The organism is Terrisporobacter petrolearius, from assembly GCF_020748185.1.
Taxonomy (GTDB): domain Bacteria; phylum Bacillota; class Clostridia; order Peptostreptococcales; family Peptostreptococcaceae; genus Terrisporobacter; species Terrisporobacter petrolearius.
The window spans coordinates 1-43,450 of record NZ_JAHZMO010000028.1 but is presented as its reverse complement, the minus strand read 5'-3'; the positions used below and the strand labels follow the sequence as shown (position 1 = coordinate 43,450).

40 protein-coding genes, 1 tRNA gene, 1 pseudogene and 2 riboswitches are annotated in these 43,450 nt (G+C 28.1%); of the genes and pseudogenes, 14 read left to right on the top strand and 28 right to left on the bottom strand.

Features of this window, described 5'->3' with window-relative positions; genetic code table 11:
- Positions 1–175: 175 nt before the first annotated feature.
- From K0040_RS14250 to ade, 6 genes are all read right to left on the bottom strand, one after another.
- The gene (locus K0040_RS14250) at positions 176–799 is read right to left on the bottom strand and encodes a PH domain-containing protein (RefSeq protein WP_228109437.1); all 624 of its coding nucleotides are present in this window, start codon (positions 797–799) and stop codon (positions 176–178) included.
- A gap of 149 nt (positions 800–948) precedes the next feature.
- Positions 949–1,755, bottom strand: a complete 807-nt coding sequence (locus K0040_RS14245; protein WP_228109436.1) for a MetQ/NlpA family ABC transporter substrate-binding protein — start codon at positions 1,753–1,755, stop codon at positions 949–951.
- Positions 1,756–2,015: 260 nt separating this feature from the next.
- A riboswitch (SAM riboswitch) is annotated at positions 2,016–2,121 on the bottom strand.
- 94 nt (positions 2,122–2,215) lie between these two features.
- Positions 2,216–2,848 carry an amino acid ABC transporter ATP-binding protein gene (locus K0040_RS14240; RefSeq protein WP_228109435.1) on the bottom strand — a complete coding sequence of 211 codons (633 nt, stop codon included), beginning with the start codon at positions 2,846–2,848 and terminating at the stop codon, positions 2,216–2,218.
- A 19-nt stretch (positions 2,849–2,867) separates the two neighbouring features.
- Positions 2,868–3,479: an amino acid ABC transporter permease gene (locus K0040_RS14235; RefSeq protein WP_228109434.1), complete on the bottom strand. Its 612-nt coding sequence runs from the start codon at positions 3,477–3,479 to the stop codon at positions 2,868–2,870.
- A gap of 29 nt (positions 3,480–3,508) precedes the next feature.
- Positions 3,509–4,294 carry an amino acid ABC transporter substrate-binding protein gene (locus tag K0040_RS14230; RefSeq protein ID WP_228109433.1) on the bottom strand — a complete coding sequence of 262 codons (786 nt, stop codon included), beginning with the start codon at positions 4,292–4,294 and terminating at the stop codon, positions 3,509–3,511.
- 353 nt (positions 4,295–4,647) lie between these two features.
- Positions 4,648–6,381 carry an adenine deaminase gene (ade, locus tag K0040_RS14225; RefSeq protein ID WP_228109432.1) on the bottom strand — a complete coding sequence of 578 codons (1,734 nt, stop codon included), beginning with the start codon at positions 6,379–6,381 and terminating at the stop codon, positions 4,648–4,650.
- A 180-nt stretch (positions 6,382–6,561) separates the two neighbouring features.
- Here ade and K0040_RS14220 point away from each other — a divergent pair, with 180 nt between their 5' ends.
- Positions 6,562–8,340, top strand: a complete 1,779-nt coding sequence (locus K0040_RS14220; protein ID WP_228109431.1) for a GH25 family lysozyme — start codon at positions 6,562–6,564, stop codon at positions 8,338–8,340.
- Positions 8,341–8,377: 37 nt separating this feature from the next.
- On the opposite strand, the gene K0040_RS14215 is transcribed toward K0040_RS14220, so the two are convergent.
- The gene (locus tag K0040_RS14215) at positions 8,378–9,721 is read right to left on the bottom strand and encodes an MATE family efflux transporter (RefSeq protein ID WP_228109430.1); all 1,344 of its coding nucleotides are present in this window, start codon (positions 9,719–9,721) and stop codon (positions 8,378–8,380) included.
- A gap of 317 nt (positions 9,722–10,038) precedes the next feature.
- Positions 10,039–10,114, bottom strand: a tRNA-Lys gene (locus tag K0040_RS14210).
- A 178-nt stretch (positions 10,115–10,292) separates the two neighbouring features.
- Between K0040_RS14210 and K0040_RS14205 the strand changes: the two genes are divergently transcribed.
- Positions 10,293–10,919 (top strand): peptidylprolyl isomerase, encoded by a 627-nt coding sequence (locus K0040_RS14205; protein WP_331476329.1) that lies wholly within the window; start codon positions 10,293–10,295, stop codon positions 10,917–10,919.
- Positions 10,920–11,208: 289 nt separating this feature from the next.
- Positions 11,209–11,294, bottom strand: a riboswitch (cyclic di-GMP riboswitch).
- Positions 11,295–11,410: 116 nt separating this feature from the next.
- On the opposite strand, the gene K0040_RS14200 is transcribed toward K0040_RS14205, so the two are convergent.
- Both K0040_RS14200 and K0040_RS14195 read right to left on the bottom strand, forming a co-directional pair.
- Positions 11,411–11,929 (bottom strand): GNAT family N-acetyltransferase, encoded by a 519-nt coding sequence (locus tag K0040_RS14200; protein WP_228109429.1) that lies wholly within the window; start codon positions 11,927–11,929, stop codon positions 11,411–11,413.
- Between the two features lie 85 nt (positions 11,930–12,014).
- Positions 12,015–12,524 (bottom strand): TVP38/TMEM64 family protein, encoded by a 510-nt coding sequence (locus tag K0040_RS14195; protein WP_228109428.1) that lies wholly within the window; start codon positions 12,522–12,524, stop codon positions 12,015–12,017.
- A gap of 381 nt (positions 12,525–12,905) precedes the next feature.
- Between K0040_RS14195 and K0040_RS21110 the strand changes: the two genes are divergently transcribed.
- The 4 genes and pseudogenes from K0040_RS21110 (at position 12,906) to K0040_RS14185 (ending at position 14,441) form a co-directional block, all read left to right on the top strand.
- Positions 12,906–13,034, top strand: coding sequence for a hypothetical protein (locus K0040_RS21110; protein WP_316719325.1), 129 nt, complete (start codon positions 12,906–12,908; stop codon positions 13,032–13,034).
- Positions 13,035–13,049: 15 nt separating this feature from the next.
- Positions 13,050–13,333, top strand: a pseudogene (locus K0040_RS21105) (Y-family DNA polymerase); the annotation flags it as partial.
- Positions 13,307–14,158, top strand: a complete 852-nt coding sequence (locus K0040_RS14190; RefSeq protein WP_316719327.1) for a DinB/UmuC family translesion DNA polymerase — start codon at positions 13,307–13,309, stop codon at positions 14,156–14,158. The pseudogene K0040_RS21105 and the gene K0040_RS14190, both read left to right, overlap by 27 nt.
- A gap of 22 nt (positions 14,159–14,180) precedes the next feature.
- On the top strand, positions 14,181–14,441 hold the full coding sequence (locus tag K0040_RS14185) for a hypothetical protein (protein ID WP_228109427.1): 261 nt from the start codon (positions 14,181–14,183) through the stop codon (positions 14,439–14,441).
- A 99-nt stretch (positions 14,442–14,540) separates the two neighbouring features.
- Here the strand turns inward: K0040_RS14185 and K0040_RS14180 are convergent, their stop codons facing one another.
- Positions 14,541–15,812: a dicarboxylate/amino acid:cation symporter gene (locus K0040_RS14180; RefSeq protein WP_228109426.1), complete on the bottom strand. Its 1,272-nt coding sequence runs from the start codon at positions 15,810–15,812 to the stop codon at positions 14,541–14,543.
- Between the two features lie 357 nt (positions 15,813–16,169).
- Positions 16,170–16,751 carry a hypothetical protein gene (locus K0040_RS14175; RefSeq protein WP_228109425.1) on the bottom strand — a complete coding sequence of 194 codons (582 nt, stop codon included), beginning with the start codon at positions 16,749–16,751 and terminating at the stop codon, positions 16,170–16,172.
- Between the two features lie 139 nt (positions 16,752–16,890).
- Between K0040_RS14175 and K0040_RS14170 the strand changes: the two genes are divergently transcribed.
- A complete protein-coding gene (locus K0040_RS14170) occupies positions 16,891–18,435 on the top strand; it encodes a leucine-rich repeat domain-containing protein (RefSeq protein ID WP_228109424.1) in 1,545 nt (514 codons plus the stop codon).
- Between the two features lie 53 nt (positions 18,436–18,488).
- Here the strand turns inward: K0040_RS14170 and K0040_RS14165 are convergent, their stop codons facing one another.
- The gene (locus K0040_RS14165) at positions 18,489–19,169 is read right to left on the bottom strand and encodes a hypothetical protein (RefSeq protein ID WP_228109423.1); all 681 of its coding nucleotides are present in this window, start codon (positions 19,167–19,169) and stop codon (positions 18,489–18,491) included.
- Between the two features lie 241 nt (positions 19,170–19,410).
- Between K0040_RS14165 and rbsK the strand changes: the two genes are divergently transcribed.
- From rbsK to rbsB, 5 genes are read left to right on the top strand one after another with little or no spacing between them, the layout of a single operon-like run.
- Positions 19,411–20,319, top strand: a complete 909-nt coding sequence (gene rbsK, locus K0040_RS14160) for a ribokinase (protein WP_228109422.1) — start codon at positions 19,411–19,413, stop codon at positions 20,317–20,319.
- Between the two features lie 2 nt (positions 20,320–20,321).
- Positions 20,322–20,711 (top strand): D-ribose pyranase, encoded by a 390-nt coding sequence (gene rbsD, locus K0040_RS14155; protein WP_228109421.1) that lies wholly within the window; start codon positions 20,322–20,324, stop codon positions 20,709–20,711.
- On the top strand, positions 20,711–22,234 hold the full coding sequence (gene rbsA, locus K0040_RS14150) for a ribose ABC transporter ATP-binding protein RbsA (RefSeq protein WP_265588892.1): 1,524 nt from the start codon (positions 20,711–20,713) through the stop codon (positions 22,232–22,234). Before rbsD ends, rbsA begins: the two co-directional genes overlap by 1 nt.
- Positions 22,206–23,174: a ribose ABC transporter permease gene (rbsC, locus tag K0040_RS14145; protein ID WP_228109420.1), complete on the top strand. Its 969-nt coding sequence runs from the start codon at positions 22,206–22,208 to the stop codon at positions 23,172–23,174. The genes rbsA and rbsC overlap by 29 nt, the downstream gene beginning before the upstream one ends.
- 12 nt (positions 23,175–23,186) lie before the next feature.
- Positions 23,187–24,089: a ribose ABC transporter substrate-binding protein RbsB gene (gene rbsB / locus K0040_RS14140; protein WP_228109419.1), complete on the top strand. Its 903-nt coding sequence runs from the start codon at positions 23,187–23,189 to the stop codon at positions 24,087–24,089.
- A 43-nt stretch (positions 24,090–24,132) separates the two neighbouring features.
- Here rbsB and K0040_RS14135 read toward each other — a convergent pair whose 3' ends face one another.
- The 3 genes from K0040_RS14135 to K0040_RS14125 form a co-directional block, all read right to left on the bottom strand.
- Complete coding sequence (locus K0040_RS14135; RefSeq protein WP_228109418.1) at positions 24,133–24,939, bottom strand: hypothetical protein; 807 nt, start codon at positions 24,937–24,939, stop codon at positions 24,133–24,135.
- A 216-nt stretch (positions 24,940–25,155) separates the two neighbouring features.
- Positions 25,156–26,418: a cation:proton antiporter gene (locus tag K0040_RS14130; RefSeq protein WP_228109417.1), complete on the bottom strand. Its 1,263-nt coding sequence runs from the start codon at positions 26,416–26,418 to the stop codon at positions 25,156–25,158.
- Positions 26,419–26,655: 237 nt separating this feature from the next.
- The gene (locus K0040_RS14125) at positions 26,656–26,814 is read right to left on the bottom strand and encodes a zinc-ribbon domain-containing protein (protein ID WP_209006040.1); all 159 of its coding nucleotides are present in this window, start codon (positions 26,812–26,814) and stop codon (positions 26,656–26,658) included.
- 252 nt (positions 26,815–27,066) lie between these two features.
- Here K0040_RS14125 and K0040_RS14120 point away from each other — a divergent pair, with 252 nt between their 5' ends.
- Positions 27,067–27,585 carry a fascin domain-containing protein gene (locus K0040_RS14120; protein ID WP_228109416.1) on the top strand — a complete coding sequence of 173 codons (519 nt, stop codon included), beginning with the start codon at positions 27,067–27,069 and terminating at the stop codon, positions 27,583–27,585.
- A gap of 45 nt (positions 27,586–27,630) precedes the next feature.
- On the opposite strand, the gene K0040_RS14115 is transcribed toward K0040_RS14120, so the two are convergent.
- The 4 genes from K0040_RS14115 to modA form a co-directional block, all read right to left on the bottom strand.
- Positions 27,631–29,535 carry an endonuclease MutS2 gene (locus K0040_RS14115; protein WP_228109415.1) on the bottom strand — a complete coding sequence of 635 codons (1,905 nt, stop codon included), beginning with the start codon at positions 29,533–29,535 and terminating at the stop codon, positions 27,631–27,633.
- Between the two features lie 262 nt (positions 29,536–29,797).
- The gene (locus K0040_RS14110) at positions 29,798–30,856 is read right to left on the bottom strand and encodes a sulfate/molybdate ABC transporter ATP-binding protein (RefSeq protein WP_228109414.1); all 1,059 of its coding nucleotides are present in this window, start codon (positions 30,854–30,856) and stop codon (positions 29,798–29,800) included.
- A gap of 3 nt (positions 30,857–30,859) precedes the next feature.
- Positions 30,860–31,540 carry a molybdate ABC transporter permease subunit gene (gene modB, locus K0040_RS14105; protein ID WP_228109413.1) on the bottom strand — a complete coding sequence of 227 codons (681 nt, stop codon included), beginning with the start codon at positions 31,538–31,540 and terminating at the stop codon, positions 30,860–30,862.
- 23 nt (positions 31,541–31,563) lie between these two features.
- Complete coding sequence (gene modA / locus K0040_RS14100; protein ID WP_228109412.1) at positions 31,564–32,373, bottom strand: molybdate ABC transporter substrate-binding protein; 810 nt, start codon at positions 32,371–32,373, stop codon at positions 31,564–31,566.
- Between the two features lie 167 nt (positions 32,374–32,540).
- Between modA and K0040_RS14095 the strand changes: the two genes are divergently transcribed.
- The gene (locus K0040_RS14095; RefSeq protein ID WP_228109411.1) at positions 32,541–33,476 is read left to right on the top strand and encodes a substrate-binding domain-containing protein; all 936 of its coding nucleotides are present in this window, start codon (positions 32,541–32,543) and stop codon (positions 33,474–33,476) included.
- A gap of 80 nt (positions 33,477–33,556) precedes the next feature.
- Here the strand turns inward: K0040_RS14095 and K0040_RS14090 are convergent, their stop codons facing one another.
- From K0040_RS14090 to K0040_RS14055, 8 genes are all read right to left on the bottom strand, one after another.
- Positions 33,557–34,459: an ECF transporter S component gene (locus tag K0040_RS14090; RefSeq protein ID WP_228109410.1), complete on the bottom strand. Its 903-nt coding sequence runs from the start codon at positions 34,457–34,459 to the stop codon at positions 33,557–33,559.
- Positions 34,417–36,117 (bottom strand): ABC transporter ATP-binding protein, encoded by a 1,701-nt coding sequence (locus K0040_RS14085; protein ID WP_228109409.1) that lies wholly within the window; start codon positions 36,115–36,117, stop codon positions 34,417–34,419. The genes K0040_RS14090 and K0040_RS14085 overlap by 43 nt, the downstream gene beginning before the upstream one ends.
- Positions 36,090–36,980 (bottom strand): energy-coupling factor transporter transmembrane component T, encoded by an 891-nt coding sequence (locus K0040_RS14080; protein WP_228109408.1) that lies wholly within the window; start codon positions 36,978–36,980, stop codon positions 36,090–36,092. The genes K0040_RS14085 and K0040_RS14080 overlap by 28 nt, the downstream gene beginning before the upstream one ends.
- Positions 36,977–38,218 (bottom strand): DUF4430 domain-containing protein, encoded by a 1,242-nt coding sequence (locus tag K0040_RS14075; protein ID WP_228109407.1) that lies wholly within the window; start codon positions 38,216–38,218, stop codon positions 36,977–36,979. Before K0040_RS14075 ends, K0040_RS14080 begins: the two co-directional genes overlap by 4 nt.
- 21 nt (positions 38,219–38,239) lie before the next feature.
- Positions 38,240–38,884 carry a cohesin domain-containing protein gene (locus K0040_RS14070; protein WP_228109406.1) on the bottom strand — a complete coding sequence of 215 codons (645 nt, stop codon included), beginning with the start codon at positions 38,882–38,884 and terminating at the stop codon, positions 38,240–38,242.
- Positions 38,885–40,636, bottom strand: a complete 1,752-nt coding sequence (locus tag K0040_RS14065) for a hypothetical protein (protein ID WP_228109405.1) — start codon at positions 40,634–40,636, stop codon at positions 38,885–38,887.
- Positions 40,637–40,888: 252 nt separating this feature from the next.
- Positions 40,889–42,478, bottom strand: a complete 1,590-nt coding sequence (locus K0040_RS14060) for a DUF4430 domain-containing protein (protein WP_228109404.1) — start codon at positions 42,476–42,478, stop codon at positions 40,889–40,891.
- An 85-nt stretch (positions 42,479–42,563) separates the two neighbouring features.
- Positions 42,564–43,064, bottom strand: coding sequence for an Ig-like domain-containing protein (locus K0040_RS14055; protein ID WP_228109403.1), 501 nt, complete (start codon positions 43,062–43,064; stop codon positions 42,564–42,566).
- Between the last annotated feature and the right edge of the window lie 386 nt (positions 43,065–43,450).

The window sequence follows — 43,450 nt, the reverse complement described above, 5'->3', positions numbered from 1 at the left end:
TTTCTTTTTCCTTCGCTAAGCTTTTGTTTTCTTTTTCCCATAATAAAACAGCCTCCTATAATAATTAAATATTATCATAGAAAGCTGTTGAATTTTGTTATTTACAGAGTTTTTTTCACACACTCAATAATTCCCCTATATCATTTTTAAATTACTTCTAATTCTTTAGATTTTATTAATTATTTATATATTTTTCAAAAACATATCCAAAATCTTTATTATTGTAATTTTCTCTTATATCACTCATCCAGCTAAAATTAAACTTAGTAATTTCCTCTATCATATTGGCAGTATTCCCCTCCATACGAGATCTGCTTACAGCATCATTTGCCATGTCTAGGCTTTTCATTCCATATTCATAAGACTGTCTATTTTTATGCTGTATTTTGCCAATTTCAAACAAAGCTTTATATAAATCTTTTAATTGTTCTATTTGTTTTTTATCAACATCTATACTAAAATAATCGTCTGCAAAACTAAATTTTATTTCTACATCTAGGTCTACTGTTCCTGCTGTTTCTAGTGTTACCGAATGAACATTTTCACTACGAAACTCATGTCTTTTTACTACTCTTTTTTTACTTACAGCAGATGCACCATCCACATGTATTAATCCTCTATTTGTAAATACATACTCATCTGATTTTGATTTTATAACAAAGTAGATTTTCTCCCCGTCTTCGTTCATTATATAATCATCTCCATCAACTTTATTAAAGTCCTTTGGATCTATTATCTTACCTATATCAGATAGACCTAATGTATCTGCTGCCATTTTTCCAAATATATTTCCTGCCATATTATCCTCCAAATTATTTAATTTTTTACTACATTTATATTATATCATTTTAGAATTCTATTAAATCATGATAATTTTAACATTAATTGTAGCAAAACTTAATGGAAATGTATTACTTTTTATATTTCATTTATATAACTATGTTTAATTTAAAATACAGGTATTACAATTCCTTTATATTTAGATTCTATAAGTTCTCTGCATTTATCTGATGTAAGAACTTCTTCAAGCACTTTTATTTTTTCCCTATTTTTATCTTCTATTCTATATGCAAGCAAATTAGCATATTCATCATTTATAGGTGCTGTATAAATTCCGTCTTTCTTTGCGCTAAGTCCTGCAGGTACAGCATAAGTTGTATCAACGAATCCAGCTGTAACATCTTCTAATGCTGGAGGAATTTGTGCAACATCTAATTGAACAAATTCTAAATTTTTAGGATTTTTAGTAATATCCTTGACTCCAACTATATCACCTTCTTTTAGATCTATTAATCCTTCACCCTCCAAATATCTTAAAGATTTTGATGCTGAAGCAGCATTGTCACTTATTGCAATCTTATCTCCACTTTTAAACTCATCAATAGAGTTTATTTTCTTAGAATATAATACTCCTGGACAAACATATAATTTAGATCCTGCCATTATTTTATATCCCTTGCTCTTCACCGCCTCATCTAAATATGGTTTATGTTGAAATAAATTTGCATCTATTTCTCCATTATTTAAAGATTCATTAGGTAATACATAATCATTAAATGTTAAAATCTCCAACTTATATCCTTTTTCTTCTATAAATGGTTTTAACTCTTCCAATAATTCTCCACCAGGAACGAATGTAGCCCCTACTTTAATTGTTTTATCCTCTTTAGATTCAGGTGATAAATTCGAGCATCCAACTAAGGATGCGCATAGTACTACACTTAGTGCTAAGTTTAATAATCTTTTTAATTTCATAATATTGTTCCCCCTTAAATTTTTAATAAAATAAAAATCTACTTCAATTAAGTCACTGGATAGGCGCTGCACTTCATGTCGCCAACAAGATATCTTCGTTACCACTTCAGATATCTATGCTGCTTAAAATTTACGTTTTTTATAATTGTGCCCTGTTTATATTGTCCTTTTTATAAATTTTGTATAAATTCAAAACTAATGTATTTTTCTAGTAAATAAAAAAAACTTGAGTATAAACTCAAGTTTTAATAACGAATTTATACTTATCTTTCAGCAAATATGCTGCAGGATTTAGCACCATGTATATAAAAATATACTGGTTGCCGGGTTTCATAGGGCCAGTCCCTCCACCACTCTAGATAAGAGATATTTATTTTTTAATTTGATAATTATAGTAACACCATTCTTTTTTAAAGTAGATTATATAATTTAATTTTTATACTTTTATTTATTTTTAATATTAGTCTCCTATTTTTATTATTTTATCTTTAATATTATTAGCAAATCCTATATCATGAGTTATTATCAAAATTGCCATGCCTTTTGACTTTAAATTTCTTATTATTTTTGAAACTTTTTTTATTGAATCCACATCTAATGCTGATGTTGGTTCGTCAAAGCAAAGTACTTTTGGTGTTAATGCACAGGCTCTTGCTATGGCAACTCTTTGACATTGTCCTCCAGATAATTCATAAGGATAAGCATTTATTTTTTCCTCTAAATCTACCATTTTCAAAATTTCTTTTGCATCTTTTATTGCATTTTCCTTAGACTTTTTCAACACATTTATTGGAGCTGATATTATATTTTCTAAAACAGACATATGCGGAAATAAATTAAAATTTTGAAATACCATTCCTGTTTTATTTCTATTTTTTAATATATGATTTTTCTCCTTCATTACACAATTATCTAATATTATTTCTCCATGATCAAAATCTTCAAGACCATTTATACATCTAAGAATTGTAGTTTTACCTACACCTGATTTTCCCAAAAGTACGCATACTTCACCACTATTCACTTCAAAATTTATATTATTTAGTACTTTATTATTTCCAAAGGATTTAGTTAAATTTTTTACTTGTAACATAATTTTTCTCCCCCTCTTATTATCTATAATACGCATACTTGGTTTCAATTTTTTTAAACATAATTGTTAAAATTCCAATTAAAATTAAATACACTACCCCAGCTTCTATTAAAGGAACTATACTTGCCTGTTGATTTTGTGCTATTTGAGCGATTCTCAATATATCATTTAACCCTATTGCATAAACTATAGCAGTGTCTTTAATTAAAGTTATTACTTCATTAGACATGGCAGGTAACACTCTTTTTATAACTTGTGGAAAAATTATTTTTCTGTACATTTCAAATTTGCTAAATCCTAGTACAAAAGCACCTTCATATTGACCCTTGTCTATAGATTGAATTCCACCTCTAAATATTTCAGCAAAGTAAGCTGCATAGTTTAATGAAAATGCTAGGATTACTGCATCAAATCTGTCAAATATTATTCCCATTAAAGGAAGACCGAAAAATACAAATACAAGTTGTAATAATAAAGGTGTTCCTCTCATAATTAATATATATAAATTTGCCATTTGGCTTATTATTTTATTTTTAGATAATCTTAAAAAAGCTATCATAATTCCAAGTGGTACTGATATTATCAAGGTTATAAAAAACACTGATAATGTAATTTTTAATCCTTCTAGCATTGTAAAATTTCCTCCTTAATTTTTATACCTTAATCAGCTTTTCCAAACCATTTTTTATAAATTTCATCAAAAGTTTTATCTTCTTTTATTTCTTTTATTGTCTTATTTGCCTTGTCTCTAAGCTCAGTATCATCTTTTCTAAATGCAACGACATAATCTTCAGTTCCGAAATTATCATCTAATATCTTATACTTTTCTTCACCTTTTTTACTTATATAATATTTAACTAAAGTTTCATCTCCAACTATTGCATTTATTCGTCCTGCTTCCAAATCCCTAAAAACTTTATCGAAAGTATCATATAAAACTGGTGAACCATCTAAACTTTTTAATATTTTTGTATCTTTTTCTAAAGCTTCTTGCCCCGCAGATCCTTGTTGAGTTCCTATTATTTTACCTTTTAAATCTTCTTTATTTTTAATTGGTGAATCTTTTAGAGTCACTATAAGCTGACTATTTTTCATATATGCATCCGTATAAGCAACTTTTTCTTTTCTCTCTTCAGTCAAAGAATATCCATTCCATATAGCATCTATGTTTCCTGAATTTAATTCAGTTTCTTTCATTGACCAGTCTATACTTTGAAATTTCACATTCATATTTAGTCTTTTAAAAGTTTCTGTGGCTAAATCCACATCAAAACCTACTGTATTTCCATTGTCATCTAAATATCCCATAGGAAAATATGTATTATCATATCCTATTACTATTTCATTATTATTTAAATCTACATTTTTTTTATTACACCCTACTACCCCTACCATAATTACTAAAACTGCCAATCCCATTGTTAATTTCTTTAGTACCTTTTTCATTCTTTTTCCTCCTAATAATTTAATTTTTATTTATTAATTATTGCAATAAAAAAACCACATAGGCTAATACCTATGTGGTTAATATTTGTAATATATACTCCACCATAGATACAAGCCTTTTTAACAACACTAAAAGGGCTTGTATCTATGAATTAAATTTCATAATTTACAATCCCTTGGCTCTATGATGGTGATGATGAAGTTGTATATTTAATTTTATTGTAATTGTTGATTTTTTCATAACACCATTTCTCCTCTTCTTATTTTTTTATTTAAATTAATTATATTTACTTGTAATTTATAGTAATACCATTATTCAAAATTGTCAAATGTTTTTTATTTTTTATTCTAGTTTATTTTGATATTATGTCCATGAAATCAAAGTTTTCCACATCAAATAATCCTTTATCTGTCAGTTTTATATTAGGTATTACTGGAAGTGCTAAAAATGCTAAAGTTAAAAATGGATCTATATCTTTACTTACTTTTAATAAATTGTATGCTATATCTACCAATTTACTAAATTTTGAATTAACATACTCTATACCTTTATCACTCATTAAGCCACCAATATTTAAAGGTAAGCTTTCTAAAATTTCATTTGAAGATGAAATTGCAATTCCACCATCCATACTTATGACTTTATTTACAGCATTCACTATATCTTCATCATTATCACCAACAACTATAATATTATGGGAATCATGAGATATAGTCGTTGCTATAGCTCCATTTTTTAATTTGAAGTTTTCTACTAAACCTATACCTATATTGCCTGTATTTTTATGCCTTTCTATTACTGCTAACTTTAATATATCTTTTTCATTGTCATATTTAAACTTATTATTAACAACGTCAACTTTAGCTTTTGATTTTTCAGTTATTAAGCTATGAGGATTTAATGAAATAATATTTACTACTTCTTCTCCATTTTCCTTTTCAAAATATATTTGTATGTCTTCTTTATTAATTTTTGAAAGGTGAACAGTTTTTAACACTTTAGAAAAATCTTTTTCTTTGGTTGTAAATAAAGGCATTTTTTCTTTACCTACTAACTTTCCATCCTTATAAACTTCTTCTATATTGAATTTTTCTAAGTTATCAAATACGATTATATCAGCCTTATATCCTGGAGCTATTGCTCCCACATTTTTTAAATTGTAACAGTTTGCTGGATTTATAGTGGCCATCTGTATTGCTGTTATTGGATCTATTCCATTTTTTATTGATAATCTAACATTGTAGTCTATATGACCTTCTTTTAATAAATCTTCTGGGTGTTTATCATCCGTACACAATAAAATTCTTTGATAGTTGTATTTATTGACACCATTTATAAGATTTTTAAGGTCTTTAGTTGCTGAACCTTCCCTTATCATAACATACATACCTAGTCTTAATTTTTCCAACATTTCTTCTTTTGTTGTGCATTCATGATCAGTGTTTACTCCACTTAAAACATATGCATTTAAGCCTTCTCCATTTATACGAGGAGCATGGCCATCTACTCTTTTTTTATTTTCATACGCTAGATCTAGCTTGTCTATTACATCTTTATCTTTACATATGACACCAGGATAATTCATCATCTCACCTAAACCTAGAACTCTTGGATGATTTATATATTTTTCCAAATCATAAGCCTTAAGAACTGCTCCTGAATTTTCAAAATTAGTTGCTGGTACACATGAAGGTAGCATAACATATGTATTTAAAGGTAGTTCTTCACTTGAATTCAATATATATTCAATTCCATCAAGGCCACAAACATTAGCTATCTCGTGTGGATCTGTGATTATAGTTGTAGTTCCTCTTGGTACTATAGCTTTTGAAAATTCCCCTGGTGATAACATAGATGACTCAATATGAACATGGGAATCTATAAGGCCCGGTGCTATATATTTCCCACTTAAGTCTATATTAGTATTTCCTGTATACTTTCCAATCCCTACTATTACCCCACCATGTACTGCCACATCTCCAGTTACAATTTCATGGGTAAATACATTAACTATCTTTACATTTTTTAATACTAAATCCGGATTTTTATTTTTCATTGATCTATCTATTAATTCACTAATATACATAATACTCTCCCAACTATCAAATATTTTTTAAATCCTATAATATCATATTTATATTCATAGTCAAGTTTTTTATTAAATTTTTTTCTTCCTCACAATGGTTTATCTTAATCATTTATTCATCTATAATATATTTATACATATTTGTAAAATTATGTAATTTTGTAATAAGGGGACAAATTTATGAGAAATTCAATGAAAAAGTTTTTAGCTATTTTTTTAGCTAGTATAATTTGCTTTTGTAGCTTTCAAAATTTAAGTTATACTTTCGCTGCAGAAAATTCTGTACTTTCTAAAGGATACGTTCATGTTACATCTGCACCTGACAAATTAAATGTTAGGTCCAAACCTTCCACATCTTCCAATATAATAGAAACTATAGATCATAAAAAATCAGTAAACATAGTAGATAGCGTTACAAAAATTACTAAAGTCTATGACAAAGATAGTAAATTTTATACAAATGTTGTAACAGACCCATGGTATAAAATATCTTACGCTAAAGGTTATGGATATGTTTCTGCTGATCATAATTATGTTAAGTTATCAAATGAAGACAAGCCTTATCAACCTAGTAATAGTACTGTCGTAAAAGGAATAGATGTAAGTTATCATCAAGGAGATATTAATTGGTACAAAGTAAAAAATTCTGGGGTTAAATTCGCTATTATTCGTGGCGGAAGTGGAACTACAGAAGATAGTAAGTTTAAAGCAAATATAAAAGGCGCTTTAAATGCTGGAATAGAAGTGGGTGTTTATTGGTTTTCCAACGCTTATACTGTAAATAGTGCAAAAGATGAAGCTCAAAAATGTATGGAAGTAATTTCACCTTATAAAAATAAGTTATCTTTTCCTGTTTTCTTTGACTACGAAGAATACACTATAAAATCGGCGCAAGATAACAAAGTTAATCTTAGTCTTCGTTCAGTCTCTAATATTTGTGAAACATTTTTGTCTAAATTAAAATCAAATGGATATAAATGCGGTATATATACAAATAAAACCGTATCAAAATTTTATCTTAGTGATAATCTAAGGAATTCTTATGATTTTTGGATAGCTCAATATAATGATAACTGTAATTATTGGGGAAAATATACCATGTGGCAATATAGCAAAAGCGGAAAAATTGATGGTGTAAATGGCAATGTGGACTTAAATTATTACTATAAAACTAATCCTATTAATATTTCAAAAACTATTGTAGATTCTATTCCAAACCAAAAATATACAGGAAATAAAATTACTCCAAATATAAGCATAAAATACAATAATAAAACCTTAGTAAAAAACAAAGATTATACTATATCATTTAATAACAATACATCTATAAGCACTGCAACAGCCACTATAAAGGGTAATGGTAATTACTCAGGAACAAAAAAAATAACCTTCAAAATTGTTCCTAAAACTGTAACAAATGCTAAAATCTCAAATACTACTTCTTCGAGTATAAAACTAAGTTGGTCAAAAGTTGCAAATGCAAATGGATATAGAATCTATAGATCATATAGTAAAAATGGTACTTACACTAAAATAAAAGATATTTCTAAAAATTCTACTTTAAGTTATACTGACTCACGTTTATCTAGTAATAAAAAATATTATTATAAAATAAAGTCATTTAAAACTTCAAAGAAAGAAAAATACTATAGTTACTATTCAAGCATAATAAATGGAGAAACAAATTTATCTACACCTTCAGTAAAATTATCAACTCCAAAAAGTAAAAGCATAAAAGTTTCTTGGAAAAAAATCCCCGGAGCAAAAGGTTATGAGATTTACAAATCAACTAGTAAAAATGGGAAGTATTCAAAAACGACTACAAACAAATTAAGTTGTACCAATACAAATCTAATTAAAAACAAAATTTATTACTATAAAATAAGAGCATATAAGATTGTAAAAAACAAGAAGGTTTATAGTTCTTATAGTTCTATAAAATCAATTTCTACCAAATAGTTAAATCCTAAAATAAAAATAAAGAAGGTATTGCTTATTAAGCAATACCTTCTTTATTTTCTATTTTTTTCATTTTTCTATAATAAGTTATCATAAGAGGTACAGCAGCTGCTATCCAAGCTACAGGATCTGATAAACAAATGCCTGTAAATCCTATAAACTTTGGTAGTGTAAATGCCACTATACTTCTTGCAACTAGTTCATAAACCCCTGCCATCATAGGTACAAAGGATTCTCCCATACCTTGAAGTACATTTCTATATACAAATATAAATCCTAGTGATACAAAAAATATTGCTGAGTAATTAAATACTTGTTGAGCGTAGCTAAATATTTCAGGTGTTGGATTTTCTATAAATAAAGTCACAAAATATTTTCCAAGGAATATAAGAATAGCCCCTGCTATTAAACTCGTAACTATAGATACTTTATTCATTATTTTCATACCATTTTTAATTCTATCAAATCTACCAGCACCTAAGTTTTGCCCTGCATAAGTTGCTATTGTAACTCCAAAGGAAATTGATGGTTGCATAACAAGTTGAAGAACCTTTGAGGATGCTGTATACGATGCTATTACTATTGATCCGAATACATTTATAGCACTTTGAACTATTATAATTCCAACAGCGGTTACAGAAAATTGTAATCCCATAGGTACACCAATCTTTAAATGTTTTGTATAATAGTGGGGATCAACTTTAAAATCTTCTTTTTTAAGCCTTAATACCTTGAATCTTTTATAACTGTAAATCAAGCATAGCACCGCTGAAAATCCTTGAGCAATATTGGTAGCATAAGCTGCTCCTGATACACCCATTTTAAAATTAATTATAAATACCAAGTCTAAAATAACATTAAGAATAGATGAAATTATTAAAAAATACAGCGGTGTTTTACTATCACCTAATGCTCTAAGTATACCGGCAGACATATTATAAAGAGCCTGAGTTATTAATCCTGCAAAAATTATAGTTATATATGTGTTTGCATTATCAAAAATATTTTCTGGGGTATTCATCATCCTAAGAAGAGGTTTTTTTACTATTAAAGCTATTACTGTCATTAAAAAAGTTGAAATTAATGTTAATATAATATTACTTGCTACAGCCTTTTTTACACCTACTTCATCTTTTGCTCCAAATTTTTGAGAAACTAATACTCCAAATCCACTAGTTAAACCTAGTATCATACCATTTACTAAAAAAAACATAGATCCAGTAGAACCAACTGCTGCCAGTGCATCTACTCCTACAAATCTTCCAACTATTATTGTGTCAACCATGCTATACAACTGTTGAAATATATTTCCAATTAATAAAGGTATAGAAAAAAATATAAAAATCTTTAAAGGATTTCCCTGAGTCATATCGTTAGTCATATATTTATTTCTCCTATCTTTACTTGTTTTTATATGCTGTAACAAGAAATGATCTATATCTATTGTTACATCATAATATATTTGAAACTAATAATTATTTATAAATTAAACAATCCATAGTTTCTTTTTACAATAAAAAGCAAGCATTACTATACTAATGTCTGCATTATTTTTTCAATCTTATAAATAATATCAAATAAGAAATTATAGGTCAATAAGTATATTTTAACCTTTTGGAATGAAATCATTTTCAGTTTAAAATAAATACTTTTCATTTAAATATAAAAAAGATGTACTAAAATTAATACACCTTTTTCTGGTGACCCATCCGAGACTTGAACTCGGGACACCCTGATTAAAAGTCAGGTGCTCTACCAACTGAGCTAATGAGTCGCAAGTTTTTAATACTTCTCCAATGTTAATTTTCCCTCATTATTTTCTATTATTCATTCAATTGTATGTATTAAATTTATAGTTATGTATAAAATTTCCCTTTTTAACTCTTTAAAACTATTGATTTCTATTTATGATATAATAAATAATTATAATAAAAAATAAAAGGTGGTAATTTATGACTAGTAAGAAAAAAAAAGGAATTCTAGCAAGCTTTTTAGCAGGAGCAATGGCTCTTGTAGGATGTTCTCAAGGAGAAATGAATGATGAAGTCAGAACTCCTCCCAAAGAACTTCCTATAGCAACTATAGTTATCAAAAATTATGGAACTATTGAAGCTGAACTTTACCCTCATATAGCGCCAAATACAGTAAATAACTTCATATCATTAGCTAATAGTAGTTTTTATGATGGACTTACTTTCCATAGAATAATAAAAGACTTTATGATACAAGGTGGAGATCCTAATGGTAATGGTTCTGGCGGCCCTGGATATAGTATTAAGGGTGAATTTACTAAAAATAAATTTAAAAATGATTTAAAACATACCGAAGGTGTTTTATCTATGGCAAGAAGCCAAAACAAAAACAGCGGTGGCAGTCAATTTTTTATTATGACTAAAGATTCTCATCACTTAGATGGACAATATGCTGCCTTTGGTAAAATTATAAAGGGTATTGATATAGTTCATAATATTGAAAATACAAAAACAGGAAATAACGACAAGCCTGAAAAAGATATAGTTATAGAATCTATAAAAGTAGATACTAAGGGTATAAAATATGATGCTCCTGAAAAAATATAATATTTACTTTATTTAAACTTAAACAAAAAGAAGACGGAATTTCAGGGGTGAAATTACCGTCTTTCTTTAATTATGGGGTATGTTATATTTAAATATTTATATAATGGGGATTATACAATACTTAAATATAGGGTTTGGTGTATTTAAACATGGGGTTGTTTAAATACGGGGTTTTACTACCAAGCCTAAAATAAAAAAACTACCATTAAGGGTAGTTGCCATTCTATTCTAATATCATAAACTTTTATAAAAATAGCTTGTGTTTATGATAACAAAGAATTTTTTATTCTTCGGCAACTGGCTGGCATAGTGTGATTAACCTTAGCCCCTATAGCTTTGCGTCTCTAGATTTCTCTAGATTTGCCAATATTTAGCTATTACACTATAAATTATATACACTTTACATCATATATGCTAGCGTTTATTTATATTTTTTTGTTTTATTTTATTTTTATTTTAAATCAACTTTCATCTATGATTAAATCCTTACTTTAGACAGTTTTTTGTCTTAATATCTTTTCAAAAGCTATTCTTTCAGATTTATCTTTTAAATAAATTACACCACAATGTTCAAATTTGTTTTTACTTAAAAATTTTTGCATTGATTTATTGTGTCTATGAGTATCAATTCTAATATAATTTATATTGTTTGCTAGACAAATTTTCTCTATATGCTTAAATAACTCAGCCGCTACTCCATTACCTTTTATATCCCTAGAAACTGCCACTCTGTGCACAACAGCATAATCTTCATTACTAATCCAATTTCCATCATATATAATGTTATAATCCGTTTCTCTACTAAAAGATAAATAAGCTGTAGCAATTACTTTATTGTCTTTCAATAAAACATAGGATTCGCCATTTTCAATATCGTTAATTATGCTCTCTTCATTTGGATATCCGTCTTGCCATTGATCAATATTATTTTCTTTAAAATAATTTTGAGCTTCTTCAATAATATTTATAATTTCCTTTATATCTGATTTTTTTGATTTTCTAAATTCCATAGATTCACCTCCATATTTTTATTTAAATTTATTATATACGAAAAAAACCCTCCTAATAAAGAGAGCTTTTTCATATATAATAAAATTATTTACTTATCTTTTTTTCATATCTTTTATAAACAAAAAATAGTATTCCACTTACAATCAAGGTCACTATAAATACAGCGGCTGCCATAGTGTAATTCTTTAACCCAAGACAACACCCTCCAATAGTTGAAGAAACAACAGATGGTATCCTCGCCACTCCTGAAACCAATAAAAATGGCACAAGTTTAATATGTGTAATTCCTACCACATATGAAATAACATCTTTAGGAGTTCCTGGAATTAAAAATATAAAAAATGTTGTTATATATAATTTTTTATTGTCTTTTAAAAAATTCATTTTTTTAATTTTTTCTGTTGATACAAAGATTTCTACAAAATCCATTCCAAATTTTTTAGCAAATAAAAACACTACTATTTGCCCTAGTAAGGTTCCAATTAAGCACAGCACTGCACCCCAAAACCATCCAAATGCATATCCTGCTGCAATTTCAAAGGGCTCTCCTGGTATAATTGCCACAATAATTTGAAAAGCTGAAATTCCTATCATAATAAATTTTCCCCATATTCCAGTACTACTTATCCATGCTCTAAATTCTCTTGGGTTTTTTGCAAGGGAAACTATTTTTTTTCCTACTGTAAATCCTAGGGCAGCAATAATTAATAAAAATATTATTCCTCCAACTAATAGTATCTTCTGCTTCTTATCTAGTTTTTTTATAATAATTTCCCTCCTTACTTAAAATTTTTCATATTTTCAACTGTACTTATATTAACCAAATAGACTCATTACATTCTTCCTTCTATAGACTTCTTTTCTCAAATGTATTAATTCTGTTTTTGTTATAAATTTCATGTTTGCACAGAACAATAGTTCGAATATAATTATATTGTAATAAACATTAGTTCCATTTGGAAGGAGGTACATTTTTTGAGCAAAAGACTTATTTTTCATATTGATGTAAACAGCGCCTATTTATCTTGGACAGCTGCTTATTTGCTAGATAAAGGATATAAAATAGATATTCGAAATATTCCTAGTGTCATAGGTGGCAACTAAGAGGCTCGCCATGGCATTGTATTAGCCAAAAGTGACCCTGATAAAAATTATAAAATCCAAACAGGGGAAACTTTATTTTCCGCTAGAATTAAGTGTAAAAATCTAGTTGTCGTTCCTCCCCACTATGATTTATTTAAAAGATGTTCTGATTTTATGGTAGAACTTCTCAGTGAATATACGCCTAATATACAAAGATTTAGCTGTGATGAATGTTTTTTAGATTTTACAGGCATGGAAAATTTATACAAAATACCCTAGATCTAGCTTACGAAATGAAAGATCGAATAAAAAAAGAACTTAGTTTTACAGTTAATATAGGCATATCAAGCAACAAATTATTAGCAAAGATAGCATCCGACTTTAACAAACCAAATAAAGTACATACCCTTTTCCCTGGAGAAATAGAGTTAAAAATGTGGCCTTTAGTTGTGGGTGAACTATTTGGGGTAGGTAAAAAAACTCTAAAAAAACTTAATAGCTATGGCATAAAAACCATAGGCGACTTAGCAAATTTTGATGTTGATATTTTAAAATATAAACTCAACTCTTATGGTGAGCAAATTTGGAAATATGCAAATGGAATTGAAAATTCAGAAGTTCGAAAAAGTAATTATATAGGTATTAAAAGTATGGGCAATAGTACAACTACCCATTTTGATATAACAACTAAAAGTGAAGCCTCTATGGTTATTTCTTCTCTTTGCGAAACAATTGGTATGAGGCTTAGAAAAAACAATAGTTGTTTCAATGTAATATCTATTCATTATAAAACTGATTCTTTCCTTTCTAGAAGAAAACAAAAGAAACTAAGCTATTTTACTGATAGCACTCAAGACATAAAAAAAGAAGCTATAAAACTATTTGGTGAACTATGGGAGGAAGAGCCTATTCGCCAAATAGGCGTACATGTAACAGGACTGTTTAATAATAATGAAGTTCAGCTATCTCTACTTGAAGAAGGGAACACTGAAAAAAAGAAAAATTTAGACAAAACTATTGATAATATCAGAAATAAATATGGAAAATATTCAATATCAACAGCTCAATTTATAGATACCCCCATACCACCACTATGTGATGGTATAAACGAAGATGACTATCCCATGATGAGTAGCTTAATATAATATATTGGAAGGTGATAATTAAATGAAACTTGTATCTAAAGAAATAGATATAGTCACTGTATTTGATAAAAATGGTAAAATACAACCTATTAAATTTAAATTTGAAGATAGAAATTCTACCAAAATTATAAAAGTAGATAAAGTTATGGATCTTGTAGATTGTAAATTTGCTGGTGATTCATTTATAGTTTATAAATGCCAATCTTGTATAAACAATATTATAAAACCTTTTGAACTAAAATTTGAAAGAAGAACTTGTAAATGGTATTTATACAAAATTTAAATAATAAAAAGAACATCTACAAAATATGATTTGTAGATGTTCTTTTTATTATTTAGTTATATTAATTTGTAACAATAAAGAAAATTATTAAACTTGAGCTTACGCCACTATTTCTTGTTTTTCTTCACTACAATATTTGTCTATGTCAAAATCTTTTTCGCTATTGGCTATAATTAGTGTGCACACATTATCTCCCATAACATTAACTGTCGTTCTAAACATGTCTACTATTCTTTCCACTCCCATAATTAATCCAATTCCTTCTAGCGGTAAGTTGACAGAAGTAAGAACCATAGATAGCATTATCATTCCAACACCTGGAACTCCAGCAGTACCTATTGACGCCAATGTGGCTGTTAAAACTATCGTTATCATTTGATTCATCTCTAAATTTATACCATATATTTGAGCTATAAATAAAGCTGCCACACCTTGCATTATAGCAGTTCCATCCATATTTATAGTTGCTCCCATAGGTATTGTGAATGATCTTGTAGTTTTACCTACACCTAAATCTTCTAATATCTCCATACTAGCTGGAACGGACGCATTACTTGATGAAGTTGAGAAAGTAATAGCTGCAACTTTAGTAAACTTCTTTAAAAATGGCTTAATTTTTTGTCTTGTAAATACTTTAAATAATCCACCATAAACCACAGTAACATGAATAGCTAAACCTAATAGTACAACTGCTAGATACTTAATTAAAACTAATATAGCATCTTTACCTACAGTTGAGAAAGTTTCTGCAACTAAGGCAAATACACCTATTGGGGCTGCCATCATTATTATTCCAACCATTTTCATGCATATGTCATTGGCACTTTCAAACACCTTTCTTACAGGCTCTGCTTTTTCACCCACCATGCTCATTGCCACTCCTGTAAGCAATGCAAAGAATATTATTTGTAGCATATCACCATTTGCAAATGATTCAATTGGATTTGATGGTATTATGCCAAGTATAATATCTACAAGTGATTTTGACTCTCCTATGGCTACCTCTCCAGTAACTACAGCACTCATATCTAGACCTGCACCTGGCTTTAATACACTTCCTAAAAATAAAGCTATGATTATTGCTACAGCAGTAGTTGATAAGTAAAATACCATAGTTTTACTTCCTATTCTTCCTAATTGTTTAACATCTCCCATAGATGATGCTCCACATACTAATGAAACAAATACTAACGGAACAACCATCATTTTAATTGCAGATGTAAATCCAGTACCTAATACCTTAAATAATCCACCTATAATTACTGTGTCCTTAATATAACTTCCTGGCAATGATTTCAATATTAATCCAAACATAAAACCTAAAAATAACCCTAGTAAAATTTTACTTGTTAATGTGACTTTTTTCTTCATTGTTAAATCTCCCTTATTTCTTTTTCGTCGTTACTATTCCATTATACATCATTTTTAATGTTTTTGTTTATTTTTTTAAGTTTATATGTATTTATATATTATTTTTGTTTATTTTTTTAAGTATTTTAATCCAAATATTTATTTTTTTAACTTCAATGTAATTTGACAGGTGGTTATTAATGTGTTTGTTAAAAAATTCATTAATTTTCAAGGTTTATCGAACTTTAAATATATTTTAATACATTAACGTTCTAATTTTTAATATATTAAATCATAAGTTCTCTGAATTTTTAAAATAAAGTACACCTAAAGGTATATACCTTTAGGTGTACTTTGCTAAATATAAAATTTATCATATTATATTTCATATATTTTAGTATTACAGTACTGCATAAGTGGTACCTCTAATTCTTTATCCAATTGGTTCATAATCATAGTAATATCATAGTAATTTTCATCTTTTTGATAAATAGCATAGGTTGATTTTATATGTCCTTGTATGGAATCTGTTATTACTTTCGAAGGAGAACATACTTGACATTTTTTATTATTCATTTGACTATCTACAGGAATTAACTCTTCAACTTGCAAAGGATGTAATCTCCCTCCTGGATTAAAAAGTTTATCATAATCCTCTTCACTATACTCAATTACATAAGATGTTTCTGTATTAGTATTGCTATTTTTTTTTATTATTTTTTCACTATTATTTTCAAAAATTTCTTTCGTTGTATATGTTCCTGAAAAATCACCCCTAACAGTTACTACCGATCCTTTTTTTTCACTATAATCTACTTCCATCGTTGTATTAGAAGAGAAGGTAATTATATTATTATTGTCTCTGTTTACTTCTTGACCTGTAACTCCGTACTCAATTTTTAATTTTTTAGCATTGTTAACTAACTTTATTAGTTGTTGCAATGCACCACTTTCATACATTTAATCACCTCCATTTATTCATTTTTAATAAATATCATTTAATTATATTATAATTTAATATAAATTATTACTAACTCCATCAATCCATATTAACAAATCAATATCTTCAATCATATAAATAAAAAAGGAGGTGCGTAAAATGACTAACTTAGTGCCGGACATAAATTTAAAGACTGTCATAAACCAATACTTTTCCAGGGAAAAAAACACAGAAATAACTAAATCAGACTTGGAAAGTATAAAAGGTTATATATATTCAGATATATCCTCCCTAGGCAAATATATCTGTAGTATAGAAGGTCTTCAGTATGCAATCAATATGACAGAGTTGCTTATTGAAAATAATTTATTAACTAGCATGGAACAACTTGTTAACTTACAAAATTTAAATACTTTATTTTTAAATAACAATTTGATTACAGTTGTGCCAGATTTGTCTAATATGACTAATTTGACGTCTTTACTACTTAACGGTAATGAGATTAAAGATATTTCACCTATTTCTAGTGGAAAAAATCTTAGATTTATTAAAATTAATGAAAATAGAGTTTCTGACTTATCTTCATTATCTACTTTAGAAAACCTTAAAGAATTACGTGCCATAAATCAAGATATAGAAATCAAAGATGTTATAGAGTCATCTGATTTCTATACATTAGATATTAGTTTTTTAAAAGACATTAATGGTGAAACACCAAAAAAAATATCTCCTACTCACTTAGGTAAATATAATAGTGAGAATAAAGAGATAATTTGGGATACATCATTAGTTTCTTTTGAAAGTCCTAGTTTTACTTTTGAAAGTGATGATGGCTATTTTTCTGGTATTGTTACAGTAGATTTGGTAGATGTGGATCAAACTGTTATTATAGAAGACAAAAACTTACAAGAAGAATTAATGTTTATTTTAGATAAAAAGAACAATATTATAACTTTAAAAGATATACTAAAGCTTCGATATTTAGATTTAAGCAATAAAAACATCAAATCTTTAAAAGGTTTAGAACATGCAAATAATTTATATACATTAATATTAGATAACACTTACATTACTGATTTGCAGTATGTTCCTTCATCTGTTAATCATGTGTCTTCCAAAGACTTAAAAAACGAAGTAAACATTCCAGATGATAGATTAAAATCACTTATAAATATTGTTCTAGGTAAAAATGATAAATGCATTCTTACTTTTAATGATATAAAAAACTTAACTGTTTTAGATGAATTCGCTAACCATATTAATTCTTTAGAAGGTTTACAATATGCTGAAAATTTAAAGATTTTAAGTCTTCTGAATAATAAAATTTCTGATATAAATCCTCTATGCGCATTAACTAACCTAACTTATTTGGACCTTAGCAATAATAATTTAAAAGATTTGTCCCCTTTATCTTCTTTTTATCAAAATATCTCTTATGTTTATGCTAATAATCAAAAAATTACAGTTGAAAGAGGTATGACTCCACAAAATAATATTTTTAACTTACCTTTAGATTTTGTAAAAGACATTGATGGAAGTATTATTAAAAATATAACTCCTTGCCAAGGAGGAATATATAATAATGAAGAGAACTCTATAACTTGGAATTTAGATTGTATACCTTGTGACCTTAGCTTTAATTTTTCTGGTATACATGATATTTTTTCTGGGACTGTTTATGTAAAGGTTAAAATAATCGAATAAACAAACATAAATTTTTTAATAGAAAAAGCCAGTTCTTATACTGGCTTTTTCTATTAAACTTCTTTATTTTTTCTTTTTCCTATAAAAATAAATCCACCAATAGCTATAATTGCTACTCCCCCGGCTATAATTATAATATTAGAAAAGTTTGGAACATTGAACTTGACATGAATGTTATCCAGTGTGTTTAAAGTATAGTTCCAGCTATAAGTAGTTCTTCCATCCTTCTCTTCAAATGTACTTGTCGCATTAGATTGTACTAGTTTAAATGGTGTTGTCATATGTAAATTCATATTAGCTGAGTTTCCTATAAAGCTAAGTATTGACAAATCTTCTTCTGTCATTTCTCCAATAAGAGCTTCTTTAATATTTAAAGTAACATCATAAGTATTGTAAATCAAACTTTTTTCTTCTGATATATTTATAAATTTACTATCTTTTATATCTTTATTTCCCCTTAACATTAAGTCTTTTATATTTCCTAAATCTTTATTCAGCAAATACCCTGACTGATTATCCTCATTTATTTTTTCAATAGAATCTGCCTTATACTCTTCTTTTACCTTTTGTAAATCCTCTTGTGTTATATTCTCAGCCATATAACTATTAGTTAATAATTTCATAGCTATGGTCATATTACCTTTTTTGTCTATATCCAATGTTATGTCTGTATTTACACATCCCACCAGTAAAATACTAAAACATACTAATAATATTGCTAATAATTTTTTCATTTTTACCCACCTTTACTTAAATATTTCATATAATATTATATTCCCTATGGTAATAAATGACTAGTTAATCTTTTTTCTATTACATTTAAAATTTTATTTAACTTATTGTTAAATACTATATCATTGTATATGTCAAATTCAATCGAATTATGTTGCACTATTTTTTTCAATATGTTACTCTATATAAAGCAAAATTTTTTTTATACATAACATGTATACAATATAAGTTTGGAGGTAAAACATGAAAAATATATGCGTTATAGGCAGCTTAAATATGGATTTAGTTGTTAATGTTGATACAATGCCAAAGCCTGGACAAACTCTTTTAGGAGGCAATTTCAAGGAAGTACCAGGAGGCAAAGGAGCTAACCAAGCCGTTGCAATGGCCAGATTAGAAGGAAATATTTTTATGATAGGCAAAGTTGGAAATGATAGTTTTGGCAAAACATTAATAGAAGCCCTGAATAATGATAATGTTAATACAAATCATGTTCATATAGCTAATTGTTCTACTGGTGTGGCATTTATAACTGTAGATAAAAATGCTCAAAACGCTATAGTTGTAGCCCCAGGAGCAAATTTTAAATTAACTAAAGATGATATAGATAAAAATATAGATTGCATAAAAAACAGCGATATAGTAGTCATCCAATTAGAAACTCCTTTAGAAACTGTAAAATATGCTCTACAAGTTGCAAAAGACTTAAATAAATACACAATACTTAATCCTGCACCAGCAGTTAAATTAGATGATGAAATAATAAAAAATGTGGATTTATTGACTCCTAATGAAACTGAATTAGAAATTATCTCTGAAATAAAAATAGAAAGTGAAGATGATATAAATAAAGCTGCTAGTAGAGTAATAGAAAAAGGTGTTAAAGAATTAATAGTTACCCTAGGATCTAAAGGTAGCTTATATATAAATGAAGAAAGATCATTCTTTAAATCTGCATATAAAGTTGAAGCAGTTGACACTACTGCTGCTGGAGATTCATTTACAGGAGCTTTAGCAGTTGCTCTATCAAACAATAAAACTATGGAAGAAGCCATGGATTTTGCTTCTAAAGTAGGTGCTTTATCTGTTATGAAAGAAGGCGCTCAAAGCTCACTACCAACATTAAAAGACGTTGACAACTTTAGGAGGTAATTATGAAAAAAACAAAAATGATAAATAGCGAGTTATCTTATGTAATAAGTCAAATGGGACATACTGAGTCTTTAACTATTGGAGATTGTGGTTTACCAATTCCATCACAAACTAAAAGAATAGATTTAGCTTTAACTCATAATGTACCTACTTTTATTCAAACTTTAGATGTAATACTTGAAGAATTATGTGTTGAAGAAGCTATAATAGCCACTGAAATAAAAGAAAAAAATCCAGAAGTTTACAAAGCAATAAAAAAAAGAGTTTCTAAATTACAAGAAGTAAGTCATGAAGAATTTAAAGTTTTAACAAAAGACAGCAAGGCAGTAGTAAGAACTGGAGAATGTAGTCCTTACGCTAACATAATTTTAAAATCAGGAGTAGTATTTTAATGAAAACACCAATTTTAAAAATGACAAATATAGTTAAAGAATTCCCCGGTGTTAAAGCCCTTGATGGAGTTAATATTGAACTTTACGAAGGTAGAGTCATGGCTCTTATGGGTGAAAATGGTGCTGGGAAATCAACACTTATGAAAATACTAAGTGGTGTATATAAAAAAGACGGGGGTGAAATCTTCTATGAAGGAAAAAAAGAAGATATCAAAGGACCAAAGGATGCCACAGACAAAGGTATCGCAATAATACACCAAGAATTAAACTTAGTTAATGACCTAAGCATAGGTGAAAATATATTCTTAGGTAGAGAACCTAAAAAAGGATTCAAAATAGATTTTAATAAATTACACGCTGACAGCCAAGTTTTATTAAAAAGATTGAATATAAATAAAGACCCTAGAGAGCTTGTCCAAAACTTAAGTATAGGCGAAAAGCAGATGATAGAAATCGCTAAAGCTCTTTCTCTAGACGCAAAAATAATAATAATGGACGAGCCAACAGATGCTTTAACTGATAAAGAAACTAAATCATTATTTAAAGTTATAAATGAGCTAAAAGCTGATAATAAAGCTATAGTTTATATATCACATAGATTAAAAGAAATTTTTGAACTTTGCAATTATATAACAGTCCTTAGAGATGGTAAGTTTGTTGGTCAAGAAGAAATATGTAACCTTGATGAAGATAAAATGATAGAAATGATGGTTGGTAGAAAACTAACAGACCAGTTTCCTCATTTACAAGTTGAAAAAGGTGAAACAATTTTAAAATTAGAAAGTGTTTCTAATAAGTTTGTAAAAGATATTTCTTTTGAAGTTAAAGCCGGGGAAATACTTGGCGTATCAGGGCTTATGGGTGCTGGTAGAAGTGAACTTGCTAAAAGTATATACGGCCACCTTCCTTTAGAAAAAGGTCGTATTATAAAAAAAGGAAAAACGCTAAATCTTAAATCATCTCAAGATGGTGTAAAAAATAGAATTGCTTATGTAAGTGAAGATAGAAAAGGTGACGGACTTATTTTAGGTTTATCAATAAGAGAAAATATGACTTTATCTTCTCTAGAAAGAATTTCAAAATCTTTTGTAGTTGATAAAAATAAAGAAAAAGAAAGAGTTAATAGTTATATAGATAGAATAAGAATTAAAACTCCTAGCATGGAACAATTAATTAAAAAATTATCTGGAGGTAACCAGCAAAAGGTGGCCATAGCAAAAGCTCTTATGACACACCCTGATGTGTTAATCTTAGACGAACCAACTCGTGGTGTTGACGTTGGTGCTAAAAAAGAAATTTACGATTTAATAAACGAGTTTAAATCACAGGGAAAAGCAATCATTATGATTTCTTCTGAAATGCCAGAAATTCTAGGTCTATCTGACAGAATTCTAGTTTTAAGTAATGGTAAAATAACAGGAGAATTTGATATAAAAGAAGCTACGCAAGAAAAAATATTGAAATGTGCAGTAGAAATTAAGGAGGATCGCAGGGATGTCATCTCAAGTGAAGCAAAAGCATAATAAATTTGATTTAAAGGAAACATTAATAAAATACAAAAGCTTAGTAGGACTACTTGCTCTAATAGTGGTAGTTTCAATACTTAGCCCATCATTTTTAAGTACAAAAAACATATTTAATATATTAAGACAAACTTCAGTAAATGGAATAATTGCAGCAGGTATGACTTTTGTTATATTAACTGGTGGAATTGACTTATCTGTAGGTTCTATACTTGCCATAAGTGGCGCTCTATGTGCCTCTCTATTAGTTTCAGGTAATAATGTATTTGTGGCAGTTTTAGCTGCTTTGGTAATAGGTGCTTTAGTAGGATTTTTAAATGGTTTCATAATAACTAAAGGTAAGTTGCAACCATTCATAGCAACTCTTGCTACAATGACTGTCCTTAGGGGTTTAACTTTAGTTTATACTGATGGCAAGCCAATAACTCTTGGAAGTGGTGAGTTAGCTTTAAGTTTCGGACAAATTGGTGGAGGTAAAATTCTCGGTATACCTACACCTGCTCTAATTATGATAGTAACATTTACAGTATGTACTTATATACTTAAAAATACTAAAATGGGTAGATATACTTATGCTTTAGGTTCAAACGAAGAAGCAACAAGACTTTCTGGTTTAAATACAGACAAAATAAAAATAGCAGTTTATACTATAAGTGGTCTACTTGCTTCTATTGCAGGTATAATAATAACTTCTAGATTATTCTCTGCTCAACCAACTGCAGGTAATGGATATGAACTTGATGCTATAGCAGCTGTAGTTCTTGGAGGAACTTCCCTTACTGGTGGTAAAGGAAAAATAACTGGAACAATAATTGGTGCATTAATAATTGGTGTTTTAAGCAATGCCTTAAACATATTAGACGTATCATCATATTATCAAATGATGGTTAAAGGTGCTGTTATATTAATAGCTGTACTTTTAGACAGAAAAGGTAACTAGGAGGTAGTAAAAATGTTTAAAAAAATAACTACCATAATAATATCATTAATTTTATGTACATCATTACTAGTTGGATGTAGCAAAAAAAGTGTTGATAATACTAAGAAAATAGGTCTTATAGTATCTACTTTAAACAATCCTTTCTTCGTAGATTTAAAATCTGGTATAGAAAATGAAGCAAAAAAATTGGGATACAATGTAGTTGTACTAGACTCTCAAAATGATCCTGCCAAAGAAGTTTCTAACATGGAAGATATATCTGTTAAAGACGTAGATGTGGTTTTATTAAATCCTGTTGATTCAGATTCTGCCATAGCCTCAGTTATGGTAGCAAATAACTTAGATCTACCTGTAATTACAGTGGATAGAGTTTCTAATGGTGGGAAAGTCATTTCTCATGTTGCTTCTGACAATGTGGAAGGTGGAAAAATGGCTGCCAAGTATTTAATTGAAAAATTAGGCAATAAAGGAAACATAGTGGAACTTGAAGGTATAGCCGGATCTTCTGCAACTCGTGATAGAGGATACGGATTTGATAATGAAGTAAAAAATAGTAATTTAAAAATAATAACTAAGCAAAGTGCTGATTTTGATAGAACTAAAGGCCTTTCTGTAATGGAAAATATAATTCAATCAAAGGGTAATATTAATGCTGTCTTTGCTCAAAATGACGAGATGGCTCTTGGTGCTTTAAAAGCTTTACAAGATGCAAATATGAAGGATGTTTTAGTTGTAGGATTTGATGCCACAGATGATGCTGTAATATCTGTACAAAAAGGTGATATGGCTGCAACTATAGCTCAACAACCCAAATTAATTGGAAAAACTGCAGTAAACTTAGCACACAGATTTTTATCTGGCGAGAAGGTTGAAAACTTTGCTCCTGTAGAATTAAAGTTGATAGAGAAAAAATAAAAATAGCAAAAGGTCAACATATAAATTATATGTTGACCTTTTGCTATTTTTCAAGTTCAAAAAGTTGCTTATCTTCTACTTTTATCCATCCATATCTTCCTGCTTCATTTACTACTTTTATACATTGATTACCATTATAATTATAAAGTGATACTAAATTAATTTTATCACCTCTTAAAAGATTATATGCCTTTACATTACCAATATTCGTCTCATATACTATAGTTTCATCTTTTACTACATATTTATTTTCTTTACTAATACCTACAACTTCAGCTTCTTTTTTATCTATCTCAGTAAAATCACAATCAAGTTTTCTTTTATAAACATAATTTATAAAAATTGATTCATCACCAATAACTTTACTATAATGATTAAAATTAGCTGAATCATCTGTTACTCCATAAGTAATTTTCATTGTTCCATTTTTATCATCATTATTTATAATTCTTCCATTCATTGTGAAATTATAACTTTTATTTTCACCACAATATGTAAAAATACTTATTTTACTATTTTCAATCTTATCACCTAGAATTACATATATTTCTTTCTTATTGTCAATCTTGTTGAAATCATATATATGTACACTTATATTATTTTCATCTTTAAATTTTTCTTTTAATTTATTATTTATATATAAGTTCACAATAAAATCATTTTTCCCGTCTTTATATGACTCTAACATTATTTCTTCACGTTCCCCATCACCATTTAAATCAAAAAAGTATTCTTTATCATAATTCAACTGATTTTGTGATAGATTCATTCTAAAAAAAATTTCATCTATTTTATCATAATTTAAAAATATCACTACCGCAAAAACAATTAACACTACTATCCTTTTCATCTATACCCCCTACACACTTCGGTAACTGTTTATAAACAATTGTACACTAAAAATATATTTTATAGGTTACATATATTTTTTTTTATATATCATTGAATTTATTTCATTTTGTAATCTTATTAAAAGTTAAAGCCTAAATATTATATTATTCCCAAATAAATAAATCCTCTTGTAATATGATATAAATATCATATTACAAGAGGATTTATAATTACATTAAGCAACTACTTCAGATACGTTATCTGTTGTTTCTTCTAATACGCCTAATTTTTTCGCAACTAGTTTTGTAGTACTTGCTTGTACTATTAAAGTTACAAGTATAGTCATAAATACTACTGAAGATATTATTTCATAACCTGGTACTTTCATAGCCACTATTATTCCTGATACTGCAGCTGGTATAACCCCAGTTTCTCTAACCCACATCATAAATAATTTATCTTTAAATGTCCACTGTGCCTTTCTATCAAATGCAGTCGATGCTAACACTACTAAAGGTCTTCCTACAAACATTAAAACTAATACTGTTATTAATGATGGTAGCCAATATTGAGCTAATGCTGATATATTTACTTGAGTACCTAGTAAAACAAATATAGACATACGACATATTATAGCTATACTTTCCGTAAAATGTACTGTTGGTTGATAATCAGCTTCTTCTAACCAAATTCCAAACATTTTTTTATTTCCTGAAATTAATCCTGCCATAAATACTGCCATATATCCACTACCATAAAACATTGTAGCTAGCTCATAAGCAAGAGTAACTGTTAACATTGACATAATTGGGGCATAGGAATGGAATATTCCCACTCTTTTATCTGAAACTAATATTATTAATAAATATCCTACTAATATTCCTACACCTATTCCTACTGCTGCTGAAATAAGTAATTCCTTAATACTATCTACTGCTGAGAACTGACCACTCATAACTATACCTAATAATGCAGAAGATAATATAGCACCTACTGCATCATTAAAAGCAGACTCACTTACAACAGTTTGTTTTATCTTGTCCTTTATTCTAACCTGTTTAAATACAGGTATAAGTGCTGCCGGATCCGTTGACGCTACAACAGCTCCTAAAAGAAGCGCCGTCATAATAGGTAAATTAAATACTTTAGCTGCCACAACGCCTACTACAGCTGCAGATATTACAACACCTACTGTTGATAACATTCCTACACTTACTTTTACCTTATTTAGTACTTTTAAATTAATTTCTTTGCCACCTTCGTATAATATAAATGCTGATCCAAAAGTAAGTATTAAATTATTTTCTACTGGAAAAGCCCCTATACTTAAAATATTTAAAAAAGCTGGTCCTATTATTATGCCGGATATTAAATATAGTATTACATCTGGAATTTTTAATATTTCACTTACCCTTCCCAGTGCAATACCCGTAATTATTATCATCGAAAATATTAACAATAAATTATTGGTAGCAATCGCTTCTATGCTTCCTTCCATACTATTCATCTCCACTCTATCAATTTTGTTTTTAATCTAATAATTATCCATTATATACCCCTAATTATAAGAAGTCAATGCTCGTGAACGTTGTCGAAATGTAAAATTTCATTAACATTTTTTAGGAAATTTATTATAAGTTTAATTTTTATTGAACTACAATTAATTTTAATATATTTTTCTTTTTTTAACTAAAAAAGCTATAAGATTAAATCTTATAGCTTGTCTTTAACAGAATTATCTTCTGTTGTTGTTATTTTGTTGTTTTCTAGCTTTTCTACATTCTGGACATCTAACTGGCTCGTTATCAAATCCTTTTTCTTTGTAGAATTGTTGTTCTCCTTCTGTGAATAAGAACTCAGCTTTACAGTCTTTACATATTATCTTTTTATCCATTATATTAATCCTCCTATAAAGACTATATAGCAATAATTTGTCTTTATAGGAAAAAATTATTATCTAAATTAATCTTTATTTATTCTTATTCTAAGAATAACATATTCTCTCAATAAATACAAGTATTTCATATATTTTAGCGTTTTTATTTTCATCCAAGAATGATATTATTACTGCTTAAATACTACAAGTAACCTTAACTTACCTATCATCATAAAATATAATAAGTAGTTTAATATAAGGGGGTAAAATATGAGTATCCTTAATCGAGAACCAATTATACAAATAGTACCTGTTCCTACATCACCAGCTTTAATAATTTCAAGACCCAGTCCATCTATTTCACAATTTCCGCCTGTAACAGAACTTGAAACAAACATATATCCAGGACTAGATATTCATAAGGTAAAAATAAAATCACTTTTTTCAAATGCATTTGTAATAGTAGGATATAATGAAGTTTTATATGCCGTGGCCACTATTGCTCAACAAGGAGAAACCTTTAAAATAATTCCTATTAATAACTATCAGGTAAAACTTAAAATTGTTGGGGGACAATTTGTAAGAATCGATTATAATGGTTCATTAGTTGCTGATGTTAATAAAAATAATGCTACTATTTTCAATATTTTACGAACAGGATATATGAAATTTAGTTTAATAGCGCCACAAGGAAAGTACGTTAATGTAAGACAAAGTGATAATATGTTAGTTGCTAAATCAGATTATACCAGTCCTAAAACAAAGTTTAAATTTAAAAATGATAATTAAAGAAAAGTGGAAGTGTAACAAGTTACACTTCCACTTTTCTTTAACTTATCTATTGTATTTTATTTCCTTTTGAATTTTCTTTAAAGCTTTTTTAGATCCTCTTTCTATATCCCTATCTAGCTTTCTTTTTTCAAAGCTTACAAACAAACTATTTAAATCATACCCTTTTGGATATAATTCTTTAGCTTTAAATTGTAATTTTAATCTTCTAGCATTTATATTAATAAATTCATCTTTATATAAAATTTCCACGTTGTTAAATTTGTCAATCGGCTTATACACTATACCAAAATCATTGAAATCTAATAGTTCTACCTTATCTCCCATTTCAAGATTCGGAAAATCTGTCAAAATTAAATTTTCTTTTTCAACAACTTTATTTAAAATCTTATTTTCTTTTACTAAAGTGAAATCATAATTTTTATTGTCCATATAAGTTTTTGCCTTTTGTAAAACTTTATCTTTTATTCCCATTTTTTTAGAAATAAATAAGGCATTACTATCCTCTGATTTGCCAATAACAAGCTTGTATAATGGCTCTAATGTTTCCTTATTAAACATCATTCCTGCATTTTCAAAATGAGGATGTTTATTGGCAAAGTGTTTAATTTCTTCATAGTGAGTAGATGCTATCATAATACAACCCATTTGATAAAACTCTTCTAGGAGTGCAATAGCTAAACTAGCACCTTCATTTGGATCTGTTCCAGAACCTATTTCATCAAAGAGTATCAAGGTATTTTTGTTAGCTTCTCTCATAATATCTGCTATATTTTTTATATGAGAGGAAAAAGTACTAAGTGCATTTTCTATACTTTGATTGTCTCCTATATCAACAAATACTTTTTCAAACACACTAATTTCAGTATTTTCCATGGCTGGTATATCGAAACCACACTGTGTCATTAAAGTTAAGATACCTACAGTTTTTAGAGTAATAGTTTTTCCACCTGCATTAGGTCCTGTTATAATTAAACTTCTATATTTATTACCTATTTCAAAATCCAAAGGCACTACATTGACTTTTAACAAAGGATGCTTTCCTTTAACAATCTTAGTATAGCCATGATTATTTATCTTTGGAGTAATACATTTATTATTTTGGCTAAATTTAGCCTTAGCAAATATCATATCATACTTAGATACTATTTCCATATTTAATTTAATCTCTCTAATTTTGTCATAAATCAATTCTGTAAGATATGATAAAATCTTATATTCTTCTATAGATTCTTCACTTTTTAATGTAATTAAATCTAAAGAATATTTGCTTATGGATGCTGGTTCTATAAACACTGTTGAACCCTTTGAAGAAGTATCTAAAATTGCTCCATCAACTTCATTTTTAAAAGATGATTTAATAGGTACTACAAATCTATCATCTCTTTTGCTTATAATAAATTCTTGTATATACTTTTTATTAGTAGAAGATGTTAAAAATTTATTTAATCTTTCTTTTATTCTACCTTCGCATATATCTATACTTCGTCTAATTTTCTTCAATTCTTTACTAGCTTCACTAGAAATTTTATTATTTTTAATTGAAAATTTAATTTCTTCTTCTATATTTTCGCATTCTGTTATATTTAATGCATAAGAACTTAATGTAGGTGAATAAAATTCCTTATCCAACATAAATGATTTTGTCTTTCTACATCCTCTTAAGAAATCTTCACTAGAAACAAGTTCCGCAACATCTAAAATCATTCCCTTTTCTACTTTATCTATTACAGGATATATATTAAATAATCCTTCTAGTGGTACATGATTACTATTTTCTAATACTTTTCTTGCTTCTTTATTTTCTTCTAACTTTTTCTTAACAACAGAATAATTTCCACTGGGTTCTAATTTGTCTATAAGACTTTTCCCAAGTGAACTTACACAGTGTACTTTTACTAATTCTTTAACTTCATTTAATTGTAATTTTTCAAATGTATCTAAATTCATTTTAATCTCCTTTATTTATATATCAATCTTATATAAAAAAGACTTCTTTATAAATAAGGATAGTAGTTTGTGGTTACTCCCTATTTATAAAGAAGTTCTCCCACAATGCTCTTATTATTTTTCAAAAACAACTCTCCCTTTTCATTTTTATTTACAATATTATATTATCATAAAAATGAAAAAAAGTGTAGGTTTTGAACTATATACAAAATCTACACTTTTTTATTCAATTTACATTACAACTATTGTATCAATCTTAATTTTAACAAAAATCAAATAAGCAATTTTCATCAAACTTTACAAAAATCTTATCTCCAACTTTTAAAGGCTCTATATTTTTATTAGTTTCTAATTGTATTGTACTAGAATTTTCATTTTCTAAATTTTTCACATAGACTATATATGTAAACGAACTCTCAAAAACTTTTACTACTGAGAGTTCAAATAAATTTTCTCTGCTAAATTGAAGGTTATTTTTAACTATTCTCATATGATGTGCTCTAATACCAATATACTTTGCTTTGTCTGTTATATCCTGTGACAATGTACATTCTATTCCCCATTCTTTGGCAAATACTCTTTTTCTATCAATTATATCTATTTGAGAAATATTTTTACAACCTGTGATAATTGCTTCTGTCATTGACATAGGGTGCTTAAATAGATCTTTTTTAGATCTTTTATTTATAGCTAAACCTTCATTAAATACAACTATATCATCACATATACGATAAGATTCATTTATATCATGAGTAACATATACAATATGACCTTTAAAATCATTAATAATATCTATTAATTCATTTTCCATATTACTTTTCAAATGATAATCCAGTGCAGAAAATGGTTCATCTAAAATAAGTACTTCTGGATTACATGCCAAAGCTCTAGCAAATGCTATTCTTTGTTTTTGTCCACCTGACAACTGATAAGGATATCTTTTTTCAAATCCTTCTAGTTTCATTTTACGAAGATAGTCTTTTACTATTTTACATTTCTCCTCTTTACTAAAATTCCCCAATCCTATTTCAATGTTTTCTTTTACAGTCATATGAGGGAATAGTGCATAATTTTGAAATAAATAACCTACTTTACGCTCTTGAGGAGGAATATTTATCTTCTTTTGTGAATCAAAAAATACTCTTCCATTTAAAATTATTTTACCTTTATCTGGTTTAACAATTCCTGCTATACATTTCAAAGTCATACTTTTTCCACAACCTGACTCTCCTAAAAAACCTAAAACGCCACTTTCTTGATCTATATTAACTTTTAGAGAAAAGGAGCCAAAGTCTTTTTCTATATCTACTATTAACGACATACCCTAACCCCTCTTCCCTACAATTTCTTGTTGCTTGTCAGACCATTTATTCAATATAAGTATCATTACTACTGAAATAGCTACAATAGTCATTACCCAAAGCATAGCTCCTTTATAATCCATAGCTTGAACTTCAAAAAATATGGCTAAAGGCATTGTTTGCGTTTTTCCTGGAATATTGCCTGCTATCATAAGTGTTGCTCCAAATTCTCCTAATGCCCTTGCAAATGATAATACTAACCCGCCTATTATTCCAGGCCAAGCAAGGGGTATTGCAATTTTATAAAAAATTTTCCAATTACTAAGGCCTAATGTCTTGGCTGCTGAAATTAAATTAATATCAATCTGCTCAAAAGCTGATCTTGCACTTCTATACATCATTGGAAAGGCAACAACTGTCGCTGCAATAACAGTAGCACTCCAGGTAAAAATTATACTTTTGTCCATAAGTGCTAGTAATCTCCCCATAGGCCCATTTTTACCAAATAAAAGAAGTAAAAAGAAACCTAATACTGTTGGAGGAAGTACAAGAGGTAAAGTAAATAAACTATCTATTAGGCCTTTCCACTTACCTTGATAATTTGCTACTAAATAAGCACTTCCTATTCCTATAAAAAATGTTATGAATGTTGCTAATAAAGATGTCCTTATTGATATCCAAAGTGGTGTTAAACCTGCATTCATTATACTTCCTCCAATTCTATAACCTAATTAGCTTTTTTAAATCCATATTTTTCAAGAACAACCTGCCCATCATCACTTAATAAGAAATTCTCAAATGCTTTAGCTTTATCCTGTTTTTTACTTTCTTTCATTACAGCAACTGGATAATTTATAGATGAGTGAGTATCTTTGTCTGTAGTTAAAACAACTTCTATTTTATCAGCACCTACAGTATCACTCAAATAAACAAATCCAACATCAGCATTTCCTTGTTGAACCCAAGATAAAACCTCTTTTACATCTTTCGCAAGAACAAGTTTATTTTCTACTTTATTATATAACTTTGTATTATCTAAAACTTCTTTAGCATATTTACCCGCTGGAACTGACTCTGGATCTCCTATAGCTATATGTTTTACACCATCAGATGATATACTATCTAAATCTTTAACTGTTTTTCCTTTGGTAGCAACTAATACTAAATCATTAGTTAATAAAGTTTTATTTGTTTCATCTAATAATAAATCCTTTTCTTCTAATGCTTTCATTTGTTTTTCACCTGCTGATATAAACACATCACAAGTAGCGCCTTGCTCTATTTGTTGCTGTAAAGCTCCAGAAGATCCTAAGTTAACTTCTAGTTTTACATTTGGATCTATTTCTTTAAATTTTGTTTCTAATTCAGTCATTGCCTCTTGTAGAGATGCTGCTGCAGATATATTTAAAGTTACTACCTCTTCACTTATTATGTCATCTTTTTTACTTTTGTCTTCAATGTTACTAGAGCACCCAACTACTCCTAGTGCTAAACCTAAAACTAGACCTATTATTCCTAACTTTCTTAAAACTTTCATAAACATCCCCCTTTATTATGTTTTATTATGTTTTGTAACATTATGTCATGTTTTATAATTTATATTGTATATATTTGATACTTTTATATCAACAAGTTTATACATTTTTTAGAATATTTAGTAAAAAAAATATTTTATGTTACAATATTTCTAGGGAGGTGTTTGTTATGAACTCATCATTAAATGCAATAGAAGTTGCTGAAATGTTAAACATTACAAAAAATACAGTTTATGAAATGATAAAGAGAGGAGAGCTTCCCTCTTATAAGGTTGGTAGAAAAATAAGAATTGATAAAAGTGATGTGGAAAATTATATAAATAGTCAAAAAAATACATTTATAAATAATTCCACGCCCTTATTTGAACTTACTATCAATATGAAACCTTCTGCTACAAAAAGTGGAGAAATTATAATTTCTGGCCAAGATATTATTTTAGATATATTATGTAGAATGATAGAAGTTAAAACAAAAAATATAAGAACATATCGTTCTCATATAGGCAGCTATAATGGATTATACGACATGTATAATAACAAAGTTTCCATATCTTCTTGTCATCTTTGGGATAGGGATACGGATACATATAATACTAATTTTGTAAAAAAATTATTACCAGGTGTGCCTTGTATTTTAATTAATATTGCTTATAGAACACAAGGGTTTTATGTTAAAAAAGGTAATCCTAAAAATATAAAAAATTGGAATGATTTAAGTAGAAATGACATTACTATGATTAATAGAGAAAAAGGTTCCGGAGTTAGAGTATTGCTTGATGGAAAACTTCATTCATTTAATGTATCTACTGATATAAATGGATATGAAAATGAAGAAACATCTCATCTTAGCGTGGCTAGTTATGTTGCTAGAGGTGGTGCTGATGTGGGAATCGGTAATGAAAAGGTTTCGAAACAAGTGGATAATATTGAATTTATTCCTCTTCAAATAGAGCGTTACGACTTAGTAATAAAAAAATCTGATTTAGATAATCCAGTTTATAAATCTATTATTGATATTCTATCTTCTAAAGAATTCAAAGATGAGCTTGAAGGACTTGGAGGATATGATTTAAAAGATACTGGTAAAATAGTTGGACAAACATAAAGTTCAAAATAAAAACATGAATTAAAATCTAATCTGCTTTAGACTAAAAAATAATGCTCCTCTTAAAGGAGCATTATTTTTTATGGTTCAATTAATCCGTATTTTACCTTTATTCTATCAAGCTTTTCTATCATAGGTTTACTAAGTATAAACAAGAAAAATATTGTTGATATGCCGTGGACTATATTAAATGGTATACCACTTATGTATACTGATATAGCTCCTGCTTTTGTTATATTTTTTTCTGAAAACATAAATATGGATGCAGTGTCTAATAAAAAACCATATATAAAAAATGTGGAAATACCCCCATATATACATAAGGATAGCTTTTTCTTTTTTAACATTCCTTTTTTAAATAATAGCCCTGCTATAAATCCTATTATCCCAAATGCAAACATTTGCCATGGAGTCCAAGGTCCCTGCCCAAAGAAGAAATTAGACACAATTCCAGAAACAGCTCCTACTAAAAAACCTGCTTCTCCTCCAAAACAAACTCCTGCTATTATCACTATAGCTGCAACAGGTTTAAACTGAGGCAACATAAAAAATGCACCTCTTCCAGCTACCGCTATAGCTGCTAACACCGATATTACAACAAGTTCTCTAGCCTGAGGATCTCTGTCTTCAAATACCATAAAAAATGGTATCATGGTTTCTATAACTATAATAAGACTAGTTGCATAATAATTTTCTCTTTGATCTCCATGAAAAACAGCTAAATATATAGTGAATGGTATAACAAGTAATATTATAAACATGGCTACAAAAGTTCTTTTACTTAATTTAGAATCTTTGCCTAAAGTCCTTTTTGCAACTCTATTTCTAGCAAAATAATAGCGCCTACTTCTTTTTTTTCTTTTATCTTTTTTTTCTTCTTTTATATATATTTTCTTCTTTTTTTCTTCTATCGAGTTAATATTGTCACATAGATTATCTACTAAGCTAATGTTTGTAGCATTGCTTCCTTGTTCCCATTGCATAAAGTTATCACATCCTCACATGTTACAGCATTTTCAAATACCTGCCTACTCATTCTGTTTGCTACAGTTGTGTAGAAACTATTTCCCGAGAAAAACTTATTTGGTGTGTTACTAGTTACAATACTTCCATCAAAGAAAAGAGCACATCTATGAGCATAACTTGCACAAAATTCTATATCATGAGATACCATAACTACTGTTACTTTATTTTCTATTAATTTATTTATTATTTTAGCAAACTTAACTTTAAAATGAGCATCTAAGCCTTTTGTTGGCTCATCAAGTATTAATAGTTTAGGTTCTAAAAGCAATACTTTTGCCAAAGCTGCTCTTTGTTGCTCTCCACCGCTTAAGTCATATGGATGATGATTTAATAAGCCTTCTATTTCAACTAGTTTAGATATCTTTTCTATTTTATCCATTTTTTCTCTTTTGCTTATTGCCAACTTAGGAAACATTTCATATAAATCTTTTTCTACTGTATTTTTTACAAATAAAGATTGAGGATTTTGAGGAAGAATAGCTATATTATTATTAAATAACTCTTTATTTTTATATTCTTTTATATTTTTTTCAAAAACTTCTACTTTGCCTCTATAAGGTCTGTTTATTCCACATATTAGTGAAACTGTTGTACTTTTTCCCGTACCATTACCTCCTACTACACAGAAAAACTCACCTTTTTTAACTTCAAAGTTTAAATCTTTTACAATGTCATTGCCATCTTTCTCATATTTAAACCAAACATCCTTCATTTTTATTGCTGCTTTATCTGAGTATATATTATTGCATTCTTTATCATCTTCTACTCTTGTATATGCTACTTCTTCATTTGCAAATAATTCATTAATAAAGTATCGTCCCTCTTTTACAGTAATAGGTGTTTCATTTATATTTAAAGAAGAAGTTATTTTTATAGGAGATGGCATTGCCTCAAACATATCTGGCATTAGCTGCTTTACCTTTTTCCCCACATTCTTTGGCTTATCATCAATAATTACTTCTCCTTCATCCATAAGTATTATTCTATCAGCCATATTAAAAACTTCTTCTAAATCATGTTCTACCATTACTATTGTAATTCCCAGTTCTTCATTAATTTTTTTTATAGTCTTTAAAAAATCACTAGCTGTTATAGGATCTAGTTGACTAGTTGGTTCGTCCAAAATTAGTACAGATGGTTGCATCGCCATAATTGAAGCCAAATTTAATAATTGCTTCTGTCCCCCTGAAAGTTCTGTTACATTTTTTCTAAACCAAGTTTGTATACCAAAGAAACTAGCCATTTCTGCTACTCTAAGTCGAATGGTATTATTGTCATAACCTAAACTTTCAAGACCAAAAGCTAATTCATGCCATACTTTATCTGTTACTATTTGATTTTCAGGGCTTTGCAATACATACCCTATTTGTGATGACTGAGTTCTATCATCAACTAAATCAAGCAATTTCCCTTGAAAATATATATCACCTTCTCTTTTTCCATAAGGTGTAAGTACTGTTTTTAAATGTCTTATTAATGTACTTTTCCCACAGCCTGACTTTCCACAAATTACTACAAATTCTCCAGAATCAATAGTTAAATTTATGTTTTTTAAAGCTAGTTTTTCCATATTAGGATAAGAAAAAGCTAATTGTTCAATTCTAAATGTCTCCATTTTATTTCCTCCTTAATATCAAGAATCACTGGGATAATACATAAAAGAAAATATGCAGTATAATCAATTATACTAAATATTGTAATAGGAACCGTTTTTATGGCAGGAAAATAAATCATAGTGTTTTCTCCCCTAGAATGACCTATTAAAATTATTATTGTAAAAAAAATCATTATAGTTATTACAATTTTATCCCTATTATCAAATCTATAATTTGAAAAACTAGTTCTTCCTTTAAGACCATACCCCCTTGATTTCATTGAATCAGCTGTTTCTATCCCATTTTCCAATGCCCAAGTCATCATTATAGATAAAATTTTTATTCCATTAAGAGCCTTAGTTATTATATTTCCGTTACTAACGTCTCTCCCTATACATTTTTGTGAATTAGATATTACTTTAATTTGTGCCTTATACTTTGGCACAAATCTTAATACCATAGATATAATAAGTGATAATCCTGGTATTATTCGTCCAAATAGATATATAAATTTATCTGAGCATACTACTGCGTTATAACAAGAAAACCAAAGAATCATTGATATAAACATAGTTGCTGCTGCTATACCATAAATAATAGATTCTAGGGTTAATGGGTTTCCTGTACTAAAGTATCCAAGAATAGTTACTCCTGCATGACTAAAGGCTGGATTTATTACTGCACAAAATACTAAAAATGGTATCATATATACAATATTAAACTTTACAGCTTTTCCTCCATTTAAACAAATAGAGTAAATGAATGATGTAATAAAAGATATACCTAAAAAAACAGGGTGCATGAAAAACATGCTAAATAATATTACTACTGTAAAATAATAAAAATTCACAATTGGATGGTAAGATTTAAAAGAGTTTATCATTTTTTATTTGCCATCCAATCACATCCAACATCTTTACCTAAATCACAAGTATATCTCCATTTTATCTTGTCATTATTTTTTAATTTATATCTACTACATCCATAATTAGGATACCATCCGTTAACTTGATACATCCATCCACTTAATTCTCCTCCGTCAAACTCATATAGATTATGAATACCTTCTATATAATTACTGTTATAAATGGGAGTCATTGAGAATTCCATATGAATTTTATTAGCTTTCACTTCTCTTAATAAAACATCGAATACTGCTTCATTTTTGTAAAACTTAACTTTTTTAGTTTTATATATAATTCCATCTGATGGAATCATATCTCCTTTTCCATTTTCTATTGCAACCTTTCTATTTTCTGGTTTTAATAAAGTCTTACAATCGATTGACAAAGTTACATATCCTGCTACTTTACTTTTGTCAACTTTATTTCCACTTTCATTCCATTCAAATGGTTTAGGTTTTCCAGCTGGAGTTGGATCGGTTAAATATTTGTCCTTTCCATCTTTTCCTGGAGTCCCCTCTTCTACATTAATTCCCATCTGCTTTTTATATTCTAAACTTTGTTTCGCTTTGTCACTCTTACTATCATTACGAATTCCACCATTTGAACTCTCTGAGCTATCTGAACTACTTCCATCAGTATCTGCATCTATTGCTGCTTGTTTTGGATCACTTCCTACAATATAAAATGTTCCTTGTCGATTTTGTATACTAAAGTTAATAGTTGTTTTATCTGATGAAAAATCTACAGTGGCTGTAGTTACCTTTTCTAATTTATCTGAATTTAGCTTATATATATCTGCTGCACTACACTTTAATTTACTATTAAATATAATTGATAAAGCTGTGTTACTTTCTAAACTTGAAGTTTCTTCAAAAGAAAATCCATAAACTAGATCTGATTTAGCTTTTTCTTTTACTAAATCTATATTTTCACTTACTGAATTAACTTTTAAGTTTATATCTTTAGGTTCTTTAATATCACTAGCCAAAAACATCCATTCATAAGAAAAATCTTTATTATTACCTTCAAGTAAAGCCATTTCTCCACTATTTTTTATTTTTTCAAATGTTTGTGCAGTTACTACTCCATTTTCAGGAATCTTACTACTATCTCCAGAAGCTCCACTGCCTTCACCACTACTAACTACATTACATCCTGTAACAGCAAAAACCATAATCAAAAGTAAGGATATGACTATTTTTTTTATCTGCTTCATTTTTCTCATCCCCCTAGAAAATTACTCTATTTTTATATTGCAGTCATCAAATTTAATGTTTTTATTTTTTGTTGATAAACTTGAGTTATCTTTGTCCCCATTAACAGTTGCAAAAACTGCATCTTTTATCTTAAATCTTATATTTTCTCCACTTTCCACATCATTTTTTAATTTAAATTCTAATATTAAAATATTATTTTTGCTTTCTTCTACTATAGATTTACTAGTAAACGATTCTTTTCCTCCTGTAGAATCCAAATACATAATATTAGCTTGACCTCTTTTATTACTTGCTTTTACATCATATTCCCAAGATGGTGAATTAGATGAGTAAGTTAATATATCACCTTTTTCTATGTCAATAAATTCAACTTTATTTTTATCAAAAGAAATAGAAAAGCTTGCACTTGAATATATATTTGAAGGAATTTGTGACATCTTTAACTTTAATTTAAAAGTGTTTTTATTATTCTTAGATAAAATACTATCTCCATTCAATGATATTGATACTTCTTTTTTTATTTCACTGTTGTCATCTATATCATTTTTAGTATTTTTCTCCTGTGAATTTATAACTATAATATAAGAAATTCCTACTACAATTGCTAAAATAGAAAGTAAAATTAATATTGTATATTTTTGTTTTTTATTCAAATCATTTAACATTTAAGATTCCTCACTTACTTTATCAAATTCTTTGTCTTTTTTGTTCTCATCTTTGTATATATCAAAGACTTTATAATCTTTATTACTTACAAACTTATTTATTATGCTATCAATATCTCCATTATCAATTTTAGAATCCATTGTCACATTTGCAGCTATAATTTCTTTATCCTTTGAAATTTTTATCTTTCCATTTAGAACTGATTGTAAATTCAATAAATCTTGACCATTAACTATTTTGTCATTATTCAAATCTCCAAATATTATTTCTTCTCCTTTTTCTTTCATAAACTTATATTTTTCCATATTTATTAAATCTTCTTTTTTAATATCTTTGCTAATAAGACCTATATATGTAGGTGATTTACTTAATTTTGATAATTCTTCACTATAATACAAATTATTTTTTTCATTATATATTACCCCTACTTGATTATCTCTTTTAGGGAATTCTACAACTATACATTTTTTATTTTCAGGAATCAAACCATTTTTTTCGCCTTCATAAATAATTTTAAAGTTTATAGTAGCATCTTTTTTATTTTTAAATGAACTACTTGTATTGGGTGAACTATTTGAACTACCTGAACTAGTTGAACTACTACTTGCTGATGAACTACTGACTCCTTTGCTAGGCAAGTTACTGTCATGATTTATCTCCCCTCCAGATGAATTTTGATTATTATTATCTTTATTATTGTCTTTATCATCACTAGGCTTGACTAAATCAGGGTTTTCTCCAGTTGATAGTGTTCCTTTTGCATCTGTCATATTATAAAGTCTATTTTTACCCTCTAAAAATCTTTGGTATGCTACTAATGCATACATTCCTTGATCAGTAGCCATTGCGTCTATTTCCATATTTTCCACATGTTTAAATCCGCCACCTTTAACATAAAATCTCATTAAATTAGATATTAACCAGCAATCGCCTTTAATAAATCTTTCATCTTTTCCTGGATTTATACCAAGTGCACATAGCGCCACTATAACCTGATCAACACTTTCACTATTTGTAGTTCCCCAACTAGAGTATCCCCCCTTATCATTTTGTAATTTTGATAATACTTTAATAGCTCTATCTATATACGGCTTAACTTTTTCTTCATTTTTATATGGCGCTAATGATTGTAGGGCCATTGCAGTAATATCTGGATCTGGAGTTTTTCCACTAAGTGCCCATCCACCTCCATCAATTTCTTTGTTTAAAATATAATCAATTAGTTTTTCTCTACTAGTTTGAACTTTTACACCATCAACTATTGGTATCTCATAATTATTAGTGTCAAAAGCTATAAGAGCAAAAATTGGACCATTTATACCTTGTTTTATTACTTTACTAAAATCTGCTAATTTTTCAAGTAAATTATATCCTCCAACATTTCTAGGATCTTTTCCTATGGATGTTAAACCTATAATAACCCTAGAGTACTCTGTATATTTTACATTATGCAAAATACCATCACATTCTTTTAGGGTTCTAACTACATTTGAATAATATTTATCATAATAAGACTGCGGTATTTTAATTCCACCTCTTGCTACACATAGTATGGACCATTCACCACTAAATGTCCCTACATTTGGGTCCGGTGTATTTTTGTGAATCAATATACCTGTATTATTTATAGCCTCCTTAACACTTGGATTGGGAGTTTTTAACGATAATGCATAAGATCCACTTAAGCAGGTAGTTACCATTACAAATGTCAATATGCATATTACTTTTTTTAATATTCTATTCCTAAACAAAATCTTTCCCCCTTTATATAAAATTTTAGAATGATTATTTCAACCTATTTAAATGGTAGATTTTATTTTATTTATGTACAATAAAATAAAGTAAAGAGTATACTTAAGTTACTACAGTAGTACTACCTTGTATACTACTTTAAAATTCATTTTTTATTAAAAAAGTTAGGATAAATATCCTATTATCCTAACTTAAAAATATTATTTTATTATAATTTTTCAATAAACTATCATTTTTTTTATTAATTTCACCTACTTTACTTTTGTATATTTTACAGTGCTGAATGAACTATAAACTTTATTTCCATCAATAGTTTTATAGGATCTAACTTTATAATAATAAGCTTTCTTTTTGGTAAGTCTACTATTTGTATATGATAATGTAGACCCCTTAGTTATGGTATTTATTTTTGAATATTTTCCAGATTTACTAGTTGATCTATAAACTTCATATCCACTTGCATTTGTTATCTTATTCCAAGATACTTTAATTTTTTTACTTCCTGCTCTTAATTTAATACTTGGAGTTGATGGTTTTGTAGTTATTTTTTTTACATCACTAAAATTGCCATAATAAGTCTTTTTACTATCTGTTGTATATGCCCTTACTTTATAAGAATAACTTGTTACAGGACTTCTTTTTGAATTTGTATATGAAGTAGTGCTGTTCTTGCTTATAGTAGATATATGGTCATAAGATTTAGTTTTAGAATTGTATCTGTAAATTCTGTATCCACTGGCTTGGGGTACTTTGTCCCAAGTAAGTTTAACTGATGAAGTTGTTGCAGAAGCTTTTACATTTTTTACTTTCCTTGGTAAAATTTTAAATGTTACTTCCTTTCCAAGTTTTTTATAATTATTTTTACCTATTACTTTTACTTTAGCTGTTCCTACTTTTTTATTATTGCTATAGGATAATGTATAATCTGTACCTGATTTTAATTTTTCACTTCCATCTTTTACTGTTACCAATGGTTTTATTTCTTTTCCTGTATATTCTTGATTTGATATTGTACTAACAGATAATATTTTAGGAATTTCAACATTATCCAAGGCTTTATTTAAAGTAGTCAAAGTATCATCTACTTTATCTTGTTTAGATTCCATATTTTGTAATACTTTGTACCCATTATCATAAGCTAATTTTACATCTTTATCTTGTAAAATATATTCCTTTTTATCTGAGCTATTTATTTTAGCAATAGCTGTAGTTAACTTGTCTTTATTTGATGCATTTACCAATGCATCTGTACCGCTATCACCAGACATAAATGTTGATCCTAAATCTGCGCCATACCCCCAAACAGTATATTGCCATCTCATTACATCTCCATCTTTTAATTTGTATTGTCCTGATCCATAATTAGGAAACCAATTATTTACAGCATACATCCAGCCTGACATAAATGTATAATCAAACTCACCTAACCAGTCTTTTTCATTTCTTCCATAGGGCTCATCACACACATCTAAAATATATTTTGGTATTTTAGCCTCTCTTTTATCTCTGTCTTTTACACTTGCTAAGTAAAATGTTTGTCCTACTACACCTGATTGGTCCCCTATGCTTCCAGTATGTTTATAGCTTCCTTTTCCCAAATTTTCATCCATTAGTCTAGTTATAATTTTTGCACCAGTATCTCCCTCATATATGGGAACTCTTACTGGTTCTACAATATAACCAAGTCCTAAAGTAAATTTTTCCATACTAACTGTAACGTATCCCTTTGGAACAGAAGCTACTTCAGCACTTTGTGGCATAGAAAAACACATAACAAAAGTTAAAATAAATGCCATTAATACTGATAACATTCTACCTATTTTAGATTCTAATCTTTTCATGAAATCACCCCTTAATAAAAGTTTTCTAACTACTCATTTGATTATAGTTATTCACACATTTCTTATCAATAAATTAACAATAAGATTACACTAAAGTTACTTTAGTAGTACTACTTACACTTGCTGTGGCTGTTTTACTCATTTTTATAGTAATTTTAGTATTTTTTTGTTTTGGTATGTTTATTGAGTAAGTACCATTTTTGCTAACTCTAACTGATTTGCCTATTTGTTTTTCATTTACATAAATTCTAATAGTTGCTCCAGGCTGACCTTTTCTACTAATTTTTGTTGATGTTGATTTAATTGAATTTGCAGTAAGTTTTTTAGAGAACACTTTTAAAACTGTTGTAGTTTTTCCTAAAGAAGCATCTTTTACTTTAGTATCAAATTCATCAGCTTTTTTAATTAATTCTAAATTTGTTATGACTTTGTTATAAAATTCTTTTGCCGAACTATTTGCATCAAAGTATTTTTTAGATTGAGAATTTAACGACTCATATCTATTTATTAACATCTTAGCTTTTTCAACAGTACTTCTATGGGATTTTAACGGTAGTTGTAAGTCTGCAAATTCCTTTGCAAGCATTGAAACATTTTCTTTATTTAAATTGTCTTTTCCTATTTCTAGTACTATCTCGTCAAGTGCATCTTTTGCCTTAATTATTATTTTTCACACTATTATCCATATTTCCATGTGCGCTTATTGCAATTACTACATTTCCCATATCTTTTTCTAATGCTAGTCTTTGAATTTTTGCAACCAAGCTTAAAAATTTACAAGATGTTATTAAAATTGCTATATTTTATTCTATATAAAATTATATAAAAAAAAGACTAAAACATAGTAGTATAATCCCCTTATAGTAGACACATAAAAAAAGGCATCGTATAATGATGCTAAATGTAACTACAATAAGGGAGGGTTCTATGTCTAAAAAATATAATAAATATAATAAAGAAGTAAAATTGAAA

Bases quoted from the DNA above. Each gene is read 5' to 3' on its own strand.
- K0040_RS14250 (WP_228109437.1), bottom strand. From the start codon at position 799: ATGGCAGGAAATATATTTGGAAAAATGGCAGCAGATACATTAGGTCTA.
- K0040_RS14245 (WP_228109436.1), bottom strand. From the start codon at position 1,755: ATGAAATTAAAAAGATTATTAAACTTAGCACTAAGTGTAGTACTATGC.
- K0040_RS14240 (WP_228109435.1), bottom strand. From the start codon at position 2,848: ATGTTACAAGTAAAAAATTTAACTAAATCCTTTGGAAATAATAAAGTA.
- K0040_RS14235 (WP_228109434.1), bottom strand. From the start codon at position 3,479: ATGCTAGAAGGATTAAAAATTACATTATCAGTGTTTTTTATAACCTTG.
- K0040_RS14230 (WP_228109433.1), bottom strand. From the start codon at position 4,294: ATGAAAAAGGTACTAAAGAAATTAACAATGGGATTGGCAGTTTTAGTA.
- ade (WP_228109432.1), bottom strand. From the start codon at position 6,381: ATGTATATTAGTGAATTAATAGATAGATCAATGAAAAATAAAAATCCG.
- K0040_RS14220 (WP_228109431.1), top strand. From the start codon at position 6,562: ATGAGAAATTCAATGAAAAAGTTTTTAGCTATTTTTTTAGCTAGTATA.
- K0040_RS14215 (WP_228109430.1), bottom strand. From the start codon at position 9,721: ATGACTAACGATATGACTCAGGGAAATCCTTTAAAGATTTTTATATTT.
- K0040_RS14205 (WP_331476329.1), top strand. From the start codon at position 10,293: ATGACTAGTAAGAAAAAAAAAGGAATTCTAGCAAGCTTTTTAGCAGGA.
- K0040_RS14200 (WP_228109429.1), bottom strand. From the start codon at position 11,929: ATGGAATTTAGAAAATCAAAAAAATCAGATATAAAGGAAATTATAAAT.
- K0040_RS14195 (WP_228109428.1), bottom strand. From the start codon at position 12,524: ATGATAGGAATTTCAGCTTTTCAAATTATTGTGGCAATTATACCAGGA.
- K0040_RS14190 (WP_316719327.1), top strand. From the start codon at position 13,307: ATGAAAGATCGAATAAAAAAAGAACTTAGTTTTACAGTTAATATAGGC.
- K0040_RS14185 (WP_228109427.1), top strand. From the start codon at position 14,181: ATGAAACTTGTATCTAAAGAAATAGATATAGTCACTGTATTTGATAAA.
- K0040_RS14180 (WP_228109426.1), bottom strand. From the start codon at position 15,812: ATGAAGAAAAAAGTCACATTAACAAGTAAAATTTTACTAGGGTTATTT.
- K0040_RS14175 (WP_228109425.1), bottom strand. From the start codon at position 16,751: ATGTATGAAAGTGGTGCATTGCAACAACTAATAAAGTTAGTTAACAAT.
- K0040_RS14170 (WP_228109424.1), top strand. From the start codon at position 16,891: ATGACTAACTTAGTGCCGGACATAAATTTAAAGACTGTCATAAACCAA.
- K0040_RS14165 (WP_228109423.1), bottom strand. From the start codon at position 19,169: ATGAAAAAATTATTAGCAATATTATTAGTATGTTTTAGTATTTTACTG.
- rbsK (WP_228109422.1), top strand. From the start codon at position 19,411: ATGAAAAATATATGCGTTATAGGCAGCTTAAATATGGATTTAGTTGTT.
- rbsD (WP_228109421.1), top strand. From the start codon at position 20,322: ATGAAAAAAACAAAAATGATAAATAGCGAGTTATCTTATGTAATAAGT.
- rbsA (WP_265588892.1), top strand. From the start codon at position 20,711: ATGAAAACACCAATTTTAAAAATGACAAATATAGTTAAAGAATTCCCC.
- rbsC (WP_228109420.1), top strand. From the start codon at position 22,206: ATGTCATCTCAAGTGAAGCAAAAGCATAATAAATTTGATTTAAAGGAA.
- rbsB (WP_228109419.1), top strand. From the start codon at position 23,187: ATGTTTAAAAAAATAACTACCATAATAATATCATTAATTTTATGTACA.
- K0040_RS14135 (WP_228109418.1), bottom strand. From the start codon at position 24,939: ATGAAAAGGATAGTAGTGTTAATTGTTTTTGCGGTAGTGATATTTTTA.
- K0040_RS14130 (WP_228109417.1), bottom strand. From the start codon at position 26,418: ATGGAAGGAAGCATAGAAGCGATTGCTACCAATAATTTATTGTTAATA.
- K0040_RS14125 (WP_209006040.1), bottom strand. From the start codon at position 26,814: ATGGATAAAAAGATAATATGTAAAGACTGTAAAGCTGAGTTCTTATTC.
- K0040_RS14120 (WP_228109416.1), top strand. From the start codon at position 27,067: ATGAGTATCCTTAATCGAGAACCAATTATACAAATAGTACCTGTTCCT.
- K0040_RS14115 (WP_228109415.1), bottom strand. From the start codon at position 29,535: ATGAATTTAGATACATTTGAAAAATTACAATTAAATGAAGTTAAAGAA.
- K0040_RS14110 (WP_228109414.1), bottom strand. From the start codon at position 30,856: ATGTCGTTAATAGTAGATATAGAAAAAGACTTTGGCTCCTTTTCTCTA.
- modB (WP_228109413.1), bottom strand. From the start codon at position 31,540: ATGAATGCAGGTTTAACACCACTTTGGATATCAATAAGGACATCTTTA.
- modA (WP_228109412.1), bottom strand. From the start codon at position 32,373: ATGAAAGTTTTAAGAAAGTTAGGAATAATAGGTCTAGTTTTAGGTTTA.
- K0040_RS14095 (WP_228109411.1), top strand. From the start codon at position 32,541: ATGAACTCATCATTAAATGCAATAGAAGTTGCTGAAATGTTAAACATT.
- K0040_RS14090 (WP_228109410.1), bottom strand. From the start codon at position 34,459: ATGCAATGGGAACAAGGAAGCAATGCTACAAACATTAGCTTAGTAGAT.
- K0040_RS14085 (WP_228109409.1), bottom strand. From the start codon at position 36,117: ATGGAGACATTTAGAATTGAACAATTAGCTTTTTCTTATCCTAATATG.
- K0040_RS14080 (WP_228109408.1), bottom strand. From the start codon at position 36,980: ATGATAAACTCTTTTAAATCTTACCATCCAATTGTGAATTTTTATTAT.
- K0040_RS14075 (WP_228109407.1), bottom strand. From the start codon at position 38,218: ATGAAGCAGATAAAAAAAATAGTCATATCCTTACTTTTGATTATGGTT.
- K0040_RS14070 (WP_228109406.1), bottom strand. From the start codon at position 38,884: ATGTTAAATGATTTGAATAAAAAACAAAAATATACAATATTAATTTTA.
- K0040_RS14060 (WP_228109404.1), bottom strand. From the start codon at position 42,478: ATGAAAAGATTAGAATCTAAAATAGGTAGAATGTTATCAGTATTAATG.
- K0040_RS14055 (WP_228109403.1), bottom strand. From the start codon at position 43,064: ATGCTTGCAAAGGAATTTGCAGACTTACAACTACCGTTAAAATCCCAT.